Source organism: Vibrio inusitatus (assembly GCA_024346935.1).
GTDB lineage: Bacteria > Pseudomonadota > Gammaproteobacteria > Enterobacterales > Vibrionaceae > Vibrio > Vibrio inusitatus.
Genome location: AP024878.1, coordinates 2,594,898 through 2,649,301, shown reverse-complemented (window position 1 = coordinate 2,649,301; position 54,404 = coordinate 2,594,898). Strand labels below are relative to the sequence as shown.

The following is a 54,404-nucleotide window of genomic DNA, read 5'->3' as shown; positions in this document are numbered from 1 at the left end:
CCTTCATGAAATCGACCCATGCTGGTTGAGCTGTTCGCGCGCCGGCTTCACCACCAGATATCTGGCTTTTGCCTAGGTTAGAGTTTTTCTCGGTGCGGCCAAGGTTACGGTCATGACTATCGAAACCAACCCAAGTTACAGCAACTACATTTGGACCATAGCCGCTATACCAAGCATCTTTCGAAGAGTTGGTGGTACCTGTTTTACCACCAATATCTCGGCGTTTTAGTGCTTGAGCGCGAAAACCTGTACCGTTCCAGCCAGTACCTTTAGACCAATTACCACCACCCCAGACATTGCTGTACATCATTTCACGAACGAGAAATGCCGTTTGTGATGTGATAACTCGAGGTGCATAGCGAGGAGTGTCGTCTACCGATTCTACCTTTTCGCCTTCCTCATTGGTTAGCTCGGTCAGTTCTATATCTTTGTTCTCAGCATACTCTGAAACATCAGTTACTAGCTCGTTATTACAGTTCTTTTTACAGATAACCGTTGGGTTTGCTTCGAAGCGTACCTCACCATATGGATTCTCAACACGCTCAATGTAGAAAGGTTCTACATAGTAGCCACCATTGGCAAATACTGAATAACCTTGCGCCATCTGCACCGGCGTTAAGCTACCTGCACCTAAGGCGATGGTTTCTGAGCGAGGAGTATTCTTTTTAGCAAAACCAAATCGAGTTAAGTAATCACGAGTATCATCAAGACCAACAGAACGCAGCACACGAACAGCCATTACGTTCTTAGATTGAGCTAAACCAATGCGAAGACGTGTTGGACCAAGGTAGGTTGGGGGCGAGTTCTTAGGTCGCCACGCCGTTCCCGCACTTTCATCCCACTGATTAATAGGCGCATCATTGATTAAGGTAGCTAAAGTCATGCCGTCATCAATTGCAGCAGAATAGATGAATGGTTTGATGCTAGAGCCTACCTGGCGTAGTGATTGAGTGGCGCGGTTAAATTTATTGTGCACAAAGTTAAAGCCACCCACCAGAGAAGTAACACGACCTGAGGTAGGTTCAATAGAAACCATTGCCGTATTCGCATTCGGGATCTGGCTCAGACGCCACACGATAGGTTGTTGCTCTTCTACCGCTTCTTCCTCGGCCTCAGTCGTAGGGGCAGGGGTTAAAGTACGAGCAATATCAGTTGGGCGAACCCAAATTTGTTGACCCACTTCGATAATGTCAGAAGTTCTCTTTGGTGCAGGACCTTGTCGTTCATCAGTTTTGAAGCGACGAGCCCAACTCATGCCATCCCATTCTATGGTTTGGTACCCATAACTTTTAACATATACCTGAGCGGTTTTGCCTTCTACTTTGGTCACAACTGCAGGACGCATAGCTCCGTAGCTAGGTTGAGAGCGAAGGTACTTTTGAAGTTCATCCTGATCCATTGCTGTCGCAGAGGGTTCCCAGACAACTTTTTCTTCACCGCGATAACCGTGACGCTCATCGTAGCTGATTAGGTTGTTGACCGCGGCGATATTAGCGGCGTTTTGCAGTTTAGAATCGACAGTTGTGTAGATACGCATCCCAGAGGTATAAGCCTCTTCTTCACCAAATTTCTTCACCATCCATGCGCGAGCAATCTCAGCAACATAAGGAGCTCGTACTTGAATCTCTGCACCATGCGCTTCGCCAGTGAGATCTTCTGCTCGAGCTTCATCAAATTCTACCTGAGTGATTTTTTTCTCAGTTAGCATACGACCCAAAACTACGTTTCGACGCGTGGTAGCGCGATCGATTGAGTAGATTGGATTCATGGTTGATGGTGCTTTAGGGAGACCCGCAATTACGGCAAGCTCACCTAGACTCAAGTCTTTCAGCTCTTTGCCGAAATAAACCTGCGCAGCAGCGCCGACACCATAAGAGCGATGACCGAGGTAAATCTTGTTCAGGTAAAGCTCAAGGATTTCTTGTTTAGTCAGTAGTTGTTCAATATGAACTGCGATAAATATCTCTTTGATCTTTCGCATTATTTTCTTCTCGTTGGACAAGAAGAAGTTTCTGGCTAACTGCTGGGTGATGGTACTTGCACCTTGGCTGGCAGAACCTGTTGAAATAACAGCTACCGCGGCGCGAGTAATACCAATTGGATCAAAGCCAAAGTGCTCATAGAAACGGCTGTCCTCAGTGGCAATGACCGCATCTATCAACTCTTGTGGCATCTCGTCCAGCTTGAGAGGAATACGGCGTTTTTCACCAAACTGAGCAAGCAGCTTTCCATCGTGTGTATACACCTGCATCGGTGTCTGTAGTTCAACATTTTTCAACGTTGCCACGTCTGGCAATTGTGGTTTTAGATAGTAATAAAAACCAAAAATTGTACCTAGCCCAAGAACGATGCAAGCCAGTGCAAGGACCAATGTAATCTTTATGAACTTCACCCAAGTTTCCTTGTTTTTGGAAGATTGAAATTTGCTCAGTTTTATAACGAGCGTAAACAATAACTTAGTGTAACCCCTTTTTTAACCTGCTACCTATATTTTTGATCTTTATCGCATTTAATAAGGATTTGTATGCTTTATTCCACATATTCGGGCATTTCGATGCGTCAACATAATCTGGATTGTGTCGTGATTCGCCGCCGCAAAGAGGGTTGGAAAATAGACGCATCGTTCACTTTTGTTGTGAAAGATAAACAAGACTGGAAAAGCGCATGGTCAACGTTAAAAAAGCGGTTACCTAGATGGCGAAATTGTGTGTCAATGAGCTTAAGTTTTGAAGAGGTGTTAAGTAAAAGTTCTGTAATAAATGCATCGTTGTCTGAAGAAGAGATCGTAAATTACGTTCATGAACAGTTATCGAATGCCATCCTTACCGAGGAATTGGCTCACGATTACAGAGTGCGCAAATTACTTAATGATGAGCAAAAGTTCGATCTTTACATCTGTAAAAAAGAAACACTCACACACCATTTGAAACAATGTGAATTATCGCTAGATGTCGTGGGTTGGGTATTGAGCGATTTACGAGCGTTGAGCAGAGAGATTGAATCAGCCTATGGAAATAGGGGGGATGGCTTTATTGAAATAACCGAAGACGGAATCATAGCAGCATCACTCAATGAGCCAAGCCAACCTATGATTTTTGATATTGCAGGACAGAGCTTAGCCGTCTTTTCTGAGAGCTTAACTCACAACTTCCTTAACTTATTCGCTGATAGAGATAAGAAAAGCATCACTTTGTTGGTATATGGGGGCACGGATAGGGTTACTGAGCTAAGCAATTTGCTCATACATAGGCCAGAGTTCAAGTTAATCGATGTATCACATACTAATATGGGCCAAAGCTTGACCTCGTTTATGACCGGTTACCCTGCATTAGCGTGCGCATTAGGTGCTTATCATTGGTCTAAGGCTTACTTGTGATTAACTTACTGCCTTGGCGAGAACAACAAGCCCGTATGCAAAGATGGCGGTTCTTCACTCGAGCTAGCGTACCCAGTTTTCTAGTCATACTAGGGTTTATTGCCATTTATTTTCTAGAACTGCAGTATCAAGATGATCGGGAATTAGAGTTGAGCATTCTTCAATCAGAAGTGATGAAGATAAAGCAAATTTATGCAGAAGAAACCAACGAGATAAAAGAGCAAGCATTGTGGAAAAAGAGGCTTGAACGATTGCACAATCAACAGCGTCTTAGACAGTTGCCTTTACCTATAGATGTGTTGCCTGATAAATCTTCGGTGGAGGGGATTGGTTTGCTAGTGCTTCATTGTCAGTTGCAGGAATGTGTCATAGAGGGAAGTGTCGAAGCTCTTTATCAATTAAGGCCATTTATTGATGGCGTAGCTAGTGAACCTCAGGTGAGTAGTCTGCAAATTGAGCAGTTGATGCCAGTAACTACGATAAAAGGCGAAGGTTTAAATCAGTTTAAAATTTCATTTCAGTTAGGTAGTGAAGCATTTTGAGCTGGCTGTTGTTTTATGACTGGCATCGCTTATTTCAACTTCCTGCAAAGTGGGTGAGTACCTTCGGCGTTACTGTAGCTTTGATTATGGCAGGAATTTTTTGGAGTGTTTGGGGGCAACATAATAAGAGTATTCGGGTACAACTACTCGATGAGCTTGCTTTACAACAACAGAGCCACCTTTTGTATCTACGAAAGCTGAAGCAACTGGATGAACAAACAATGGACTATCGAAATCAGTATTTGAAGCGAGCAAATTTCGCATCTAACGAAGTATCAAAAACAGTGGTGTTTAACTATCTATCTTTAGGTTTGGAAAATTCATCAGTGAATGTGATTTTATGGCAATGGGAACAAGGACTGTACAGCCGGCATTTAGTGTTAGAACTCAAAGGAACTTATTCAGACATAGCGCAGTTTTTACGTAAAAGTGTTCGACTTTCAGAAGTCATCACTGTCAAGGAATTGCTCCTGTCTAGACAATCTATTGATAAGACACAGATTAATGCGCGGATAGTACTGGCTTTTTTTTCAGCTGAAAGCGCAGAGTCACATTAATATGCGCGCGTTTCAATTGTTCTTAATTACTTTCCTTTATTGGCCAGACTCTAGGGCAGATGAGCCTCAGTGGTTTTCTTCAGTTAATGATGAAGTAGAGTTACGAACTGAGATTAGTGAGGTGTCAGTGCCGTTCAAACCTGTTGAACTGGACCTATCAACACCGCCCATTAAACTCGAATCTCAATTGTTTGCCATTAAATACGCTAAGGCATCGGATATCGCCTCCATCCTCGATCACCACCGCAACATTGGAACGGTTTCTGAGTTGGGGTCGATAGCGGTAGATGAAAGAACGAATGCCCTTTTAATCTACGATCATCCTGACAATCTGCAACGAATCACTGAGATTATCGACTCACTCGATATTCCGGTTAAACAGGTGCAAATAGAGGCAAGGATAGTGACAATTAATGAGGGAGAGTTGGATGAGGTAGGAGTACGTTGGGGCTTTACAAATATTAACGTCGACTCAAAGATCACGCCGAGTATAGAAGCCTCTAGGGGCAGTGTAGTTCTTGAGGACCACCTAAATGTGAATCTAGGTTTGGCTAACCCCAATGCGTCAACCTTAGCTTTTCAGTTAGCAAAGCTAGGGTCTGATACCTTATTGGATTTGGAGTTATCTGCCCTTCAAGCCGAGTCTCGAGCGGAGATTATTTCTAGCCCTAGACTCATCACCACAAATAAGCAACCTGCCTATATTGAACAAGGCTCTGAGATCCCATACTTAGAGGCTGCTTCAAGTGGTGCAACATCAATATCTTTTAGAAAAGCTGTCCTTAGTTTAAAGGTGGTGCCGCAAATTACACCAGACAATAAGTTGGTTTTGGATCTGCATGTCACCCAAGACAGACCGGGCCAAGTGGTTAAAACAGGGATAGGGGAATCGGTCGCTATTGATACTCAGCGTATTAAAACCCAAGTTTTGGTGAATAATGGAGAGACTATCGTGCTAGGCGGTATCTATCAGAAAACAATCATACACAATGTAGAGAAAGTTCCCTATCTATCTGATATTCCTTGGTTTGGCAGTTTCTTTAAGCGCACTTCGGACAAGTTTGGGCGTAGTGAATTGCTGATATTTGTCACGCCTTCCATTCTGTTTCCAAAAAAAGATAAAATATAATTTGCATTGTTGATGGCAAATCCAGATAATTTCGGGTCTTATCACGATTCATCTGTGAGGAACTTGGCGCCACTCATTAACACTGACTTTTATAGTAGTGATAGAGATGGCGATGTAATTTGACTTTAACGTTGTAAAATACTGCTGAACATGGCTGAGAAACGTAATATTTTCCTTGTTGGCCCGATGGGCGCCGGCAAAAGCACAATAGGTAGACACCTAGCACAACAACTTCACATGGAGTTTGTTGATTCTGATACGGTAATCGAAGAGCGCACTGGCGCTGATATCGCTTGGGTATTCGATGTGGAAGGCGAAGAAGGCTTCCGCAAGCGTGAAGAGGGTGTTATTAACGACCTTACCCAAGAACAGGGTATCGTTCTTGCGACTGGTGGCGGCTCAGTAATGAGTAAAGAAAACCGCAACCGTCTATCTGCACGTGGTGTAGTAGTGTATCTAGAAACTACTATCGAAAAACAACTTGCTCGTACGAACCGCGATAAAAAGCGTCCGCTTCTGCAAACTGATGAGCCTCGTGAGGTTCTTGAAGCTTTGGCTGCAAATCGTAACCCACAGTATGAAGAAGTTGCTGACTACACAGTTAAAACTGATGATCAGAGCGCAAAAGTAGTTGCAAATCAGATCGTTAAAATGTTGGAAGAGCGTTAATCTTCCAACGTTAATCTTACTGAGGAGTGCATCCCATGGAACGGATCACGGTAAGTTTAGGGGAGCGAAGCTACCCGATTTCAATTGGCGCTGGGTTATTGGGTGACCCAGCCCTCTTTTCAAATCTTTTCCCATCATCTAAAGACCTGTCACAACAACAAGTTGTCATTATCACTAATACAACTGTAGGTCCTTTGTACGCTGAAAAAGTTAAGCATCAATTTGTTGAGCTAGGGTGTAAAACTCGAGTGCTTGAACTTCCTGATGGTGAACAGTTCAAATCGTTGGATACATTCAATGACGTGATGAGCTTTTTACTAGAGGAAAATTACAGCCGTGATGTGCTTTTGGTGGCACTGGGCGGCGGCGTTATTGGTGACTTAGTTGGTTTTGTAGCTGCATGTTATCAGCGAGGTGTTGATTTCGTTCAGATCCCAACCACTCTATTGTCTCAGGTGGATTCTTCCGTTGGTGGTAAAACGGCAGTCAATCATCCTCTAGGCAAAAATATGATTGGTGCTTTCTATCAACCAAAGTCAGTGATCATTGATATCGATACTTTAGCAACCCTTCCTGACAGAGAGTTTGCCGCTGGCATGGCAGAGGTCGTTAAGTACGGCATTATTATTGATAAGCCTTTCTTTGAGTGGATTGAACAGCATATTCAGTCTTTAACGGCATTGGAAAACTCATCAATCATCAAAGCCATAGCGAACTGCTGTCAAATTAAAGCTGATGTAGTTGCTCAAGACGAAAAAGAGTCTGGTGTTCGAGCATTATTGAATCTGGGTCATACTTTTGGTCATGCTATTGAAGCTGAATTGGGCTATGGTAAATGGCTACACGGTGAGGCTGTGTCTTCCGGCACGGTGATGGCCGCAAGGGCGGCAACTCACGCGGGTATGCTTGGTTCTATTGATGTAGATAGAATCAAATCATTGCTGGAAGCTTGTCATTTACCTGTTCACACTCCTGAGAGTATGTCAGGTGAAGACTTTATGAAGCATATGATGCGAGACAAAAAAGTTTTATCAGGTCGTCTACGCTTAGTTTTACCAGATGCAATTGGTAGTTCTAAGGTTGTAAGCGATATTGACCTAGACCATGTCTACCAAGCAATTGAGGACGGGCGAGAGTAAAGTAACGCATAGGGATAGTTGATGAGCAAGGCTCAGACAAGAACATTAGAATTACAGTCTCAGTCGCAACTACTAGATAAGTTGCGCCTTATGACTCGATTTGGTTCAAATCTCGTTACTTTTACTGGCGCAAGGGGAGCTGGAAAATCTTGGCTCCTCAACCGTTATTTCTCACACTTCGTTTCTACTCGTTATAAAGCGCTGCTGTTAGGTGATGCTTCTTGGTCTGAACAGGACATCAAGCAAGCAATATTCCAGCAACTTATCCCTAATAGCACAATCGATGCCAATCTCAGTCTTTTTGATAATCTAGATAATGAACTAGGATTGCAGACCACTGAGTTTGTTATCTTAGTTGACGACGCCAGCTTATTATCAGAAGAAAATCTACTTCTACTTTGGAGCTTGGTCGAACGCATACAAGCTCATCCCACTTGGACATTGAGTTTGATTTTGGCGTGTGGCCCTGACTTGTTAAGTAAGAAAGTGTTGCCACTAAGTCGACAATTTAATGTGCAGCCAGCAGAGCTTAAAATCGAACCGCTTCGCCAGAGTGAGGCAGAGTTCTTTTTAGAGTTGATGGTGCTTCGAAAATTCGAAAGCCTCAATAAACGAGATAAGATCCGCAAAAAAGCGCAACGGTGTGCTCGATACCCAGGCGAACTTATTGCACTAGGAAATAAAGTGAAATCAACTAAACCAGTCTTGCCTTCGCACAATGGTTCTGCCAAATCTGGTGTTATTATTACCTTGCTAGTGATCTTATTAGGTCTCATCGCTTGGTGGTTACTCTCTGGTTCAGGTAAGCCTTCAGGCAGTGATCCCGTTTCAATAACGTCGTCTGAAAGTGCAGAAAGTCAAAAGGATACATCACTATCTGGTGAGAGCAGCGAAGTTGTGGATTTTTCGGTTAGGGAACGAGAGACGCTTACTGATGATACCAAGGAACTGCCTCCTCCTGTGACTGATCAAACGGTGACCTTGGCGGATAATAGCAATGGCAGGCACCGAGTGGTTGTTCCTGATGAAGTTGTTGATTCATTAATTGAAACAGAATCTCAAGTTGTGAAGCCGCCTTCGAATCAAATTGAATCTGTAACAAAAAGTGAAGACAAACCGACAAGCAACGCAATTAACTTCTCATTTGCTAGAGAGGAGTTAATGGAAATAAGTGCGAAGCGCTACACGATCCAACTTGGTGCTTTGAGAACCATGCGAGAGGTCCAATCCTTCCTTGATACCCACCAAATGCAAGATGACGCTCGAATCTATCCTACACTTCGTTCAGGTAAGAAATGGTACATCATTACCTACGGCGACTATCGATATGTGAAGCTCGCTAGTCAAGGTATTGCCGATCTGCCACAAGCGGTTCAAGAGATAGGACCTTGGGTTAAGTCGATGACACAAGTACATAAAGAGATTGAAGCAGGAAAATAACACTGAGATGAGTTTCGTTTTATGTTACATTCCGCGTCGTATAAATTATGGGTAGTGAAGACCAGCAATGAAAAAACAACGTGCCTTTTTAAAGTGGGCAGGTGGTAAATATGGACTCGTTGAAGATATTCAGCGTCATCTGCCACAAGCAAAAAAGCTGGTTGAACCTTTTGTTGGTGCAGGCTCGGTTTTCTTAAATACTGACTACGAGCAGTACTTGCTAGCAGACATTAACCCAGATCTTATTAATCTTTATAACCGATTAAAGAATGATCCGCAGCCTTATATCAATGAGGCTAGGAGAATGTTTACGCCTGAATACAACCAAAAAGAGGTGTATTTGGAAGTTCGTAGACAGTTCAATGCTACTGATGACATTCTTTTCCGCTCTGTCGCTTTTCTGTATATGAACCGATTTGGTTTTAATGGCCTGTGTCGATACAACAAGAAGGGTGGATTCAATGTTCCTTTTGGTTCTTATAAAAAACCTTATTTCCCGGAACAAGAGCTAGAATTCTTTGCCGAGAAAGCGAAGAAGGCAACATTTGTCTGTGAGGGTTATTTAGAAACCTTTAAGCGTGCTCGTAAGGGGAGTGTAGTTTACTGCGATCCTCCATATGCTCCTTTATCGACGACAGCAAACTTCACTACCTATTCGGGTAATGGTTTCTCTTTGGATGATCAAGCGGCTTTGGCTGATGTTGCAGAGCGTACGGCAACCAAGCGTGGCATACCTGTACTGATCTCCAATCACGATACCATGCTAACTCGTCGTTTATATCACGGCGCTGAGCTGAATGTGGTTAAGGTTAAGCGTACTATCAGCCGCAATGGCGCAGGACGAAATAAGGTGGATGAATTGCTGGCTTTGTTTAATCGCACAGGCTAATTTTTCTTCTATTGTCGCAACAATCATAATCATTTCAAATTTGTCCTTTTAGTTTATCGTTTGCTTTTGTAGAATTGCGCGCAAATTGAACGCCTTATACAGGGGACAGGTATGACCGATTTTCTAATTGCTCCATCTATTTTATCCGCAGATTTTGCTCGTTTAGGTGAAGATGTTGAGCGTGTGCTCGCAGCCGGCGCCGATGTAGTGCATTTTGATGTGATGGACAACCACTACGTTCCAAACCTGACCTTTGGTGCCCCGATTTGTAAGGCACTGCGAGACTATGGAATTACGGCACCTATCGACGTTCACCTAATGGTTAAGCCGGTTGATGCTATCGTTCCTGAATTTGCAAAAGCTGGCGCAAGCATGATTACCTTCCACGTTGAAGCTTCCGAGCACGTTGACCGTACTTTGCAACTCATCAAAGAGCATGGCTGTAAGGCGGGCGTGGTATTAAATCCTGCGACACCACTTTCTCACTTGGACTACATCATGGATAAGGTTGATATGATCTTGCTAATGTCAGTAAACCCTGGCTTTGGTGGGCAGTCTTTTATTCCGAATACTCTGGATAAACTGCGAGCTGTGCGTGAGCGTATTGACGCGAGCGGTCGCGATATTCGCTTAGAGATTGATGGTGGAGTAAAGGTAGACAATATTCGTGAGATTGCTGAAGCGGGTGCAGATATGTTTGTTGCAGGCTCGGCTATCTTCAATCAGCCAGATTACAAAGAAGTCATTGATGAAATGCGCGCTGAACTGGCTAAGGTGAAATAACTTGTCGTCAAATAATATTAAGCTTCTTGCATTTGATCTTGATGGAACGCTACTTGATAGTGTTCCAGATTTGGCTGCTGCTTTAGACCTTGCTATGAAAGCAATGGAACGTCCAGGCGTATCAGAAGCTCAAGTGAGAGAGTGGGTGGGTAACGGCGCTGATATCCTTTCTGCACGTGCATTGAGTCAAAGCATTGAAATTGATACGAGCTTGACGGAAGAAAGCAAACGCGAAGCGAGAGTACATTTTGACCGCTTTTATGCTGAGTGTGGTCATTCGAAAAGTACCTTGTACCCCAAAGTGAAAGAGTCGTTAATTGCGTTGCAGCAGGCAGGCTATCAATTAGCCATCATCACCAATAAGCCGTACCAATTTGTGCCAGAAATTCTTGAACAGCACGGTATTGCTCATTTGTTTGTTGATGTATTAGGAGGCGATAGTTTGGTTAAGAAAAAACCAGACCCTATGCCACTGACACACCTAATGAGTACACAACAGGTTTCTCATTCAGAGATGATCATGATCGGCGATTCCAAAAATGATATCTTGGCAGCTAAGAACGCTGGAGTGATGTCTGTTGCTTTGCCTTATGGCTATAATCACGGCGAGCCTATTGAGTTAGCTAACCCAGATCATTTGATTCAAGATCTCTCCCAATTGCCTGAGTTACTTACTCACTATTAAGATGTAGTAATGAGCTGAATACCAATCGTACTAAGCAATTGGTTATTCTAGCTGGCTAAAACACTCGATAACGGCGTTAGAATTTTTGATTGTAGAATAATACTTATCGAAAAATTCAGCCTTGTTCTCGAGTGTTTTTCTCGTAGCATTTCTGAATACTCACTAATGTGATTGGTATCAAATCTCAACTTAGGTTCATTTTCCTATTTTTTCCTTCCAATATACTCATCGATGAGTACACTGCTTTATCGTATAAAATTTTTATTCTAGAAGTATTGAGGAAGTAATTATCATGACCACTAAACCAATAGTGTTGAGCGGTGTTCAGCCGTCTGGTGAATTAAGCATTGGCAACTATCTTGGTGCTTTGCGTCAGTGGCATCAGATGCAAGATGATTACGACTGCCAGTACTGTGTTGTTGACCTTCATGCTATTACCGTTCGCCAAGACGCAAAGGCTTTGCACGAAGCAACGCTAGACGCACTTGCCATTTGTCTTGCTGTAGGCGTAACACCAGAGAAAAGCACGCTGTTTGTTCAGTCTCATGTACCTGAGCATGCTCAGTTGGGCTGGATTCTGAATTGCTACACCCAAATGGGTGAGCTAAACCGCATGACACAATTCAAAGACAAATCTCAGCGCTACGCTAATGATGTTAATGTGGGGCTGTATGATTACCCTGTATTAATGGCAGCAGATATTTTGTTATACGGTGCGCATCAAGTTCCAGTGGGTAACGATCAGAAGCAACACCTCGAGTTAGCTCGTGATATCGCAAACCGCTTCAATAACATCTACAGCACACCGGACGCGCCAATTTTCCAAGTTCCTGAACCGTACATTCCAACGGTGAATGCTCGTGTAATGAGCCTTCAAGATGCGACTAAGAAAATGTCTAAATCTGATGACAACCGCAAGAACGTTATCACCCTTCTTGAAGAGCCTAAATCTATTCTTAAGAAGATTAACAAAGCGCAAACGGATCCAGATAACCCACCTCGTATTCTTCATGATATCGAGAACAAGGCAGGCATTGCGAATCTAATGGGACTGTACTCTGCAGCGACAGGTAAAACCTTTGCTGAGATCGAAGCGCAATACCAAGGCGTTGAAATGTACGGTCCTTTTAAGAAAGATGTAGGTGAAGCTGTTGTCGCTATGCTTGAACCAATCCAGTCTGAGTACCAGCGTATTCGTCAAGACATGCCGTACTTAAACGAAGTAATGAAAGCAGGTGCAGAGAAAGCATCAGCGAAGGCTGCAGTGACTTTGGATAAGGTTTTTGATGCGGTTGGCTTCGTAAAGCGTCCGTTTTAACCCGCTAGAGTGAACAGTTATTTAGTACGATTGGTATAAGAGCCCTTTGGTCAAATAAGTTGTGATAGAATGCCATCGCCGTCAAGGTGGTGGCATTTTTAGTTTGGATTCTGGCATGCTGTTGATCATTGATAATTATGACTCCTTTACTTACAACCTATATCAGTACTTTTGTGAACTAGGGTGTGAAACCAAAGTCGTTCGTAACGATGCAATCACCATTGCCGACATCCATGCTCTTCAACCCCAAGCTATTGTTATCTCTCCGGGCCCCTGTACCCCTAATGAAGCGGGTATTTCTCTTCAAGTGATTCAAGAGTTTATGGGGAAGCTACCTTTACTGGGTGTCTGCCTTGGTCATCAAGCTATTGCTCAAGCACTTGGTGGAAAGGTGATTCGCGCTGATAAAGTCATGCATGGTAAAACCTCCCCAATACAACATACCAATACGGGTGTATTTTCTGGTCTTAATAATCCGTTAACGGTGACGCGTTATCACTCTTTGATTGTAGAGAAAGAATCCCTTCCTGAATGTCTTGAAGTAACCGCTTGGACTCTCGATGATCTCGGGCAACAAAAAGAGATTATGGGTTACAGTCATAAGACCCTGCCAGTTGAGGCGGTGCAGTTTCATCCAGAATCAATAAAAACAGAACAGGGTCATGAAATCCTGGCTAACTTCCTTGCTCGTATCCCTCAAACATAAAGCATATCTATTGAAATTCCTTGCATAACATTGTTGTTACCTATTTGAGTTAAAAACTAGATTTGTTATGCAATATGATCACTTTTTCTATTTGTTGCTCGAATAGCGTCACACTGCTCACATTTCGCACGGCAAATTAGCCTATTTAAGCGTATTTTTCTCTTGAAATGGTTAATAAATTGTAAATACAATGCCTGTACAGAGGAAATGTCTCCAGCAATGCATAAATAGCGAATTTTTTAATTGCGAGGGGAATGCATAAAAGGAGTGCAGAAATGACAGATGTAACGCGTAAAGACTTCGATGAAGTTATGGTCCCTTGTTATAACCCGATGGCGATAATTCCAGTTCGAGGTGAAGGGGCGCGAATCTGGGATCAGCAAGATAAAGAATACGTTGATTTTGCTGGTGGTATTGCAGTGAGTTGTTTAGGACATTGTCACCCAGTGATGGTAGAGGCACTTACGAAGCAAGCAAATCAATTATGGCACCTCAGTAATGTAATGACCAATGAGCCCGCTTTGCGTTTGGCTAAGAAGTTGGTCGAGCTGAGCTTTGCAGACAAGGTCTTTTTTGCTAACTCCGGCGCAGAAGCCAATGAGGCTGCACTTAAACTGGCTCGTCGTTATGCAGTGGATGAGTTTGGTGAGCAAAAATCTAAGATCATTGCCTTTAATCAAGGATTCCACGGGCGTACCTTCTTCACGGTAACCGTAGGAGGCCAATCTGCCTATTCAGATGGCTTTGGTCCTAAGCCTGGTGATATCGATCATATCCCATACAACGACATTAAAGCCTTCGAAGCTGCTATTTCAGATGAAACTTGTGCCGTAATGATGGAGCCTCTACAAGGTGAAGGCGGCATCATTGCCCCAACTTCAGAGTTTGTACAAACTGTCCGCGAGCTGTGTGACAAGCACAATGCACTATTGATTTTCGATGAAGTACAAACGGGCAATGGTCGCACCGGTGACTTTTATGCGTACCAAGGTTTGGGAGTAACACCAGATATCTTGAGCACCGCTAAGTCTCTTGGCGGTGGTTTTCCTGTTGGGGCTATGCTAACTACAGAAAAACTGGCTAAGCACCTTAAAATTGGTACTCACGGCTCGACCTACGGCGGTAACCCATTAGCCTGTGCTGTTGCTGAAGCTGTTGTTAGTCATGTTTCTCAGCCTGATGTACTTCAAGGTGTAAAAGAGCGTGAAGGACTATTCCGTGCGGAGTTAGAGCGTATTAACGCTAAGTACCCAATCTTTGCTGAAATTAGAGGCAAGGGCTTGTTGCTTGGCGCTGAACTGAACGATGAATGGAAAGGTCGTTCTCGTGATGTCTTAGTCGCTGCAGGCGAAGAAGGCCTAATGGTGCTTATTGCTGGAGCTAGTGTGGTTCGTTTCACTCCTTCGTTAGTGATTACACCAGAGGAAATCAAGCAAGGATTTGCAAGATTTGAGGCGGCTATCGCTAAGTTATACAACGCGTAATTTTCTATCAGGAGGATAGTGGGATGTTAGTAGTACGCCCAATTTTAAAGGATGATTACGATGCTTTGCACTTGTGCGCAGAAGAGTCTGGTCACGGATTTACCTCTTTGCCAGTCAATGAAGAATTGCTAACGAATAGAATTAACCACTCGGTGAGTAGTTTTCAAAAACCAGAGGTGACTGGACCTGGCGATGAAGGCTATCTTATGGTCGGTGCTGACTGTGATACTGGTGAAGTGGCAGGTACTACGGGTATTGAAGCTTCGATAGGCTGGGATGTCCCGTTCTATTCTTATCATATCAGCAAGGTGGTACATTCGTCGCCAAAACTGGGCGTAAATAATGTCGTGAAGCTACTGACTTTTGGCAACAATTATACTGGGTGCAGTGAAATCTGCACTTTGTTCTTACGCCCTAAATTTCGTGGTGGATTGAATGGTCGATTGATGTCTAAGTGTCGCTTCTTGATGCTAGCGGAGCATCCTCATCGTTTCTCAAAGACCATTTTTGCAGAGATGAGAGGAGTCTCTGATGAAAAAGGCAACTCTCCTTTCTGGGAGTGGTTACAAGAACACTTCTTCTCTATCGATTTCACAATGGCCGATTACCTCACTGGTATCGGCAAAAAAGGCTTTATTGCTGACCTGATGCCTAAGCTGCCTATCTACATTAATCTGTTGAGTAAAGAAGCGCAGGCGGTCATTGGTGAGGTACATGATAATACCCGCCCAGCATTGAAATTACTTGAGAACGAGGGGTTCACCTGCAGAGACTATGTCGATATTTTTGATGCAGGCCCAACGGTGGAATGTGACCTACGCAATATTGATACTGTACGTCATTCCTTTAGGGCTCAAGTGTCGATTGCAGAGCACGGTAGTTCTACCAACTATCTCATTAGTAATACATCGTTTGAGAATTTCAGAGCAGTCGCTCAACAAGCAGCATTTGATGCTGAAACTCAAAGTGTCATTATCAGCCCTAAAGTCGCAAGCGCCCTTCAAGTTGAGAATGGTGATTGGGTTCGGATGGCGGCCGTATAAACAGAACAACAAGGACGAATTAGATGGAAACGCATTTTATCGCGGGTGAGTGGATCTCAGGGCAAGGCCATGATGTACACTCCTTATCTCCTTACAATAATGAAGTCATTTGGCAGGGTCACTCTGCTAGCAAAGGACAGGTAGAACTGGCCGTTTCAAGTGCGCGACATGCGTTTTTGAGCTGGAAAAAATGTTCTTTTGAACAGCGTGAGAAAATCGTACAGCGCTTTGCCGAGCTAGTTAAAGAAAATGCAGAGCTGATTGCTGAGACGGTAGCGAAAGAAACGGGAAAGCCATTGTGGGAGACCCGTACCGAAGCCGCAGCGATGGCAGGCAAGATAGCGCTATCGATTAAATCCTACCATGAGAGAACCGGTACAAAACACAAGCAGGTTGCTGGTAACGATGTCACCTTACAGCATAGGCCTTTGGGTGTACTGGCGGTGTTTGGTCCTTATAATTTCCCTATGCACCTTCCTAACGGGCATATCGTGCCTGCGTTATTGGCTGGAAATACAGTCGTCTTTAAACCTTCAGATCTAACCCCTCTGTGTGGCGAGCTAGCAGTGAAACTTTGGCATGAGGCGGGCTTACCTAATGGGATCATTAATCTAGTTCAGGGCGGTAAAGATACTGGTATTGCGCTGGCTGATTCTGCAAATATTGATGGGCTTTTATTTACCGGTAGTGCGAATACAGGTCATATCCTCCACCGCCAGTTTGCTGGGCAACCTGAAAAAATGCTGGCACTGGAAATGGGCGGGAATAATCCGTTGATTGTTGGTGAAGATTTCGGTGAGTTGGATGCTGCGGTTCACACTATAGTACAGTCCGCGTTTATTAGTGCGGGGCAAAGATGTACCTGTGCTAGGCGTTTGTATGTCGCAAAAGGTGATGCGGGTGATGAGTTAATAGCTCGACTAGTGAAAGTGACCGCTCAGTTAAAGATGGACCAGCCATTTTCTGAGCAGCAGCCCTTTATGGGCACACTTATCTCACGCACAGCCGCAGAGCAGATTATGGAAGCGAAACAGTCGCTGATAGATCTTGGTGGCAAGCCTTTGTTGGATGGTAACCTGTTGGATAATGCCTTTGTCGAACCGAGTATCTTAGATGTTACTGACATAGCGCTCCTGCCTGATGAAGAGTATTTTGGACCCTTGCTACAGGTCGTCCGCTATAACGACTTTGCTGAGGCTATTACACTTGCAAATAACACTAAATATGGTCTTTCGGCCGGTCTGATTTCTGTTGACGATACGCAGTGGGAACTTTTCTCAGATGAAATACGTGCAGGTATAGTCAATCGTAATCGTCCTATTACAGGCGCGAGCGGTGATGCGCCATTTGGTGGCCCTGGAGCGTCAGGTAATCTTCGTCCAAGTGCATTCTATGCAGCTGATTACTGTGCATATCCGATGGCTTCGATAGCAGGAGATGCACCAATAATGCCAGAGACACTGTCTCCAGGTATTCAATTCGACTAATTCAATCAAGGAAGGGTTATGGGTGTCCAAAAGCTATTTGACCAGCTGTGGAGTGATTTTAATGGCAGACTTTGTCCGTCGTCGCACATCATTCACGAGCTATTGAAGCAAGATAAGGCGTTGATCAATGATCACATTGCGCTACGTACTTTCAATTGTTCATCCATAGCTCTTGAGGTATTGGCAAAGCCATTTATCGAACTGGGTTATCAAGAAGGTGGTGATTATGTCTTTAAAGCGAAAAAGTTAGTTGCTAAGCACTATCAGCACCCAGACCCTACTATGCCTAAGGTATTCATTAGCCAGTTGCAGCTTGAGCAATGTTCAAGTGAGTTGCAATCGATAGTAAAAAAACTCACAGATCAGATTGAACCAAGTAAATTACAAGATTCAGCATTTTTGCATGGTGGTCGATTGTGGGATGTGAATTTTGATGATTACCAGCGTCTAGCTAAAGAGAGTGAATATGCTTCTTGGGTAGCCGCCCATGGTTTTGGCGCGAATCATTTTACAGTGAGCGTCAATCAATTGGCTCAGTTTGAAGACGTCTCTGAGGTTAACGCTTTTTTGAAGGATAATCACTTTGCTATTAATGCATCTGGCGGAGAGGTGAAAGGTTGTCCTGAGGTATTGCTAGAGCAATCGTCGACAATGGCAGATAAAGTGGAAGTTGTTTTTTCTGATGGTGTCCAACTTATTTCTGGCGGTTTCTATGAGTTTGCCAAACGTTATGAGATGTCTGCAGGAAACCTATATCAAGGCTTTGTTGAAGCGTCAGCAGACAAGATCTTTGAGAGCACAAATAATTAGGTAACTAGCTCTCAGCTCGAAGCTATAAAAAACGCCGTCATATGACAGCGTTTTTTTATATCTGGCTACTTTAGTGTGGATTAGCGAGTGCCGTAAACCACAATAGTTTTACCGTGTGCAGAGATTAGATTCTGCTCTTCAAGCATCTTTAAGATACGGCCTACTGTCTCACGAGAACAACCGACAATCTGACCAATCTCTTGACGAGTGATCTTGATTTGCATGCCGTCTGGGTGAGTCATTGCATCAGGTTGCTTCGCTAGGTTAAGTAGAGTTTGCGCGATACGACCAGTAACGTCTAGGAACGCAAGATCACCTACTTTCTGGCTAGTTACTTGCAGACGATTAGCCATTTGCGAAGAAAGACGCATTAGGATGTCTGGGTTAACCTGAATAAGCTGACGGAATTTTTTAAATGAGATTTCAGCAACCTCACAAGGAGATTTCGCACGTACCCAAGCAGTACGCTCTTGATCATCTTCAAAAAGGCCTAACTCACCGATGAAATCACCTTGGTTTAGGTAAGAAAGAATCATTTCTTTCCCTTCTTCATCTTTGATCAGTACGGCTACAGAACCTTTAACGATGTAGTAAAGAGTTTCTGCTTTTTCACCAGCATGGATCAGTGTGCTTTTTGAAGGGTATTTGTGGATGTGGCAATGTGACAAAAACCATTCTAACGTTGGATCTGTTTGAGGTTTACCTAAAACCATATTCTTATCTTCCTCTCTCAGCGAGTATAATTATGTTCCCTGACCTCACCTTATAAAGGGAGCGGGGTGTAGTTGCTGCTACTACTTCAAATTTTTTCAGTACGAATAGTATCTTTTTTTTAAGTACATTTCTTGATTTTGATCGGCTTGAGTTGTCGATTTTACAAGCAAAACCGTGTCCTCAATCACACTCTGAGACAAGAGTGCGACTCAGGTTCAAATTTAACCGATCTTCCCCGTCTCTAGCAGTTGTTGCAGGATGGGGCGAATAATCAATTCCATAGCAAAACTCATTTTTCCTCCTGGAACAACCAAAGTATTGTGACGAGACATAAATGAGCCATCGATCATTGCCAATAGATAAGGGAAGTCAACATTCTTAAAACCACGCATACGAATGACCACAAAGCTTTCATCTAAACTAGGAATTCCTTTGGCGTTCAGTGGATTTGAGGTATCGACAGTTGGTACTCTCTGGAAGTTAATATGTGTGCGAGAAAACTGTGGAGTAATGAAATTTAGATAGTCGTCCATTGAGCGCACTATCGAATCCATGACCGCTTCTCGAGAGTGCCCTCTATCGCGAGTATCGCGAACAAACTTTTGAATCCATTCAAGGTTAACGATAGGCACCATGCCAATCAGTAGATCTACATGCTTAGCAACATTACAAGTGCTGTCTACGACCCCACCATGCAAGCCCTCATAAAAGAGTACATCGCTTTCTTGTGGCAGTTCTTGCCATGGAGTGAAGGTGCCCGGCATTTGATTGTATGGTACGGCTTCATCGAATGTATGCAGATAGCGACGCACCTTTCCTTCACCTTTTTCTCCGAAGTCCTTGAAGAAATTTTCTAATGCAGGGAAGTCATTGGCTTCTGGACCAAAGTAACTAATATGTCGACCTTGTTCTTTCGCTTTTCGAATAGCCACGTCCATCTCTGGACGAGTAAAACGATGGAAGCTGTCGCCTTCAACCCAGGCGGCCTTTGCATTCATCATGTTGAACATTTTGCGAAAGGCTTCTGATGTAGTGGTGGTTCCTGCTCCTGAAGAGCCTGTTACCGCTATGATGGGGTGCTTGGCTGACATGACTTTCCTTGTCTTGTGAATGTATTGAGGTAAATTGTATACAAATCGAATTTAATGGTTGAGTGCTTATAAGAGTTTTGCGTCGTGGCTCACTTTTATATCGATGCTCTCATGCAACTCGGAATAAACGATAACAGCGGTACCTTGTTGCAATTGCCATTTGATCTGGTCAATCTTATTTTGCAGCGAGATCTCTACGTCTCCGTAGTCTGTCCCTTCTCTTAAAACAAACTCTCTTATCAGGCTATCTAGTGTTTCAGGAGCGATTTCTTTCCAAGGTACGATCATGGTTAATGCTTATTAGATTAATATGTCTGGGAGGTGAATTTATCATAAAAGCTTGGCACAGCCACCTCCAACCAAAAATAGGGGTTCTTAAATGTGCCACCAATAAAGCCAACATGTCCCCCGTTTGGAACCAAGTGATAGTCGATATTATTATTCAGTTTGAATTTAGGGACGACTTCATCGGTCATAAATGGGTCATCTTTGGCATGAATGACGTTAATGGGAATAGTTACGCTATTTAGCTTTGGAAGCCCGGAGCAACGAGTATAGTAGTCGCTGGCATTGGCGTAGCCATGCAGTGGAGCCGTTATGGTGTTGTCAAACTGATGTAAGAATCGCATGTTCTTTACGGTATCTACATCGATCTCCAATGCCTCTTCCAATAAGTGAATCTTTTGCAAAGCCGTCTGCTTCAAAGAATCTAGCAGATAGTGATGATAGACCCTTGAGAGTCCTTGCTCGATACGTCGAGAGCAGGCCGCGAGATCGAGAGGGGCGCATATGATGGTTGCTTCATCTATAAGCGGTTGATCAACATAGCGAGCCAAGTAATTAACTAGCATGTTTCCACCCAAAGAGATCCCAACAGCCACCTTAGGGTTATTCGGAAATCGACGATTAAGGTGCTCGAGAAAAAACCTAGCGTCCTCAGTCTCACCAGAGTGATAAGCACGAGCTTGTTTATTCGGTTTACCACTACAGCCTCGAAAATGCATCATTACCGACAGCCATCCTTTCTCAGCGAAAGAATGCATCAAGCCGTGTGCGTAAGGGCTATTGAAGCTTCCTTCTAGACCATGAAATAGGATGAAAATCGGTTTATTGGTGACTAAATCACACTGCCAATCGTGACTCCAGGCTAGGTCAATAAAGTCATTGTCTGGTGTGATTAAGGTTTCCCATATAGGTGTGAATAGCGGCTGTTTGCGAATAAACCGTGGCATGACAGTCTGAAGGTGAGGATTCGTCATTGCCCAAGAGGGAGAGAAGGTTTTCATCATAGTCTTTGCTTATTGAAGATAACAGCTAAATGCTCAGCTCCTAGTTGATGACAATAGTCGTCTACGAGGTGCGGCGCTTCCACCTTGCTGAGTTCAATTCGATGAATAATGTCTATGATGTCAGCTTGTTGCTGGCGCTCTAGTTGCAACTCGAATTGCAGTGAGTCTCTATATAGTGATTCAGGTAGGTGTTGCTTACTTTTACGTCTTAGTTCACGAAAATGAAGCAACAAGGCTTCAGTGCGCCCCAAGCTTTGTATTACTTGAGGCCATTGAGAGGACGGGAAAGTCAGCCTGTGCTCATCAAGCCACTTTAATGCCAGTAGTAAGTTTACGTTACCATGGAAGTGATTTTGCAGGTTGAGACACGCCTCTTTTATCTCCCGCATCGAGTAGTACTGCAAACTGAATTGCCATAAGCTCTCAATGGTTAGGTTATTATTCGGCGTGTTGTTGTTCATTCTGCGTCGAGATTAGCCTGCATTTCTTCAAGGGATTCTTGCTCGGTCATCCATTCCATCTCCACATCCTCAAGCTCTGACTTAGTGCTAGCCTGTTGGCTAAGCACTTGGGTAAGTTTAGACTTATTTTCTGCTTGATACAGTTCGGTATCACCCAGTTGCTCTTCGCATTGTTCTAACACACTGTTGAGCTTATCCATTTTCTTTTCTAAAGCTGTGATATTTTTGCGAATCGGTGCGGTGAGTTTACGAAACTCCGCTTCTTTTCTTTTCTGGTCTTTCTTGGCTGATGCGGAATTAACGCTCGATTTAACCACTTCCTTTGATTGCGCTTTTTTGATTTCTTTTTGCTGTTCTGTTAGCCACTTATAGTAGTCACTCAGGTCACCATCAAAGGGTTCTACCTGTTTGTCATGCACAAGGTAAAGATCATCAGTGGTTGCGCGTAGCAAGTATCTATCGTGGCTTACAATCACCATTGCACCCTCAAAGGTTTGCAGAGCTAGGGTGAGAGCTTGGCGCATATCAAGATCAAGGTGGTTGGTAGGCTCATCGAGAAGCAGTAAGTTAGGCTTTTGCCAAACTAGCAATGCCAATACTAAGCGGGCCTTTTCGCCTCCAGAGAATGGCGCTACTTTATCGAGTGCTTTTTCTCCCTGAAAGCCGAAGCTACCTAAGAAATCACGAAGCTGTTGCTCTGTATGGTTAGGGGCAATTTGCATCAGGTGTTGCAAAGGCGTTTCTTCAGGATGAAGAGTTTCTAACTGGTGCTGAGCAAAGTAGCCTATTTTCACGCCTTGGGAATAGGTAAGTTCACCGCTTTTTGATGCTAACTCACCTGACAGCAATTTTATCAAGGTGGATTTACCAGCACCGTTGCGCCCTAATAAACCAATGCGACTACCAGGAACTAGATTCAAGCGGATTTTATCGAGGATCAAAGTATCATCGTAACCTGCTGATACTTGGTCCATCATCACGATAGGGTTGGGTAGAGCGGTTGGCTCGCGAAACTCAAAACTAAATGGATTATCAAATTGAGCGGGTAAAACCTGCTCCATCTTTTCAAGTGCCTTGATTCGACTTTGTGCCTGGCGTGCTTTAGAGGCTTTATAGCGGAAGCGGTCGATATAGCTCTGCATATGTGTCATCTGCTTTTGTTGCTTCTGATACATAGCTTGCTGCAGTACTAGCTTTTGCGCGCGCTGAGTTTCAAACGATGAGTAGTTACCCGTATATTCGTTTAGATCCTGATTTTCGACATGGATAATACGACCAACGATAGGGTCCAAAAAATCCCGGTCATGGGAAATCAGTACCAAGGTACCTCTATAGTTTTGCAGCCAGCGCTCCAGCCACATTACCGCATCTAAGTCTAAGTGGTTGGTGGGTTCATCAAGAAGCAGCAAGTCTGAACGACAAAGCAGTGCTTGTGCTAGGTTTAAGCGCATACGCCAACCACCAGAAAATTGAGTTAGATTCCACTCCATTTGTGCTTGAGAAAAACCTAAACCATCGAGCAGTTCAGCCGCTCGAGCACGGATAGAATAGCCACCTATGGTTTCTATTTTACCGTGCAGGTCGGCAACTTTAGTGCCGTTGTCGTCACTTTCTGCTTGAACTAAGTCAGCTTCTAGTTGGCGATATTCTCTGTCACCATCGATTACATATTCAATTGCTGTGCGTTCAAGAGCGGGTGTTTCCTGTGCAACCCAGGCTAACTCCCAATGCTTTGGCTGCTTGAAATCACCCGCATCAATGCTGAGCTCATCCTTCATCAAAGCAAATAGGGTCGATTTTCCGCACCCATTTTTTCCAACAAGGCCGACTTTGTCGCCGGGATGAATTGTGGCAGAAGCGTCTTGCAGCAGGGCTTTGCCTCCGCGCAATAATTGAATGTCTGAAATCGTAATCATGAGAATGCTGAGCGTTAATCAAATATGTTGGCTCGCATATTAGGTGGAATAGGGGTAAAAGTCGATCTCTTGGCGTGATAGGATAAACGTAATGTAACAGTTAAGGAATGTGTCAAGGAATGACAAAGCTGTCTGCTTACCCGTCTAATATCCCAAGAGTACTCGTTATTTACGCTCATCCCGAACCAGACAGTTCGGTTGCTAATCAGTGCATGATCGAAAAAATAAAAGATCTCCCAAATGTCACTGTGCATGACCTTTATGCTGAATATCCTGATTTCTTTATTGATATCGCCCTTGAGCATCAACGCTTACTCGAGCATGACTTGATTGTGTTTCAGCACCCTATGTTTCTTTATTCTTGCCCATCTCTGCTTAAAGAATGGATGGATCGAGTATTAGATAAAGGATTTGCTTTTGGCTCTCAATGCGCCTTGAAAGATAAGCATTGGCGTAGTGTGATTACTACAGGTGGACAGAAGTCGGCGTTTTCTCCAGGAGGGTACAATAAATATCCTCTAGAACAGATCCTCCAACCCTTTGAGTTGACTGCGGCGCTTTGCCAGATGAACTGGATTGAGCCATTAGTTTTATATTGGTCGAGAACGGTATCAGATATCACTCGTGAAGAACATGCTCTTCAATATAGGCATTGGCTATCTGATCCTTTTGCTACGGGTCCTACTTTGGAGGAGTACACCGATGGCCATGAATAACGAGCTTATTGAAAGTGGAGTGCTGTTTCTTGGTGCAGCAGTCGTTGCCGTCCCATTGGCACAACGCCTTGGTTTGGGCAGTGTCTTAGGCTATTTACTGGCGGGTGTGGTCATTGGTCCTTGGGGGTTCTCCCTGATTAGTGATGTCGATGCAATACTGCACTTCTCTGAACTAGGGGTAGTGTTGCTGCTGTTTTTGATTGGCTTGGAACTTAACCCGAAAAAACTATGGGCCATGCGGATGCCCATATTGGGCTTAGGTGGCGCTCAAGTCATAGTGACAACCTTATTTTTGTCTATGGTGGCTTACCTACTTGGGCAGTCATGGATGAGTAGTCTTGCTATTGGTATGGGGTTGGCATTGTCCTCTACCGCCATTGCTCTGCGCGTTATAGATGAACAAGGGTTAGCTGGCACCGAAACGGGTCAGTCAGGCTTTGCCGTATTGCTGTTCCAAGATATTGCTGTCATTCCTATGCTGGCATTATTGCCATTGCTTGCGGGCGAGGTGGCAGGTAATTGGGTTGATGTGGGCCTAAAGCTATCTGCGGTGGTTGCTTTGTTGGTAGCGGGGCACTTTTTGCTAAGACCTTTGTTTAGGTTTGTACTTTCTACTGGCACCCGTGAGCTGTTTACTGCTGCAGCGCTGCTTGTAGTGTTTGGTATTGCTGTGTTTATGCAGCACCTTGGTTTATCTATGGCTCTGGGAACATTCTTAGCCGGAGTGCTTTTGGCTGAGAGTGAATACAGGCACGAACTAGAGATCACGATTGAGCCATTCAAAGGGTTACTACTGGGCCTGTTTTTCATCTCTGTAGGCATGTCCGTTAATTTGGGTTTGTTAATAGAGAATCCATTATTGATATTGGCGACTGTTGCCGGATTAGTCACGGCAAAAGGGCTGATCTTATATGTGTTGGCGAGACTATTTGGTACAAAATCCAAATCTCGAAGTCGAATGGCGGCGATTCTTAGTCAAGGGGGAGAGTTTGCCTTCGTCATATTTACCGCAGCGTTGGGCTTCGGATTGCTTTCGTTGCCTGTGGTTAGTTTCTTGCTAGTGGTAGTGAGCCTATCTATGGTGACTACGCCTTTGATTCTTAAAGTGCAGACTTGGGTGTATTCACGCAGCATTAACACACTAGAAGACACCGAGTCTCATGAACAGATTCAGGACCGTAGACCGAGAGTCATAGTGGCTGGGTTTGGTCGATTTGGTCAGGTGATCGGGCGATTGATGTATGCCAACAAGGTGAAGATCACTATTTTAGAAAGTGATGCCAGCCAGATAAAGCTATTGCGCAAGTTTGGGTACAAGGTGTATTACGGAGAGGCCACTAATATTGATTTGTTGAGGGCCGCAGGGGCACATAACGCAGAGGCGATAGTGCTGTGTACCGATGATCCGGATGAGATTATCCAAACGGTGGAACTGTGTCAGCAACACTTCCCACACCTCAAGATACTAGCCCGTGCTCGAAGTCGCGTTGAGGCTTATCAACTGCTGAATCATGGTGTTACCAGCTACTCCCGAGAAACTTTCCTAGGTGCTCTCGATCTAGGACGGCAACTGCTAGTTGCTCTTGGCATGCATCCCCACCAAGCCTCTCGGGCAGAAAAGCACTTCAACAAATTGGATAACACTATGTTGAAAGAGTTGCTCCCTCAACATAGCGATGAGAGTAATTTAGCCCTGCGAGCCAAAGAAGCACGTAAAGAGCTAGAAGAGATATTTGACCGGGAAATAGAGAATGAGCGTCAATCGAGCAATTACTGGAATAAAAAAGATGAAGATTAAGAAGCGATTTATTGCAGGTGCAGCTTGCCCAGAGTGCAGTGATACCGATAGCCTGCGCTGGTGGGAAGAGAATAATGTTGAATGGGTAGAGTGTGTTAGCTGCGATTTCAAAGAGCAGCGTCTTCCAGCCGATCAGCAAGAGAAAGTGGGTGAGCAAGACCTAATAGGGATCTTTAAACCTGAATAGCATTAAGCGCTAGCCATAACAGAGGTTAGTCTGTATTATTGCGCCTCTTTTTTGAACAGTTGAATGACCAACTTTTTGGAGTGACTATGAAAATCGACAATAACTCAGTAGTAAGCCTAGCGTATCAAGTAAAACTTGAAGAAGGCGTAGTTGTTGATCAAGCGGGTGTTGATGCACCATTGGATTATCTGCACGGACACAACAACCTAGTAGTTGGTTTAGAAAAAGCACTTGCTGGCCGTGTTACTGGTGACAAGTTCAGTGTAACGGTAACTCCAGAAGAAGCGTACGGTGAGCATAGCGATGCTATGGTTCAACGTGTTCCTGCTGATGTTTTCCAAGGCGTTGATCAAATCGAAGTTGGCATGCGTTTCTTAGCTGATACTGACCAAGGTCCAATCCCTGTAGAAATCACTGAAGTAGATGGTGATGAAGTAGTCGTTGACGGTAACCACATGCTAGCTGGCCAAACTCTTACTTTTGATGTTGAAGTGGTAGCTATCCGCGAAGCAACTGAGTCTGAGATCGAACATGGTCACATTCACAAAGAAGGCGGTTGCGGCCACGATCATGACCACGGTGATGATCATGAATGTTGTGGTGGCAAAGGCGATTGCGGCAAAGGCGACGACTGCTGCTCTAACCAATAATCGGTTTTTACAACCTTAATGTGCGATAAGCGCATTTTAAAATTGTTTCGCTATAATGAGCCTCCCACCTAGTGGGGGGCTTTTTTGGTTTTAAGACGAAGGAAATGTTATGCAACCACCAATCAGTATTGCCATCCATGGCGGAGCAGGCACCATATTACGCAGTAAAATGAGCGAACAACTTAAACAAGAGATGCTTGCTGTATTAGAGGCTTCCGTTCGTGCAGGGTATGAGATTTTACAGTCTAATGGCGATGCTGCAGATGCGACAATAGCAGCGGTCAAAGTGATGGAAAACTCTCCTCATTTTAATGCAGGTAAAGGCTCTGTCTTAACGCATGAGGAATCAATAGAAATGGATGCTTCAATTATGCACGGAAAAGCCCTCAATGCAGGTGCTGTTGCTGGAATTAAAGGCATAAAAAACCCCATAGAGCTTGCCAATGCTGTGATGCTTAACAGCGATCATGTCTTCTTGATCGCGGACGGTGCTCACCGATTTGCGGACTCTCAAGGCTTTGAATTTCTAGATGAAGAGTACTTTGTCACAGAGCGCAGACGCCAACAGCTACAAAGCATGAAAGAAAAGGGCATATTCGCTTTATCTGAGAGTAAGTATCCTGACGATAAGAAATTTGGCACTGTAGGTGCGGTTGCGTTAGATTGCTTTGGTAACCTTGCAGCGGCAACAAGTACCGGCGGTGTCACCAACAAAAAATTTGGTCGGGTAGGTGATAGTCCAATAATTGGTGCGGGTACCTTCGCTGAAAATGGCAATGTAGCGGTATCGACGACAGGTGTAGGTGAGTACTTTATCCGTAAAACGGTAGCATCAGATCTTGCCGCGCGAATGCGTTATCTTAAAGAAGATGTACACGTTGCTAGTGAGCAGGTCATTCATGGTGAGCTAGAAGCAATGGGTGGAGAAGGTGGATTGATTGCCTTGGACTCTAAGGGCGATATTCATTTTGCAATGAACAGTTCAGGGATGTATCGCGCCAGCATTGATGCTCAAGGCGCTATTACCGTGAAAATCTATGCTGACGAATAAATAGTGGCTCAATGTTTCTATTTGCCTCTTTAGTAATGAGGAGGCGGCGTTTCTTCTGTTGGATCCGCTAGATTAGAGCCGTCAATATTCTTAACCTTACCGACAACATACTTCATCTGGTGTTGCATCTTCGAGATAAGAATTTGTTGCTGACTAAGGGCATCATTGAGCTCTTCGATAGTTTGTTCTTGGAATGCAGCTTTGCACTCAAGGTCATCAATCTTTTGATTGAGTTGCTGAATTAAAGTAGAAATTTCAGTCGTGTCGGACATCAAAGCGAGCCTATAAAGTCGATAATGGCTCGCAGTTTACCCCAGATCAGCATTCCCTTCATCTTTTAGGGAACTATTATAAATAACTGTGTCTAAAAGCCCATCGCTCGCAATTTTACTTAGAAATGACAATTAATAGTTGTCTAGACGCAATTATAATTCGTACACTGATCTGTAATTTGTTAATTTTAATAAGATTAACGATAAATAATCTGCACTAAAAAGTGCTCGTAGCAAATGGCGAAGCCATGATTTGGAGAACTCAATGAAACCAATGCTAAAACTTTCTCTGCTTGCAGCAACTGTTGCTCTAGCAGTAGGTTGTCAAAAAGAAGAAGCACCAAAGACAGAAACTGCAGCAGCTCCAACAGAAGCAGCTGCAATGCAATTTAACTCTGACGATGATAAAGCGGCATACGCAATCGGTGTTTCGTTCGCTACTTACTTAAAAGCAAGTGTAGAGAAACCTCAAGAAATAGGCATTGAACTGAGCGATGAGATGGTACTTAAAGGTATTACTGATGCGTTTGGTGGTAATGCAGGTCTTAACGAAGATGAGATCCGTCAAGCGCTTGAAACTCTTGATGCTCGTGTCAGTGAGCAAATGGCAGCTCAAGCAGCAGAGAAATCAGCAGCTGCAATCAAAGCAGGTGAAGATTTCCGTACAGAATTTGCTAAACAAGATGGCGTAATGCAAACAGAGTCGGGTATTCTTTACCAAGTAGAGAAGCAAGGCGATGGCGCAACTCCTAAAGAGACCGATGTTGTTAAAGTCCACTATGTAGGCACACTAACAGACGGTACTCAATTCGACAGCTCAATTGAGCGCGGCGAACCTGCTACATTCCCTCTTAACCGAGTGATTCCTGGTTGGACTGAAGGCGTTCAGCTGATGCAAGTGGGCTCTAAATACAAGTTCGTGATTCCACCAGAGCTTGCATACGGTGACCAAGAGTCTCCGGCTATCCCTGCGAACTCAACACTAGTGTTTGAAGTTGAGCTATTGGATATCGAAGCTCCAGCGGCTCAGTAACAATTAAAAAACACTTATGAAACCGAGGCTTGCCTCGGTTTTTTTGTATTTTATTTATGACTCAGATCAGAATATTGTGGTGTTGATTCAGCCAGCACTCTCTTTTCTCAAATATTCTGATAAACTTTGACTTAATATTTGAATTTTAAACATGGATAAGCGCGTGAATACAGAAACTCTTGATACTGAATCGCTTTTAGAGTTGGAATCCGTTGATGTGAAGCCATTCACGGAACATGACAAGATCATTCTGCGTTCTTATGAAGCTGTGGTTGATGGCATAGCGAGTTTAATTGGACAATTCTGTGAGATCGTTCTGCACTCTCTAGAGGATCTCAATACCTCTGCAATTCGCATTGCTAATGGTGAAAATACTGGTCGTCAAGTCGGTTCGCCTATTACCGACTTAGCATTGAAAATGCTAAAAGACATTGAAGGTTCTGAGCGTAATTTTTCTCGTTCTTACTTTACTCGCGCTAAAGGTGGAGTGTTGATGAAGTCCATTACGGTAGCTATTCGTAATGGTGATAATCGAGTCATTGGTCTTTTGTGTATTAACGTCAACCTAGACGCCCCCTTCTCTCAAGTATTGCACTCGTTCATGCCAACAGAAGAAGCAGAGGCTGCTGCATCATCAGTAAACTTTGCTAGTGATGTAGAAGAGCTGGTGGACCAAACAGTAGAACGAACTATCGATGAAGTGAATGCGGACAAGATGGTATCTAACAATACCAAGAATCGTCAGATCGTTATGGAACTGTATGATAAAGGAATCTTTGATATTAAAGATGCCATTAACCGTGTGGCGGATCGCTTAAATATATCTAAGCATACCGTTTACCTCTATATTCGTCAGCGTAAGACTGAGGAAGAGTAGTTTGAGCCTATCGTACACCTTAGTGGTTAGTGGTGAGGTTTATGGTGAGCAATCTAGTTTAAATGCTTACCAGTTTGCTGAAGCACTGATAAAGAAAGGACATCGCTTAGTGAGTGTGTTCTTTTATCAACAAGGCGTAACAAACGGCAATGGTCTTACTGTTCCTGCGAATGATGAGTTCGATTTAGTGTCTGCTTGGCAGCAACTAGCTGCTGAGCATGGCGTGTTGCTGCAAACCTGTGTTGCTGCAGCATTGCGAAGAGGTATTGTCGGCAAAGATGAATCTGAGCAGCACCAGCTTGCTCAATCAAATCTTGCTGATGGCTTTGAGCAATCCGGCCTAGGGAGTTTAGCGGAAGCGTTATTGACTCAAGATAGGGTAGTGCAGTTTTGAAGAAGATTACCTTTGTATTCTCTAGTACCCCACACAGTACAGCGCAAGGTCGAGAAGGCTTAGATGCTATTCTCGCGACTTCTGCCTACAGTGAGAGCTTACAATTGGTTTTTGTTGGGGATGGAGTGAGTCAGCTATTAAAACAGCAGCAACCACAATCTATCCTAAGTCGGGATTATATCTCTGCATTTCGTTTGTTAGATCTCTACGAAGTCGAAGAGATTTATGTGTGCCGCGAGAGCTTGAATGAATTAGGCTTTACGGAGCAACAACTGTTCTTGGACGCAGAAGTTCTGGATAGTGAAGAAATCGCGCATAAGCTTGCAACTTCAGATGTCATACTAAGGTTTTAGTCATGCTTCATATTGTATCTCGTTTACACAGTCTAGAAATCCTATCTCGTTATGTATCATCAAAAGACACTTTGCTATTGGTTGAAGAAGCGGTGTATGCGACGAATCCTAAACACAGAAAGCATGTAATTTTACCTTCGATTAAAATTAAAGCGCTTGAACCTGACATTACAGCTCGAGGTTTGTCGAGTGTTTGTGCTTCTCATATCGAAGCGGTCGACTTTGCTGGATTTGTGGATCTCACTGCTGAGCACAGCAAATCCATTACTTGGTAAGATTGTTTCTACATGTTTATGCCCGATCTAGGCACGATCTGATAAGGATCTGCTCACTGGTTAAAAAAGATCTGTATATTTCTTGACACCCCCCCCATCCCCGAATAGAATTTCGCGTCCCTAATTGCACTAGTGTGATAGGGCTTAGATTTTTCACAAAGCTTACTTTAAGTAAATCAGGAGCTAGTTAATGGCAACTATTAACCAGTTGGTACGTAAGCCTCGTGCAAAGCAAGTTGTTAAAAGCAACGTGCCTGCACTAGAAGCGTGCCCACAAAAACGTGGTGTATGTACTCGTGTTTACACTACTACACCTAAAAAACCTAACTCAGCACTTCGTAAGGTTTGCCGTGTTCGTCTAACGAACGGCTTTGAAGTGACTTCGTACATCGGCGGTGAAGGTCACAACCTTCAAGAGCACAGTGTTGTTCTTATCCGTGGCGGTCGTGTTAAAGACCTTCCTGGTGTACGTTACCACACTGTTCGTGGTGCACTTGACTGTGCAGGCGTTAACGACCGTAAACAAGGTCGTTCTAAGTACGGTGTGAAGCGTCCTAAGTCTTAATGCTTACTTTCTTTTAAAGAAAGGCGTTAAGTAAGGCCAAACACTCAATTTCATATTTTTATTTTGAAGAAACTGAATAAGTTTTGGATAACCTGAAGAAGACAACGGAGAATTCCTATGCCACGTCGTCGCGTTATTGGTCAGCGTAAGATCCTTCCAGATCCTAAGTTCAAATCTGAACTGCTGGCAAAATTCGTTAACATCCTTATGGTTGACGGAAAAAAATCTACTGCAGAGAAAATTGTTTACACTGCACTAGAAACTATGGCTGAGAAGTCTGGTAAAGACCACTTATCTGTATTTGAAGAAGCTCTTGAAAATGTTCGCCCAGCGGTAGAAGTTAAATCTCGCCGTGTAGGTGGTTCAACTTACCAAGTACCTGTAGAAGTTCGTCCGGTTCGCCGTAACGCACTTGCTATGCGTTGGTTGGTTGAAGCTGCGCGTAAGCGTGGTGAAAAATCTATGGCTCAACGCCTAGCTGCTGAAATGCTAGACGCGTCTGAGAACAAAGGTACTGCGGTTAAGAAACGTGAAGACGTTCACCGCATGGCTGACGCTAACAAAGCGTTCGCACACTACCGCTGGTAATCCCTCGGTAATACCTTTAGTGCAGCGAGCTTGGCTCGCTGCATTTCTCTATTTTTCAGAAAGGAAAAATAGGGTCTATTCATATTTTTAAAGCTCTTTTTAAAATATCAATAGTCCCTAATAAGAGGATACAATCGTGGCTCGTAAAACTCCTATTGAGCACTACCGTAATATCGGTATCGTGGCTCACGTAGATGCAGGTAAAACAACCACAAGTGAGCGTATTCTATTCTATACCGGTCTCTCCCATAAAATTGGTGAGGTTCATGATGGCGCAGCAATCATGGACTGGATGGAGCAAGAGCAAGAGCGTGGTATTACTATCACATCTGCGGCTACCACCACCTTTTGGCGCGGTATGGAAGCTCAATTCTCAGATCATCGCATCAACATCATTGATACCCCAGGACACGTTGACTTCACTATCGAAGTAGAGCGCTCATTGCGCGTACTTGATGGTGCAGTAGTGGTATTCTGTGGCGCGTCTGGTGTTGAGCCTCAATCTGAAACCGTTTGGCGTCAAGCTGATAAATACGGTGTTCCTCGTTTAGTGTTCGTTAATAAAATGGACCGTACGGGTGCAGACTTTTTACGTGTTGTCGATCAAATTGAAGAGCGTCTTGGCGCAACTCCAATTCCTATCCAGCTAAATGTAGGTGCGGAAGATGAGTTTGCTGGCGTTGTTGACCTTATCAAGATGAAGCGCATCAGCTGGAACGAAGCTGATCAAGGTATGTCTTTCTCTTATGAAGATATTCCAGCTGACATGCTTGAAAGTGCTGAAGAATGGCGTATCAACTTGGTTGAAGCGGCGGCTGAAGCCAATGAAGAGTTGATGGACAAATATCTTGAAGAGGGTGAGCTAAGCGAAGCGGAGATTAAGCAAGGTCTGCGTATTCGTACTCTTAACAATGAAATTGTATTGGCAACTTGTGGAAGTGCTTTCAAAAACAAAGGTGTTCAAGCTGTACTTGATGCTGTTGTTGACTTCCTTCCATCGCCAGTTGACGTTCCAGCGATTCAAGGTGTAGACGAGAACGAAAAAGAAGTTGAGCGTCATGCCGACGACAAAGAACCGTTCGCTGCACTAGCGTTTAAGATTGCGACAGACCCATTCGTGGGTACGTTGAGCTTTATGCGTGTTTATTCTGGTGTTGTCAAAACTGCAGATACGGTCTACAACTCAGTTAAACAGAAAAAAGAACGTCTTGGTCGTATTGTGCAAATGCACTCGAACAAACGTGAAGAAGTGAAAGAAGTACGTGCAGGTGATATTGCAGCCGTAATCGGTCTTAAAGACGTAACGACAGGTGATACCTTGTGCGATCAGAACCACAAAGTGATTCTAGAGCGCATGGAGTTTCCTGATCCCGTTATTCAGATTGTGGTTGAGCCAAGGTCTCAAGCAGACCAAGATAAAATGGCCATTGCTTTAGACAAGCTTGCTGCGGAAGATCCTTCTTTCCACGTGGAGATGGACGAAGAAACAGGTCAGACACTGATCTCTGGTATGGGTGAGCTTCACCTTGATATCATCGTCGACCGTATGAAACGTGAATTCAATGTTGGTTGTAATGTAGGTAACCCTCAAGTGGCTTACCGAGAAGCGATTCGCGGTACAACTGAAATTGAAGGTAAATTTATTCGCCAAGGTGAACGTAACCAATATGGTCACGTATGGCTTAAACTTGAGCCATCAGAGCCGGGCGAAGGTTTTGTTTTTGAGAACGATATTGTGGATGGTGTGGTTCCTAGTGAATACATCAATTCGGTATCGAAAGGTATCGAAGAGCAAATGATCAATGGTGTGCTTGCTGGCTATCCTATGCAGGATGTCAAAGCGACTTTGTTCGATGGTTCTTACCACGATGTTGACTCAAGTGAGATAGCGTTTAGAATCGCTGCCTCAATGGCGTTTAGGGATGGTGCTCTTAAGGCACAACCAGTTCTCCTTGAACCAATGATGAAAGTTGAAATAACCACGCCAGAAGACTGGATGGGTAGTGTCGTAGGTGACCTAAATCGTCGCCGTGGCATTATTGAAGGCATGGAAGACGGTACTGCAGGACTAAAAGTTGTCCGTGCGCAGGTTCCGCTGTCTGTCATGTTTGGCTATTCAACTGACTTGCGTTCGGCGACACAAGGCCGTGCTTCTTACTCTATGGAGTTTAGTGAGTACGCTGAAGTGCCGAAGAATGTGGCTGATGCTATTATTGCCGAGCGTGGTTAATAATTGGGCGTAACAATTGAGCTGATGAAATTATCAGATCAGTGCGCCTAAATATTGCGCTAAAGGCGTTTGATGCTTAAAATAGCAAATTCTGACGCGCCCCGACTATTTTCGGTCGCGGCGAATCATAACTAGGAAGGAACACGATCGTGTCTAAAGAAAAATTTGAACGTACGAAACCGCACGTAAACGTTGGTACTATCGGCCACGTTGACCACGGTAAAACAACTCTAACTGCTGCTATCTGTACTACTTTATCAAAAGTATACGGTGGTGAAGCTAAAGACTTCGCATCTATCGATAACGCTCCTGAAGAGCGTGAGCGCGGTATCACAATCGCTACTTCTCACGTAGAGTACGATACTCCTGAACGTCACTACGCACACGTAGACTGTCCTGGACACGCCGATTATGTTAAAAACATGATCACTGGTGCTGCTCAAATGGACGGCGGTATCCTAGTTGTTGCTGCTACAGATGGCCCTATGCCACAAACTCGTGAGCACATCCTACTTGGTCGTCAGGTTGGTATCCCTTACATCATCGTATTCATGAACAAATGTGACATGGTTGATGACGAAGAGCTACTTGAGCTAGTAGAAATGGAAGTTCGTGAACTTCTTTCTGAGTACGAATACCCAGGAGATGATCTTCCTGTAATTCAAGGTTCTGCACTTGGCGCTCTAAACGGCGAAAAAGAGTGGGAAGACAAGATTGTTGAGCTTGCAGAAGCACTAGATTCTTACATTCCACTTCCAGAGCGTGCTGTTGATCTACCGTTCCTACTTCCTATTGAAGATGTATTCTCAATCCAGGGTCGTGGTACAGTAGTTACTGGTCGTATCGAGCGCGGTATCCTACGCGTTGGTGACGAAGTAGAAATCGTTGGTATTAAAGAAACTACTCTTACTACTTGTACTGGTGTTGAAATGTTCCGTAAGCTGCTTGACGAAGGTCGTGCAGGTGAGAACGTTGGTGCACTTCTACGTGGTACTAAGCGTGATGACGTTGAACGTGGTCAAGTACTTTCAGCTAAAGGTTCTATCAACCCACACACTAAGTTTGAGTCTGAAGTATACGTACTTTCTAAAGACGAAGGCGGCCGTCACACTCCTTTCTTCAAGGGTTACCGTCCACAGTTCTACTTCCGTACAACTGACGTAACAGGCGACATCACTCTACCTGAAGGCGTAGAGATGGTAATGCCAGGTGACAACGTTCAAATGACTGTTGAGCTAATCGCTCCAATCGCAATGGACGAAGGTCTACGTTTCGCAATCCGCGAAGGTGGCCGTACTGTAGGTGCTGGTGTTGTTGCTAAGATCTTTGACTAATATTTAGTTAAAATCTTGCGATATTCTTCTTCGGAAGAAGCCGCATCTGAAAAGGGGAGCTTCGGCTTCCCTTTTTGTATTTAATAGCCGATAGTTTTTAGCTACCAGCTACCAGATTGATATTTCCCCCTCTAAAGGTTTGAAGCTTCCAGCTTGTAGCTGTTCCTCCGATTATTTTTCACACACCCCTTGCATACCATTCTGTGATCTGTATAATGCCTCCCACTGACTTAAGTCGGTTGTGAACCAATGAGCACTGAGGAGCTAGGTTTTTCCTAGGTAACGTATACTCAGCTTATGTTCGCGGTTAATACAATTAATAAAATAGCTTTAAGCTACAAGTTAATCGAAAATTAGCTGACAATGCTTCCTGATTTTGGAGGCTACGGTTTCACATAAATCAATCGGCATTCCCTTATCTTTTTAAGTGTGAGTGGCGATATTGTTTGTGTATTTAATTATTAATTGGAGCTCTGTCTCATGCAGAACCAACGTATTCGTATCCGCCTTAAAGCTTTCGATTATAAACTAATCGATGCTTCAACTGCGGAAATCGTTGAAACAGCAAAACGTACTGGCGCACAGGTTCGTGGTCCTATTCCACTACCTACTCGTAAAGAGCGTTTCACTGTTCTAACTTCCCCACACGTTAACAAAGACGCGCGTGACCAGTATGAAATTCGTACACACAAGCGTTTGATCGACATCGTAGAACCAACTGACAAGACTGTAGATGCTCTTATGCGTCTAGACCTTGCAGCTGGTGTTGATGTTCAAATCAGCCTAGGTTAAGGGAGATTAGAATAATGATTGGTCTAGTCGGACGTAAAGTGGGTATGACCCGCGTATTTACCGAAGAAGGCGTTTCTATCCCAGTAACTGTAGTGGAAGTAGAAAATAACCGTGTATCACAAGTTCGTACTCTTGATACTGATGGTTACTCTGCAATCCAGATTACAGCTGGTGCTAAGAAAGCTAGCCGCGTTAATAAAGCCGAAGCTGGTCACTTTGCGAAAGCAGGTGTTGAAGCAGGTCGCGGTCTTTGGGAATTCCGTTTAGAAAACGGCGAAGAGTTTGAAGTTGGCGCTGAGCTAAACGTAGAACTTTTCAACGAAGTTAAAAAAGTAGACGTTACTGGTACATCTAAAGGTAAAGGCTTCCAAGGCGCTATCAAGCGTTGGAACTTCTCTACTCAAGATATGACTCACGGTAACTCCTTGTCTCACCGCGCACCGGGTTCAATTGGCCAATGTCAAACTCCAGGTCGCGTATTTAAAGGCAAGAAAATGGCTGGTCATATGGGTGCTGAGCGTGTAACGACTCAAAACCTAGAGATCGTACGTGTTGACGCTGAGCGCAATCTGCTTCTTATTAAAGGTGCAGTACCAGGCTCTATCGGCGGCAACGTTATCGTAAAACCAGCTGTTAAAGCATAACGTCTAGGAGTAAGTAATGGAATTGATGGTTAAAGGTGCTGATGCACTAACTGTTTCCGAGACTACTTTCGGACGTGACTTCAACGAAGCTCTTGTACACCAAGTAGTTGTTGCTTTTGCAGCAGGTGCTCGTCAAGGTACTCGTGCTCAAAAGACTCGTTCTGAAGTATCTGGCGGTGGCGCTAAGCCATGGCGTCAGAAAGGTACTGGCCGTGCACGTGCTGGTACTATTCGTAGCCCAATCTGGCGTTCAGGTGGTGTTACTTTTGCTGCGAAACCACAGGATCACAGCCAAAAAGTAAACAAGAAAATGTACCGCGGCGCTATGAAAAGCATTCTTTCTGAGCTAGTTCGTCAAGAACGTCTAGTTGTTGTAGATAACTTCTCAGTAGAAGCACCAAAAACTAAAGAGCTAATAGCTAAGCTGAAAGATCTTGAGCTTAACGATGTTCTGATCGTGACTAGTGAAGTAGATGAAAATCTATTCTTAGCTGCTCGTAACCTTTATAAAGTTGACGCTCGTGACGTTGCTGCGATTGATCCAGTAAGTCTTATTGCGTTCGACAAGGTTCTAATTACTGCTGATGCAGTGAAGCAAGTTGAGGAGATGCTGGCATGATCACTGAAGAGCGTCTACTAAAAGTTCTACGTGCTCCACATATCTCTGAAAAAGCAACTATGGCTGCAGAGAAAGCGAACACTATCGTTTTCAAAGTAGCAAAAGATGCAACTAAGAAAGAGATCAAAGCAGCTGTAGAAAAGCTATTTGAAGTTGAAGTTAAGTCTGTAAATACTCTTGTTCTTAAGGGTAAGACCAAACGTCAAGGTATGCGTGAAGGCCGTCGTTCAGACGTGAAAAAAGCTTACGTTACTTTGAAAGAAGGTCAAGATCTTGACTTCGTTGGCGGTGCGGAATAACAGGAGTAGTTAAGAATGGCTATTGTTAAATGTAAGCCGACTTCCCCTGGTCGTCGTCACGTAGTTAAAGTTGTTAACGCTGACCTACACAAGGGTAAGCCATACGCTCCACTTCTAGAGAAAAACTCTAAGAACGGTGGTCGTAACAACAACGGTCGTATCACAGTACGTCACATCGGTGGTGGTCATAAACACCATTACCGTCTAATTGACTTTAAACGTACTAAAGATGGCATTCCAGCGAAAGTTGAGCGTCTAGAATACGATCCAAACCGTAGCGCAAACATTGCTCTAGTTCTGTACGCAGACGGTGAGCGTAGCTACATCATCGCACCTAAAGGCATTTCAGCTGGTGATACAGTCCAGTCTGGTGTTGATGCGCCAATCAAAGCAGGTAACACTCTGCCGATGCGCAACATCCCAGTTGGTTCAACTGTACACTGTGTTGAGCTTAAGCCTGGTAAAGGTGCACAAATTGCTCGTTCTGCAGGTGCATACGCACAAATCATCGCTCGCGATGGTGCATATGTAACTGTACGCCTACGTTCTGGCGAGATGCGCAAAGTTCTTTCTGAAGGTCGTGCAACGATCGGTGAAGTTGGTAACTCTGAGCACATGCTACGTGAACTAGGTAAAGCTGGTGCTTCACGCTGGCGCGGCGTACGTCCAACCGTACGTGGTGTAGTAATGAACCCGGTAGATCACCCACACGGTGGTGGTGAAGGTCGTACATCTGGTGGCCGTCATCCAGTATCACCTTGGGGTCAGCCTACTAAAGGCTTTAAGACTCGTAAGAACAAGCGCACTGACAAGTACATCGTACGTCGTCGTAACAAGTAATCTATAAAGAGGAATCGCCATGCCACGTTCTCTCAAGAAAGGTCCTTTTATTGACCTACACTTGCTGAAGAAGGTAGAGAAAGCGGTGGAAAGCGGAGACAAAAAGCCTATTAAGACTTGGTCCCGTCGTTCAATGATCATCCCAACAATGATTGGTTTGACCATCGCTGTCCATAATGGTCGTCAGCACGTACCAGTATTCGTAACCGAAGAAATGATCGGTCACAAACTGGGCGAATTCGCACCAACTCGTACTTATCGCGGCCACGCTGCAGATAAGAAAGCTAAGAAGAAATAAGGAGTAGATGATGGAAGCTTTAGCTAAACATAACTTTGCTCGTATTTCTCCACAGAAAGCGCGCCTTGTAGCGGATCAAATCCGTGGCAAGAACGTTGATCAAGCACTTGAACTACTAACTTTCAGCAACAAAAAAGCTGCTGTACTAGTTAAGAAAGTTCTTGAATCAGCAATCGCAAACGCTGAGCATAACGAAGGTGCAGATATCGACGATCTAAACGTCGCTAAAATCTTCGTAGATGAAGGTCCTATCATGAAGCGTATTATGCCTCGTGCTAAAGGCCGTGCCGACCGTATCTTGAAGCGTTCTTGCCACATCACAATTGTTGTTGCAGACGCTTAAGACTAGGAGATAAGCAATGGGTCAGAAAGTACATCCTAATGGTATTCGTCTTGGCATCGTCAAGCCTTGGAATGCTACATGGTTTGCTAATACCAAAGATTTCGCTGACAACCTAGACGGCGACTTCAAGGTACGTCAGTTCCTTACTAAGGAACTTTCAAAAGCGTCTCTTTCACGTATCGTTATCGAACGTCCAGCTAAGAGCATTCGTGTGACTATTCACACTGCTCGTCCTGGCGTTGTTATCGGTAAGAAAGGCGAAGACGTTGAGAAGCTACGCGCAGGTGTAGCTAAAATCGCAGGTGTTCCAGCACAAATTAACATCGCTGAGGTTCGTAAACCTGAGCTTGATGGCAAATTAGTAGCTGACAGCATCGCGTCTCAGCTAGAGCGTCGCGTTATGTTCCGTCGTGCTATGAAGCGCGCAGTTCAGAATGCAATGCGTCTTGGCGCTAAAGGTATCAAAGTAGAAGTAAGCGGCCGTCTTGGCGGTGCTGAAATCGCGCGTACTGAATGGTACCGTGAAGGCCGTGTGCCACTACATACTCTTCGTGCTGACATCGATTACGCAACTTCTTCGGCTCACACCCAATACGGTGTGATCGGCATTAAAGTTTGGATCTTCAAAGGAGAAATCCTTGGTGGAATGCCAGCAGCTAATGCAGTAGAGCCTAAGGCTGACAAGCCTAAGAAGCAGCGCAAAAGCCGTAAGTAAGGAGACGACTGATGCTACAACCTAAACGTACTAAGTTCCGTAAGGTTCAGACTGGTCGTAACCGTGGCCTAGCTAAAGGTACTGAAGTAAGCTTCGGCGAATTCGGTCTTAAAGCTGTTGGTCGTGGACGTATTACTGCTCGTCAAATCGAAGCGGCACGTCGTGCAATGACACGTCATGTTAAACGTCAAGGTCAAATCTGGATTCGTATCTTCCCAGACAAACCGATTACTGAAAAACCTCTTGAAGTTCGTCAAGGTAAAGGTAAAGGTAATGTTGAGTACTGGGTTGCTCAAATCCAACCTGGCAAGGTTATGTACGAAATGAATGGCGTACCTGAAGAGTTGGCACGTGAAGCGTTCCGCCTAGCGGCACGTAAACTGCCTATCAAAACAACATTTGTAACTAAGCAGGTGATGTAATGAAAGCACAAGAGCTACGTGAAAAAAGCGTTGAAGAGCTTAACGCTGAGCTATTAAATTTGCTACGTGAACAGTTCAACTTGCGCATGCAAGCTGCAACTGGTCAACTACAGCAAACACATACTCTTAAAGCTGTACGTCGTGATATCGCACGTGTTAAAACCGTATTGACTGAGAAGGCAGACGCATAATGAGCGACAAAATCCGTACTTCACTTGGTCGAGTTGTTAGTGACAAAGGCGATAAGTCTATTACTGTTGCTATCGAGCGCATGGTTAAACACCCAATTTACGGCAAGTTCGTAAAGCGCACGACTAAGATTCACGCACATGATGAAAACAACGAGTGTGGCCTAGGCGATACTGTTGAAGTTCAAGAATGTCGTCCACTGTCTAAGACTAAGTCTTGGACTTTGGTGAAAGTTGTAGAAAAAGCGAAAATCTAATTTTCGTTAATTTTTAACAACTTAAAGCGGCTTCCAGGTTTTTTTGGAAGCCGCTTATTTTTTGTCTACCCAATTGCGAAAAAGGGTGGTACAATTCGCGTCCCTTTAAAGAGGCAGCCCGACCCGAGAGGGTCTAGTTTTTAATATTTAGCGGAGCACTAACAATGATCCAAATGCAAAGTACACTTGACGCTGCAGATAACTCTGGCGCGCGCAAGGTAATGTGTATTAAGGTTCTGGGTGGCTCACACCGTCGTTATGCACATATCGGTGACATCATCAAAGTTACTGTGAAGGAAGCAATTCCTCGCGGTAAAGTAAAAAAAGGTGATGTACTGAAGGCGGTTGTTGTGCGCACTCGTAAAGGCGTACGTCGTCCAGACGGTTCTGTCATTCGCTTCGACCGTAATGCTTGTGTATTGTTGAATGACACTACTGAGCAACCAGTCGGCACTCGTATCTTTGGCCCAGTGACTCGTGAACTTCGTAATGCGAAATTCATGAAGATTGTATCACTGGCTCCAGAAGTACTTTAAGGAGCACAGAAATGGCAGCTAAAATCCGTCGTAATGACGAAGTAATCGTTCTTGCTGGTAAAGATAAAGGCAAGAAAGGTAAAGTAACTAAGGTCCTAACAACTGGTAAAGTTATCGTTGAAGGTATCAACCTTGTTAAGAAACATCAGAAGCCTGTACCGGCGATGGGTGTTCAAGGTGGTATCGTAGAGCAAGAAGCAGCAATTGATGCTTCAAACATTGCAATCTACAACGCAGCTACTGGTAAAGCAGACCGTATCGGTTTCCGTTTTGAAGATGGCAAGAAAGTTCGTTTCTTCAAGTCTAATAACGAAATCGTTTCTAACTAAGAATAGAGTAATTTGGAGTGAACTATGGCGAAACTGCATGATTACTACAAGTCGTCTGTAGTCGCTGAACTGACCAAAGAGTTCAGCTACACAAGCGTCATGCAAGTCCCTAGAATCGAAAAGATCACCCTTAACATGGGTGTGGGTGAAGCAATTAACGATAAGAAGCTTCTAGAAAACGCAGCATCTGATATGGCAACGATCTCTGGTCAAAAGCCACTTATCACTAAAGCGCGTAAATCTGTTGCAGGCTTTAAAATCCGTGAAGGCTACCCAATCGGTTGTAAAGTAACCTTGCGTGGCGAACGTATGTGGGATTTCCTTGAGCGTTTGATTAACATCGCTCTACCACGTGTACGTGACTTCCGTGGTGTTAGCGCTAAGTCTTTTGACGGACGCGGTAACTACAGCATGGGCGTTCGCGAGCAAATCATCTTCCCGGAAATCGACTTTGATAAAGTTGATCGCGTTCGTGGTCTTGATATTACTATCACGACTTCTTCGAACACCGATGAGGAAGGCCGAGCTCTGCTGGCTGCCTTTAACTTCCCATTCCGTAAGTAAGGTGAAGGGTTACTGTTATGGCTAAACAATCTATGAAGGCACGTGAAACAAAACGTGCAAAGCTAGTAGCAAAATTCGCTGAAAAGCGTCGTGCGCTAAAAATCACTATTAGTGATGTTAACGCATCTGAAGAAGAGCGTTGGGACGCAGTTCTTAAACTGCAATCTCTTCCACGTGATTCAAGTGCATCTCGTCAGCGTAACCGTTGCAACCAAACTGGTCGTCCACACGGTTACCTACGTAAGTTCGGTCTTAGCCGTATTAAGGTTCGTGAAGCTTGCATGAAAGGCGAGATTCCGGGTCTTCGTAAGGCTAGCTGGTAATTGCCACTTAATCATTTGGAGTATAACGTATGAGCATGCAAGATCCGATCTCGGATATGCTGACCCGCATTCGTAACGGTCAGGCAGCAAACAAAGTTGCTGTAAAAATGCCTTCTTCAAAGCTTAAAGTTGCAATTGCTACTTTGCTGAAAAACGAAGGTTACATCACAGACTTCGCTGTAGAAAGCGGAGCAAAACCAGAGCTAGAAGTTACTCTTAAGTACTTCCAAGCAAAACCAGTAATCGAGCAAATCCAACGTGTTTCTCGTCCAGGTCTGCGCGTCTATAAGAATAAAGACAGCCTTCCTTCAGTGATGGGTGGTTTGGGTATTGCTGTAGTGTCCACTTCCAAAGGTCTTATGTCTGACCGCGCCGCTCGCAAAGCGGGTCTTGGTGGTGAGATCATCTGCTACGTAGCTTAAGGAGTAGAATATGTCTCGTGTTGCTAAAGCACCTGTCGCTATTCCAGCTGGAGTAGAGGTGAAGATTAATGGTCAAGAAGTTACTGTGAAAGGCCCTAAGGGTGATCTTTCTCGCGTTTTCAACAACGCAGTAGTAGTTTCTCAGGAAGATAACAACCTAACTTTCGGTCCACGTGAAGGTGTAGCTGGTGCTTGGGCACAAGCTGGTACTGCTCGTGCACTTGTAAACAACATGGTTGTTGGTGTTACTGAAGGCTTTACTAAGAAACTGGTTCTTAAGGGTGTTGGTTACCGTGCTGCTATTAAAGGCAACGCTGTAAACCTAACTCTAGGTTTCTCTCACCCAGTTGAGCACGCTGTGCCAGCGGGTATTAAAGCTGAATGTCCTAGCCAAACTGAAATTGTTCTAACTGGTGCTGATAAGCAACTAGTTGGTCAAGTTGCGGCTGACATTCGTTCTTACCGTGAGCCTGAACCTTATAAAGGTAAAGGTGTTCGTTACGCAGATGAATATGTGCGTACCAAAGAAGCTAAGAAGAAGTAAGGTAACACTATGGATAAGAAAGCATCTCGCATCCGTCGTGCTACACGTGCACGTCGTAAGATTGCTGAACTTCGTGTAAACCGTCTAGTAGTACACCGTACTCCTCGTCATGTGTATGCACAGGTTATTGCACCAAACGGCTCTGAGGTTATCGCAGCTGCTTCTACTGTAGAAAAAGCGATCCGTGAGCAAGTTAAGAACACTGGTAACGTTGACGCTGCTAAAGCTGTAGGTAAAGCTATTGCTGAGCGCGCTATCGAAAAAGGCATTTCAAATGTTGCTTTCGATCGTTCTGGTTTTCAATACCACGGTCGAGTAGCGGCGCTAGCAGATTCTGCTCGCGAAGCTGGTCTGAAATTCTAAGGTAGGGTTGATCGATGGCTAAAGAACAACAACAAGCTTCAGATTTGGCAGAAAAACTAATCGCCGTTAACCGCGTTGCTAAGACGGTTAAAGGTGGTCGAATCTTTAGTTTCACTGCACTAACAGTAGTTGGTGACGGTAACGGTCGCGTAGGTTTCGGTTACGGCAAAGCTCGTGAAGTACCTGCAGCGATTCAAAAAGCAATGGAAAAAGCACGTCGTAACATGGTTACTATCGCGCTTAATGAGGGTACTCTTCACCACGCGGTGAAAGGTCGTCACACTGGCTCTAAAGTTTACATGCAGCCAGCTGCGGAAGGTACAGGTATCATCGCCGGCGGTGCGATGCGTGCAGTACTTGAAGTTGTAGGTGTTCATAACGTATTAGCGAAAGCGTACGGTTCAACGAACCCTATCAACGTAGTTCGCGCGACTATTGATGGTTTGAGCGGCATGAAATCTCCAGAGATGATAGCTGCTAAACGTGGTCTAACTGTTGAAAATATTTCGGAGTAAGCACCATGGCAACTATTAAAGTAACTCAAACTAAAAGCTCAATCGGTCGTCTACCTAAGCACAAACTGTGCTTACGTGGTCTTGGCCTTCGTCGCATCAACCACACAGTAGAACTTGAAGACACGCCTGCAGTACGCGGCATGATCAACAAGGTTTACTACATGGTTAAAGTTGAGGAGTAATCAGAAATGCGTTTGAATACTCTATCACCGGCTGCGGGTTCTAAGCCTTCTAAGAAGCGCGTAGGTCGTGGTATCGGTTCTGGCCTTGGTAAAACAGGTGGCCGTGGCCATAAAGGTCAAAAGTCTCGCTCTGGCGGCAGTGTTCGTCCAGGTTTTGAAGGCGGTCAAATGCCTTTGAAACAGCGTCTACCTAAGTTCGGTTTCACTTCTCGTAAGAGTCTAGTGTCTGCTGAAGTTCGTCTAGCTGAGCTAGCGAAAGTAACTGGTGACGTTGTAGATCTAAACAGTCTTAAAGCTGCTAACGTAATCACTAAGAACATCGAATTTGTAAAAGTTGTTCTTTCTGGTGAAATTAACAAAGCTGTGACTGTTAAAGGTCTTCGCGTAACTAAAGGCGCTAAAGCTGCTATTGAAGCTGCCGGCGGTAAAATCGAAGAATAATCTTCGAGGGAAAGGTACAGATGGCTAAAAAACCAGGACAAGATTTTAGTAGTGCAAAAAGTGGCGTAGCGGAACTGAAAACACGCCTATTATTCGTATTAGGCGCGTTATTAGTGTTTCGTGCGGGCTCTTTTGTGCCGATCCCTGGTATTGACGCGGCTGTACTTGCCCAACTGTTAGAACAGCAGCAGGGCACCATCGTTGAAATGTTTAACATGTTCTCCGGTGGTGCACTTGAGCGTGCATCTATCTTGGCCCTTGGTATCATGCCGTATATTTCGGCATCGATTGTGGTCCAATTGCTAACTGTGGTTCACCCCGCTCTAGCCGAGCTTAAAAAAGAGGGTGAAGCTGGCCGTCGTAAGATTAGTCAGTACACACGTTATGGCACGCTTGTACTTGCAACATTCCAAGCTATCGGTATAGCAACAGGCTTACCGAACATGGTCGACAATCTGGTTGTTATCAACCAAACCATGTTCACCCTGATTGCAACCGTGAGTTTAGTAACCGGTACCATGTTTTTGATGTGGTTAGGTGAACAAATTACAGAGCGCGGAATTGGTAACGGTATATCGTTAATCATCTTTGCAGGTATTGTTGCAGGATTGCCTTCGGCAATTGGTTCGACAATTGAGCAGGCGCGTCAAGGTGAATTGCACGTACTTCTTCTATTGTTGATTGCAGTTTTAGCATTTGCTGTTATCTACTTTGTTGTATTCATGGAACGTGGTCAGCGTCGTATCGTCGTTAACTACGCCAAGCGTCAACAAGGTCGTAAGGTATTTGCAGCGCAGAGTTCTCACTTGCCATTGAAAATAAACATGGCTGGCGTTATCCCTGCGATATTTGCATCAAGTATTATTTTGTTCCCAGGAACATTAGCACAGTGGTTCGGTCAGAACGGTGAGAGTGCAACATTTGGTTGGTTAACCGATGTTTCACTTGCATTAAGCCCGGGTCAACCTCTGTACGTAATGCTTTATGCATCAGCAATCATCTTTTTCTGCTTCTTTTACACGGCGTTGGTTTTCAACCCGCGTGAAACAGCAGATAATTTGAAGAAGTCTGGTGCTTTCGTACCCGGCATCCGCCCAGGAGAGCAGACAGCTAGATACATTGATAAAGTTATGACTAGACTAACCCTTGCAGGTGCTCTATATATTACCTTTATCTGTCTGATTCCCGAGTTCATGATGGTCATGTGGAACGTACGTTTCTACTTTGGCGGCACATCGCTACTAATCGTAGTTGTTGTAATCATGGATTTCATGGCACAGGTACAGACTCATCTGATGTCACAACAGTATGATTCTGTGTTGAAGAAAGCAAATCTGAAGGGCTACGGCCGTTAATTCGGTCATAGTTCCAGATTTCATTTACGGAGTTTAGCAATGAAAGTTCGTGCTTCCGTTAAAAAAATCTGCCGTAACTGTAAGGTTATCAAGCGCAACGGTGTTGTGCGCGTAATCTGCAGTGAGCCAAAGCATAAACAGCGCCAAGGCTAATTAGCAGAAATTTTTACTTGAAAAACAGGGTAGGTTCGAGTATATTCCTCGGCCTACCTTTTGCGTGCAAAAGAAGTAGTATGCCGCAGCGTATCCTCGACGGGCTTTGCTGCGGATAATTCTTTACATAAGTACTAGGAGTGAATAGTGGCCCGTATAGCAGGCATTAACATTCCTGATCATAAGCATTCTGTAATTGCACTTACTGCAATTTACGGTATTGGTAAAACTCGTTCTCAAGCTATTCTAGCTGAAGTGGGTATTGCTGAAAATGCTAAGATCAGTGAACTAACTGAAGAGCAGATCGATCAACTGCGTGATGGTGTAGCTAAATACACTGTAGAAGGTGATCTACGTCGTGAAGTATCGATGAACATCAAGCGTCTTATGGACCTTGGCTGTTACCGCGGTCTTCGTCATCGTCGCAGTCTACCACTACGTGGACAGCGTACTAAAACCAACGCTCGCACCCGTAAGGGTCCGCGCAAGCCGATCAAAAAATAATCGGATAAGGTAGAGAGTACAATGGCAAAACAACCAACTCGCGCACGTAAACGCGTTCGCAAGCAAGTAGCTGATGGCGTAGCGCACATTCATGCTTCTTTCAACAACACAATCGTAACCATCACTGACCGTCAAGGTAACGCACTAGCTTGGGCTACTGCAGGTGGTTCAGGTTTCCGTGGTTCTCGCAAGTCAACTCCGTTCGCAGCTCAGGTTGCAGCAGAGCGCGCTGGCGAAATGGCTAAAGAATATGGCCTAAAGAACTTGGAAGTTATGGTTAAGGGCCCTGGTCCTGGTCGTGAGTCAACTATCCGTGCACTAAACGCTGCTGGATACCGCATCACTAACATCGTTGATGCAACTCCGATCCCTCATAACGGTTGTCGTCCACCTAAGAAACGTCGCGTTTAAGTTTCGTTTCTAGGAATATTGGAGAAAGAACATGGCTAGATATTTGGGTCCTAAGCTGAAGCTTAGCCGTCGCGAAGGTACTGACTTATTCCTTAAGTCTGGTGTCCGTGCGATCGATACCAAGTGTAAAATTGATAACGCACCAGGTGTACACGGCGCTCGTCGCGGTCGTCTATCTGAATATGGCGTTCAGCTTCGTGAGAAGCAAAAAGTTCGTCGTACATACGGCGTTCTAGAAAAACAATTCCGTAACTACTACAAAGAAGCTGCACGCCTTAAAGGCAACACAGGTGAAAACCTGCTTCAGCTTCTTGAAGGTCGTCTTGATAACGTAGTTTACCGCATGGGCTTTGGCGCAACTCGCGCAGAAGCACGTCAACTATGTAGCCATAAAGCTATCCTAGTTAACGGTAAAGTTGTAAACGTTCCTTCATTCAAAGTAGCGGCAAATGACGTTGTTTCTATCCGTGAGAAAGCTAAACAGCAATCTCGCATTAAAGCAGCTCTAGAAGTTGCAGAACAACGCGAAAAGCCAACTTGGATTGAAGTAGATGGCAGCAAAATGGAAGGCACATTCAAGCGTTTACCAGAACGTTCTGATCTGTCTGCTGACATCAACGAACACCTGATCGTCGAACTTTACTCTAAGTAAGGTTTAAACTAAAGAGAGGACACAATGCAGGGTTCTGTAACAGAATTTCTTAAGCCACGTCTTGTTGATATCGAACAGATCAATACGACACACGCAAAAGTAACTCTTGAGCCATTAGAGCGTGGTTTCGGCCATACTCTTGGTAATGCACTTCGCCGTATACTTCTATCTTCTATGCCGGGTTGTGCCGTAACAGAAGTAGAGATTGAAGGTGTACTACACGAATACAGCACTAAAGAAGGTGTTCAAGAAGACATTCTTGAGATCCTACTAAACCTTAAAGGTTTGGCTGTACGCGTAGCGGAAGGCAAAGATGAAGTGTTTATTACACTGAACAAATCAGGCTCAGGCCCTGTGGTTGCAGGTGACATCACCCATGATGGTGATGTAGAGATCGCTAACCCTGAGCACGTTATTTGTCATCTAACTGATGGCAACGCTGATATCGCTATGCGTATCAAAGTTGAACGTGGTCGTGGTTATGTTCCAGCTTCAGCTCGCATCCATACTGAAGAAGATGAGCGCCCAATCGGTCGCCTACTTGTTGATGCTACTTACAGCCCAGTAGACAAAATTGCCTACTCTGTAGAAGCAGCACGTGTAGAGCAACGTACTGACTTGGACAAGCTTGTTATCGATATGGAAACGAATGGTACTCTTGAGCCAGAAGAAGCTATCCGTCGTGCAGCAACAATTCTTGCTGAACAATTGGATGCTTTCGTAGATCTTCGTGATGTACGTGTTCAAGAACCTATCGAAGAGAAGCCGGAGTTCGATCCTATCCTACTTCGTCCTGTAGACGATCTTGAGCTAACAGTTCGCTCTGCAAACTGTCTAAAAGCAGAAGCGATTCACTACATTGGTGATCTTGTTCAGCGTACTGAAGTGGAGCTTCTTAAAACCCCTAACCTTGGTAAGAAATCACTTACTGAGATTAAGGATGTGCTTGCTTCTCGCGGCTTGTCTCTAGGTATGCGCCTAGAAAACTGGCCACCAGCGTCAATCGCTGAAGATTAATCAATAATAGTTAGAAGGATTAGGTCATGCGCCATCGTAAGAGTGGTCGTCAACTCAACCGCAACAGCTCACATCGCAAAGCGATGTTCAGCAATATGGCTAGCTCTCTTGTACGTCATGAAGTTATCAAGACTACATTGCCAAAAGCAAAAGAGCTACGTCGCGTAGTTGAGCCTTTGATTACATTAGCTAAGACTGACAGTGTTGCTAACCGTCGTCTGGCATTTGCTCGCACTCGTGATAACGAAGTTGTGGCAAAACTATTTAACGAACTAGGTCCACGTTTCGCTGCTCGTCAGGGCGGTTACACACGTATCCTAAAAGCTGGCTTCCGTGCTGGTGATAAAGCTCCAATGGCTTACATTGAGCTTGTAGATCGCCCAGCTGCTGAAGAAGCTGCTGAGTAATAGTTCAGTTAGAACTGAAAAGCCGGGCTTATGCCCGGCTTTTTTGTATCTGAAATTTGCGTAATAGAGAAACCAAGTCAAGCGTGACTCTGACGAATATCAGGATCTAAGCTCTTCTATGATTGAGGCCGAATCATCCCCATAAGCTGGTTAGAGAACCTAACAATCCACTACTTGCCCCTTCTGAAGTCAAATATTGCAATATTACCGGCGCAAATTGAGATACCAGTGCAGGGTCGATACCTAGACCTTCGAAGGTACTTTTCACAGAGTCCATGTTTGTGATCATTGATGTTAGGCCTGTCGATCCAGTAAAGCTGTCTAAGCCAGGGATAAGCGAGCTTAACTCACTAGAGTTCTCATCTGATAATTGTGTTTGAGCCAATGATAGTAGTGCTCCTGCACCACCGGCAGCTTGGGTTGGTGTGACGTTTAATTCACTGGTGAGTAAATCTGTCAAAGGTGTGCTTTGTGCAGTATTAAGCTGTTGATTTACTTGTTCAGTCAAAGCTGACATATCTGCTTTTTTTTCATCATCATCTGAACCAAACAAACCAAATAATGCGTAACTTGGCGTGCTAAGTACTAATGCACCAATTAAGGTAGATACAGCTAGTCCCTTCATTCCGTATTCCTCTTTATTTTAGGTTTATTAAGTCTAGGAAAAGAATGACCGCTTTGCCCAATTTGCATGGATGAATTGGCAATAATACTAATCCTGGCAAAGAGTTGATCAGCCTAGCCTGCTATCAAGTGCTTTTCCTCTGCTATTTCAGGCCATTGACTTACCGCAATAGGTATAAAAAAAACGGCGTTGAGTACGCCGTTTATCTCGTCTGTGAATCTAAAGGAAATTACTGGTTTAATGCTTGCTCTAGGTCAGCGAGAATATCGTCAATATGCTCGATTCCAACAGATAAGCGAATCATCTCTGGGCTTACACCTGCATTTTTTTGTTCAAGCTCTGTAAGCTGACGGTGTGTTGTAGAGGCAGGGTGACAAGCAAGGGACTTTGCATCGCCAATGTTGACTAAGCGTTTGAAGATCTGCAGGGCGTCATAGAATTTAACACCTGCGTCGTAACCCTCTTTTAAGCCAAATGAAAGGATACTTGATGGCTTACCTTGCATGTACTTTAACGATAGCTCGTGAAACTCTGAATCAGCAAGACCGGCATAGCTCACCCAACTCACCTTAGGATGTTGCTGTAGGAAGTTCGCTACCTTAACAGCATTCTCGCAATGACGTTCCATACGTAGAGAAAGAGTCTCTAGGCCCTGCATTAACATGAAGGCATTCATAGGAGATAACGCTGAACCTGTATTTCTCAATGGCACTGTGCGGGCGCGACCAATGAATGCTGCTTCACCAAAGGCTTCTGCATAAACCACACCATGATAAGAAGGTTCTGGTTGGTTGAATACTGGGAATCGGCTTTTATGTTGCGCCCAAGGGAATTTTCCTGAGTCGATGATCATGCCGCCCAAAGTCGTCCCGTGCCCACCAACATATTTAGTCAATGAGTGAACCACGATATCAGCACCATGTTCGATAGGTTTACATATAGCCGGAGTAGCGACAGTATTATCTACAATAACGGGAACACCTTTTTGGTGTGCCAATGTTGAAATTCCTTCAAGATCAGCGATATTACCCGCGGGATTACCAATAGATTCACAGTAAACAGCCTTGGTTTTTTCATCTATCAATGCTGCTAGGGTTTCTGGTTTATCATCTGCTGCAAATTTCACCTCGATACCCAAACTTGGAAACATGTGAGCAAATAGAGTATAGGTACCACCGTACAGTTGCGGGGTAGACACTATGTTATCGCCTGCTTGCGCTAAAGTAAGTACAGCGTAGTGTATTGCTGAGCTTCCCGCACTAACGGCTAGACCTGCAATACCGCCTTCTAAGGCTGCCATGCGTTTTTCTAATACATCATTGGTTGGGTTCATTATTCGGGTGTAAATATTACCCGGAACCGCGAGATCGAATAGGTCAGCACCATGCTGAGCATCATCAAATTCGTAGGCTACAGTTTGATAAATTGGGGTAGCACAAGACTTTGTGGTTGGGTCGGTTTCGTATCCATGATGGATAGCTAGAGTTTCGTCTTTCATCTGCATCTTCCTGTCCTTGTGGAAGAAATAAGATGCCATGGTTTGATGGGGTTCGACAAGAGGGGCGGTGTCGCGTTTTTGAATATAGAGTTTGCATAAAAAAAGGCTTCTCCCTAAAGAAAAGCCTTTTTAAACAAAGTGTTTGCAATAATTACAGTATAGCCAGTAGTTCTACTTCAAATACTAGTGCAGCAAACGGAGGGATTGCAGCGCCTGCGCCACGCTCACCGTATGCTAGATCTTGAGGAATGTATAGCTTCCACTTAGAACCAACAGGCATTAGTTGAAGTGCTTCAACCCAGCCTTTGATCACGCCAGTTACTGGGAATTCAGCAGGTTGACCGCGAGATACAGAACTATCGAATACAGTACCGTCAGTTAGCTCACCGTGGTAATGAACACGTACTTGCACGTCAGAAGTTGGAACTTCGCCAGTACCTTCAGTCAGTACTTCGTATTGAAGGCCAGACTCAAGAACCGTTACTTCAGAGCGAAGAGCATTGTCTTTAAGGAACGCTTCACCGTCAGCTGCAGCTACTTTAGCTTGCTCTGCGCGTGCAGATTCAACACGAGTGTGAAGCTCTTGAAGAGCGTTGTTGATCTCGTCAACTTCGATTGCTGGCATGCCGCCAGTCAAAGCTGTTGCGATACCTGCAGAGATAGCGTCAACATTAAGGCCTTCAAGACCGCTGCCAGCTAGTTGCTGACCCATTTGTAGACCGATACCGTAGCTTGCTTTTTGCTCTACAGTTTCGAATTGAACTTCAGACATAATTGTCACTCTCAGTTTTTTGATATAAAGGCGCAAGCATACCAGTTCTGGCTAGCGTTGAAAATTGCTCCTATTAATGCGGGTCAAATTTTACATAAAAAATCTAGGTATGAATGCTCAGTTCGCGGTCAAGTTTGTAAAATTCTAGTGAGCTAACACTCGAGTAGCTCTCAATTTGAGTTAAATTTCGTTCAATTCTGTTTCATAGAGAGTGTGAGGTGTGTTCATCGAACGGTTTTTTTTATATCCTGATAGAAATGGATAAGTCGGAGTGATATGGGATGAATCGACGTACCCGCTCTAAGAGACACACAGAAGTATTATTAGAAACGTGGAACCAAATAGAGTGGAAAGCACTGCCTTCAAAGATCAAAGGGGGAGTGACTTCATTACCGAAATTACATCGCAGGGCGTTAATGGTCTTAGTGCCTATTACCTTGATCCTTGTTTTTATGCCAACGCCGAAGATCAGTTCGGGTATTGAAGCGGGTACTCCGATTAACGAAAGAGTATCAGTGCCAATTAATACGCGTGGTTTGAGTGAGCAATCAGTGACGACCACTACGACGTCAAGCGCAGTGGTGTCAGGTAATGAGCCTGCTAAAGAGCAATGGATTGAGTATGAGGTGAAAGCTGGCGACACTTTGGCAAATGTGTTCCGAAAAAATAGCCTTGCTATGACGGATTTGAATGCGTTAGCAAAAATTGAAGGAATAGATAAGCCCCTTAGTCAAATTAAGCAGGGACAACTTGTTCGATTTAAGCGAGATGCAGAAGGTCGTTTAGACATTCTTCAATTAGAGCGCTCTGGTGATTCAGTGATGTTTTTCAGATTGTCTGATGGTGGATTTGGCCGTAGTAAGTAACTACTTACTACGCTTTCCTCATATCTATATGCGGAATACCATCCTCAAGATAAGGCGCTGAAAAAGCCTCGAAACCATGTCTTTTATAAAACTGCTCTAAATGAGCTTGAGCGCCAATTTCAATCGCCTGATTGGGCCACAGATGTTGGCACTCTGCTACAGCTTTTTCCATCAACCTATGCCCTAATTTTAGTTCTCTCACTGATGGGCATACTACCACTCTACCTATGCTTGACGCTGGATAAGATAGCCCAGCAGGAATAAGGCGAGCTCCAGCAACCACTCGGTCGTCAATGAGGCCGATGAGATGCCGAACTCCATCAAACAAGTCTTTGTCATCCAGTTCTGGATAAGCACACTCTTGCTCGACAACAAATACATCAACACGAAGCTTTAATACTTGATAGAGAAGCCGGTTGTCTATCTCGTTAAACGAAAGTAGTTTCCATTCGATCATGTCAGTCCCTATTTATGACTAAGAGTGTCCAGATTCCCAATAGGTTATCACAACTCATCAATGAATAGAGATAGGGTCTATATGTCTATTTTTAAGTCAATTAAGTAATAACAGATAAAAATATAGAATTTCCAGTTATAAATTGAACACGGCATAATCGACCGTAACTTCATTGACAGGACGTTAATATGCTCGACACA

At 44.3% G+C, this 54,404-nt stretch carries 71 protein-coding genes and 1 pseudogene (2 of these 72 cut by a window edge); 60 read left to right on the top strand and 12 right to left on the bottom strand.

The features are described from left to right. Nucleotides 1–2,392, bottom strand: partial view of a penicillin-binding protein 1A gene (locus tag OCU48_RS12230; RefSeq protein ID WP_141345659.1) — the 5' portion only. 251 nt of this gene lie to the left of the window's left edge; the window shows 2,392 of its 2,643 coding nt (coding positions 1–2,392); its start codon is at nt 2,390–2,392; its stop codon lies beyond the left edge, outside the window. 162 nt (nt 2,393–2,554) lie between these two features. Here OCU48_RS12230 and OCU48_RS12225 point away from each other — a divergent pair, with 162 nt between their 5' ends. The 16 genes and pseudogenes from OCU48_RS12225 to OCU48_RS12150 all read left to right on the top strand — a co-directional run bounded on the left by OCU48_RS12225 (nt 2,555) and on the right by OCU48_RS12150 (nt 18,057). Next, on the top strand, nt 2,555–3,376 hold the full coding sequence (locus OCU48_RS12225) for a hypothetical protein (protein ID WP_244312304.1): 822 nt from the start codon (nt 2,555–2,557) through the stop codon (nt 3,374–3,376). Next, the gene (locus OCU48_RS12220; RefSeq protein ID WP_141345661.1) at nt 3,373–3,918 is read left to right on the top strand and encodes a PilN domain-containing protein; all 546 of its coding nucleotides are present in this window, start codon (nt 3,373–3,375) and stop codon (nt 3,916–3,918) included. Before OCU48_RS12225 ends, OCU48_RS12220 begins: the two co-directional genes overlap by 4 nt. After that, complete coding sequence (locus tag OCU48_RS12215) at nt 3,915–4,475, top strand: hypothetical protein (RefSeq protein ID WP_141345662.1); 561 nt, start codon at nt 3,915–3,917, stop codon at nt 4,473–4,475. Before OCU48_RS12220 ends, OCU48_RS12215 begins: the two co-directional genes overlap by 4 nt. 46 nt (nt 4,476–4,521) lie before the next feature. Beyond that, nucleotides 4,522–5,604 (top strand): annotated as a pseudogene (locus OCU48_RS12210) (type IV pilus secretin PilQ); the annotation flags it as partial. Between the two features lie 150 nt (nt 5,605–5,754). Beyond that, the gene (gene aroK, locus OCU48_RS12205) at nt 5,755–6,273 is read left to right on the top strand and encodes a shikimate kinase AroK (RefSeq protein ID WP_141345664.1); all 519 of its coding nucleotides are present in this window, start codon (nt 5,755–5,757) and stop codon (nt 6,271–6,273) included. 35 nt (nt 6,274–6,308) lie between these two features. After that, a complete protein-coding gene (aroB, locus tag OCU48_RS12200) occupies nt 6,309–7,412 on the top strand; it encodes a 3-dehydroquinate synthase (RefSeq protein ID WP_141345665.1) in 1,104 nt (367 codons plus the stop codon). A 21-nt stretch (nt 7,413–7,433) separates the two neighbouring features. Beyond that, a complete protein-coding gene (locus OCU48_RS12195) occupies nt 7,434–8,852 on the top strand; it encodes an SPOR domain-containing protein (RefSeq protein WP_141345666.1) in 1,419 nt (472 codons plus the stop codon). 67 nt (nt 8,853–8,919) lie between these two features. Further along, nucleotides 8,920–9,741 carry a Dam family site-specific DNA-(adenine-N6)-methyltransferase gene (locus tag OCU48_RS12190; RefSeq protein WP_141345667.1) on the top strand — a complete coding sequence of 274 codons (822 nt, stop codon included), beginning with the start codon at nt 8,920–8,922 and terminating at the stop codon, nt 9,739–9,741. A 111-nt stretch (nt 9,742–9,852) separates the two neighbouring features. After that, a complete protein-coding gene (rpe, locus tag OCU48_RS12185; protein ID WP_141345668.1) occupies nt 9,853–10,524 on the top strand; it encodes a ribulose-phosphate 3-epimerase in 672 nt (223 codons plus the stop codon). Between the two features lies 1 nt (nt 10,525). After that, a complete protein-coding gene (locus OCU48_RS12180) occupies nt 10,526–11,209 on the top strand; it encodes a phosphoglycolate phosphatase (RefSeq protein WP_141345669.1) in 684 nt (227 codons plus the stop codon). Nucleotides 11,210–11,501: 292 nt separating this feature from the next. Further along, complete coding sequence (gene trpS, locus OCU48_RS12175; RefSeq protein ID WP_141345670.1) at nt 11,502–12,527, top strand: tryptophan--tRNA ligase; 1,026 nt, start codon at nt 11,502–11,504, stop codon at nt 12,525–12,527. A 115-nt stretch (nt 12,528–12,642) separates the two neighbouring features. Then, a complete protein-coding gene (locus tag OCU48_RS12170; protein ID WP_141345696.1) occupies nt 12,643–13,233 on the top strand; it encodes an aminodeoxychorismate/anthranilate synthase component II in 591 nt (196 codons plus the stop codon). Between the two features lie 275 nt (nt 13,234–13,508). Beyond that, on the top strand, nt 13,509–14,717 hold the full coding sequence (locus OCU48_RS12165) for an aspartate aminotransferase family protein (RefSeq protein WP_141345671.1): 1,209 nt from the start codon (nt 13,509–13,511) through the stop codon (nt 14,715–14,717). A gap of 23 nt (nt 14,718–14,740) precedes the next feature. After that, nucleotides 14,741–15,760: an arginine N-succinyltransferase gene (gene astA / locus OCU48_RS12160; protein ID WP_141345672.1), complete on the top strand. Its 1,020-nt coding sequence runs from the start codon at nt 14,741–14,743 to the stop codon at nt 15,758–15,760. A 23-nt stretch (nt 15,761–15,783) separates the two neighbouring features. Then, nucleotides 15,784–17,247: a succinylglutamate-semialdehyde dehydrogenase gene (gene astD, locus OCU48_RS12155; protein WP_141345673.1), complete on the top strand. Its 1,464-nt coding sequence runs from the start codon at nt 15,784–15,786 to the stop codon at nt 17,245–17,247. 18 nt (nt 17,248–17,265) lie between these two features. After that, a complete protein-coding gene (locus OCU48_RS12150) occupies nt 17,266–18,057 on the top strand; it encodes a DUF1338 domain-containing protein (RefSeq protein ID WP_141345674.1) in 792 nt (263 codons plus the stop codon). A gap of 80 nt (nt 18,058–18,137) precedes the next feature. On the opposite strand, the gene crp is transcribed toward OCU48_RS12150, so the two are convergent. From crp to OCU48_RS12120, 6 genes are all read right to left on the bottom strand, one after another. Then, nucleotides 18,138–18,770 carry a cAMP-activated global transcriptional regulator CRP gene (gene crp, locus OCU48_RS12145; protein ID WP_017029447.1) on the bottom strand — a complete coding sequence of 211 codons (633 nt, stop codon included), beginning with the start codon at nt 18,768–18,770 and terminating at the stop codon, nt 18,138–18,140. A 222-nt stretch (nt 18,771–18,992) separates the two neighbouring features. Beyond that, on the bottom strand, nt 18,993–19,862 hold the full coding sequence (locus OCU48_RS12140; protein ID WP_017029448.1) for a phosphoribulokinase: 870 nt from the start codon (nt 19,860–19,862) through the stop codon (nt 18,993–18,995). Between the two features lie 66 nt (nt 19,863–19,928). Further along, nucleotides 19,929–20,150, bottom strand: a complete 222-nt coding sequence (locus OCU48_RS12135) for a YheU family protein (protein ID WP_141345675.1) — start codon at nt 20,148–20,150, stop codon at nt 19,929–19,931. A 17-nt stretch (nt 20,151–20,167) separates the two neighbouring features. Continuing rightward, nucleotides 20,168–21,148 carry a hydrolase gene (locus OCU48_RS12130; RefSeq protein WP_208727150.1) on the bottom strand — a complete coding sequence of 327 codons (981 nt, stop codon included), beginning with the start codon at nt 21,146–21,148 and terminating at the stop codon, nt 20,168–20,170. After that, the gene (locus OCU48_RS12125; RefSeq protein WP_141345677.1) at nt 21,148–21,612 is read right to left on the bottom strand and encodes a TIGR02444 family protein; all 465 of its coding nucleotides are present in this window, start codon (nt 21,610–21,612) and stop codon (nt 21,148–21,150) included. The genes OCU48_RS12130 and OCU48_RS12125 overlap by 1 nt, the downstream gene beginning before the upstream one ends. Continuing rightward, nucleotides 21,609–23,528: an ABC transporter ATP-binding protein gene (locus OCU48_RS12120; RefSeq protein ID WP_141345678.1), complete on the bottom strand. Its 1,920-nt coding sequence runs from the start codon at nt 23,526–23,528 to the stop codon at nt 21,609–21,611. The genes OCU48_RS12125 and OCU48_RS12120 overlap by 4 nt, the downstream gene beginning before the upstream one ends. 119 nt (nt 23,529–23,647) lie before the next feature. On the opposite strand from OCU48_RS12120, the gene kefG reads away from it, so the two are divergent. The 5 genes from kefG (at nt 23,648) to OCU48_RS12095 (ending at nt 27,930) form a co-directional block, all read left to right on the top strand. After that, entirely contained in the window at nt 23,648–24,244 is a 597-nt protein-coding gene (kefG, locus tag OCU48_RS12115; RefSeq protein WP_141345679.1) for a glutathione-regulated potassium-efflux system ancillary protein KefG, read from the top strand. Further along, nucleotides 24,231–26,042: a glutathione-regulated potassium-efflux system protein KefB gene (gene kefB / locus OCU48_RS12110; protein ID WP_141345680.1), complete on the top strand. Its 1,812-nt coding sequence runs from the start codon at nt 24,231–24,233 to the stop codon at nt 26,040–26,042. The genes kefG and kefB overlap by 14 nt, the downstream gene beginning before the upstream one ends. Beyond that, nucleotides 26,032–26,229, top strand: coding sequence for a YheV family putative zinc ribbon protein (locus tag OCU48_RS12105; protein WP_141345681.1), 198 nt, complete (start codon nt 26,032–26,034; stop codon nt 26,227–26,229). The genes kefB and OCU48_RS12105 overlap by 11 nt, the downstream gene beginning before the upstream one ends. A gap of 86 nt (nt 26,230–26,315) precedes the next feature. Further along, nucleotides 26,316–26,879, top strand: coding sequence for a peptidylprolyl isomerase (slyD, locus tag OCU48_RS12100; protein ID WP_141345682.1), 564 nt, complete (start codon nt 26,316–26,318; stop codon nt 26,877–26,879). 109 nt (nt 26,880–26,988) lie between these two features. Continuing rightward, nucleotides 26,989–27,930, top strand: a complete 942-nt coding sequence (locus OCU48_RS12095) for an isoaspartyl peptidase/L-asparaginase family protein (RefSeq protein WP_141345683.1) — start codon at nt 26,989–26,991, stop codon at nt 27,928–27,930. Between the two features lie 29 nt (nt 27,931–27,959). Here OCU48_RS12095 and OCU48_RS12090 read toward each other — a convergent pair whose 3' ends face one another. Next, on the bottom strand, nt 27,960–28,202 hold the full coding sequence (locus tag OCU48_RS12090; protein ID WP_208727148.1) for a SlyX family protein: 243 nt from the start codon (nt 28,200–28,202) through the stop codon (nt 27,960–27,962). Between the two features lie 265 nt (nt 28,203–28,467). Between OCU48_RS12090 and fkpA the strand changes: the two genes are divergently transcribed. From fkpA to rplQ, 37 genes are all read left to right on the top strand, one after another. Next, nucleotides 28,468–29,235 (top strand): FKBP-type peptidyl-prolyl cis-trans isomerase, encoded by a 768-nt coding sequence (gene fkpA, locus OCU48_RS12085; protein ID WP_141345684.1) that lies wholly within the window; start codon nt 28,468–28,470, stop codon nt 29,233–29,235. 151 nt (nt 29,236–29,386) lie between these two features. Continuing rightward, a complete protein-coding gene (locus OCU48_RS12080; RefSeq protein ID WP_141345685.1) occupies nt 29,387–30,112 on the top strand; it encodes a helix-turn-helix transcriptional regulator in 726 nt (241 codons plus the stop codon). 1 nt (nt 30,113) lies between these two features. Continuing rightward, complete coding sequence (gene tusD / locus OCU48_RS12075) at nt 30,114–30,506, top strand: sulfurtransferase complex subunit TusD (protein ID WP_141345686.1); 393 nt, start codon at nt 30,114–30,116, stop codon at nt 30,504–30,506. Beyond that, nucleotides 30,503–30,859 carry a sulfurtransferase complex subunit TusC gene (tusC, locus tag OCU48_RS12070; RefSeq protein ID WP_141345687.1) on the top strand — a complete coding sequence of 119 codons (357 nt, stop codon included), beginning with the start codon at nt 30,503–30,505 and terminating at the stop codon, nt 30,857–30,859. Before tusD ends, tusC begins: the two co-directional genes overlap by 4 nt. A gap of 2 nt (nt 30,860–30,861) precedes the next feature. Beyond that, nucleotides 30,862–31,134, top strand: a complete 273-nt coding sequence (tusB, locus tag OCU48_RS12065) for a sulfurtransferase complex subunit TusB (RefSeq protein WP_141345688.1) — start codon at nt 30,862–30,864, stop codon at nt 31,132–31,134. A gap of 190 nt (nt 31,135–31,324) precedes the next feature. Continuing rightward, entirely contained in the window at nt 31,325–31,699 is a 375-nt protein-coding gene (gene rpsL / locus OCU48_RS12060) for a 30S ribosomal protein S12 (protein ID WP_004399892.1), read from the top strand. A gap of 117 nt (nt 31,700–31,816) precedes the next feature. Next, nucleotides 31,817–32,287, top strand: a complete 471-nt coding sequence (rpsG, locus tag OCU48_RS12055; RefSeq protein WP_141345689.1) for a 30S ribosomal protein S7 — start codon at nt 31,817–31,819, stop codon at nt 32,285–32,287. Between the two features lie 136 nt (nt 32,288–32,423). Continuing rightward, nucleotides 32,424–34,517 (top strand): elongation factor G, encoded by a 2,094-nt coding sequence (fusA, locus tag OCU48_RS12050; protein ID WP_141345690.1) that lies wholly within the window; start codon nt 32,424–32,426, stop codon nt 34,515–34,517. A 149-nt stretch (nt 34,518–34,666) separates the two neighbouring features. Then, a complete protein-coding gene (tuf, locus tag OCU48_RS12045) occupies nt 34,667–35,851 on the top strand; it encodes an elongation factor Tu (RefSeq protein ID WP_337983893.1) in 1,185 nt (394 codons plus the stop codon). A 480-nt stretch (nt 35,852–36,331) separates the two neighbouring features. After that, entirely contained in the window at nt 36,332–36,643 is a 312-nt protein-coding gene (rpsJ, locus tag OCU48_RS12040; protein ID WP_004736761.1) for a 30S ribosomal protein S10, read from the top strand. A 14-nt stretch (nt 36,644–36,657) separates the two neighbouring features. After that, on the top strand, nt 36,658–37,287 hold the full coding sequence (gene rplC / locus OCU48_RS12035) for a 50S ribosomal protein L3 (RefSeq protein WP_017029103.1): 630 nt from the start codon (nt 36,658–36,660) through the stop codon (nt 37,285–37,287). A gap of 16 nt (nt 37,288–37,303) precedes the next feature. Next, a complete protein-coding gene (gene rplD, locus OCU48_RS12030; protein ID WP_141344808.1) occupies nt 37,304–37,906 on the top strand; it encodes a 50S ribosomal protein L4 in 603 nt (200 codons plus the stop codon). Further along, nucleotides 37,903–38,205: a 50S ribosomal protein L23 gene (gene rplW / locus OCU48_RS12025; protein ID WP_017029101.1), complete on the top strand. Its 303-nt coding sequence runs from the start codon at nt 37,903–37,905 to the stop codon at nt 38,203–38,205. Before rplD ends, rplW begins: the two co-directional genes overlap by 4 nt. Before the next feature lie 15 nt (nt 38,206–38,220). Further along, entirely contained in the window at nt 38,221–39,045 is an 825-nt protein-coding gene (gene rplB, locus OCU48_RS12020; RefSeq protein WP_141344809.1) for a 50S ribosomal protein L2, read from the top strand. A 19-nt stretch (nt 39,046–39,064) separates the two neighbouring features. After that, complete coding sequence (gene rpsS / locus OCU48_RS12015) at nt 39,065–39,343, top strand: 30S ribosomal protein S19 (RefSeq protein WP_004736729.1); 279 nt, start codon at nt 39,065–39,067, stop codon at nt 39,341–39,343. Between the two features lie 10 nt (nt 39,344–39,353). Beyond that, nucleotides 39,354–39,686: a 50S ribosomal protein L22 gene (gene rplV, locus OCU48_RS12010; RefSeq protein WP_141344810.1), complete on the top strand. Its 333-nt coding sequence runs from the start codon at nt 39,354–39,356 to the stop codon at nt 39,684–39,686. Nucleotides 39,687–39,702: 16 nt separating this feature from the next. Continuing rightward, entirely contained in the window at nt 39,703–40,401 is a 699-nt protein-coding gene (gene rpsC / locus OCU48_RS12005; protein ID WP_141344811.1) for a 30S ribosomal protein S3, read from the top strand. Nucleotides 40,402–40,412: 11 nt separating this feature from the next. Further along, entirely contained in the window at nt 40,413–40,823 is a 411-nt protein-coding gene (gene rplP / locus OCU48_RS12000) for a 50S ribosomal protein L16 (RefSeq protein ID WP_017029096.1), read from the top strand. Beyond that, entirely contained in the window at nt 40,823–41,014 is a 192-nt protein-coding gene (gene rpmC / locus OCU48_RS11995; protein ID WP_017029095.1) for a 50S ribosomal protein L29, read from the top strand. The genes rplP and rpmC overlap by 1 nt, the downstream gene beginning before the upstream one ends. Further along, nucleotides 41,014–41,268, top strand: a complete 255-nt coding sequence (gene rpsQ / locus OCU48_RS11990; RefSeq protein WP_141344812.1) for a 30S ribosomal protein S17 — start codon at nt 41,014–41,016, stop codon at nt 41,266–41,268. Before rpmC ends, rpsQ begins: the two co-directional genes overlap by 1 nt. Before the next feature lie 164 nt (nt 41,269–41,432). After that, entirely contained in the window at nt 41,433–41,804 is a 372-nt protein-coding gene (gene rplN / locus OCU48_RS11985; protein WP_006075569.1) for a 50S ribosomal protein L14, read from the top strand. Nucleotides 41,805–41,815: 11 nt separating this feature from the next. After that, nucleotides 41,816–42,133 (top strand): 50S ribosomal protein L24, encoded by a 318-nt coding sequence (rplX, locus tag OCU48_RS11980; protein WP_141344813.1) that lies wholly within the window; start codon nt 41,816–41,818, stop codon nt 42,131–42,133. A 24-nt stretch (nt 42,134–42,157) separates the two neighbouring features. Further along, a complete protein-coding gene (gene rplE, locus OCU48_RS11975) occupies nt 42,158–42,697 on the top strand; it encodes a 50S ribosomal protein L5 (RefSeq protein WP_017029091.1) in 540 nt (179 codons plus the stop codon). A 17-nt stretch (nt 42,698–42,714) separates the two neighbouring features. Then, nucleotides 42,715–43,020 (top strand): 30S ribosomal protein S14, encoded by a 306-nt coding sequence (gene rpsN, locus OCU48_RS11970; protein WP_017029090.1) that lies wholly within the window; start codon nt 42,715–42,717, stop codon nt 43,018–43,020. A 29-nt stretch (nt 43,021–43,049) separates the two neighbouring features. Further along, a complete protein-coding gene (gene rpsH / locus OCU48_RS11965; protein WP_017029089.1) occupies nt 43,050–43,442 on the top strand; it encodes a 30S ribosomal protein S8 in 393 nt (130 codons plus the stop codon). 10 nt (nt 43,443–43,452) lie between these two features. Further along, nucleotides 43,453–43,986, top strand: a complete 534-nt coding sequence (gene rplF, locus OCU48_RS11960; RefSeq protein ID WP_141344814.1) for a 50S ribosomal protein L6 — start codon at nt 43,453–43,455, stop codon at nt 43,984–43,986. Nucleotides 43,987–43,995: 9 nt separating this feature from the next. After that, a complete protein-coding gene (gene rplR / locus OCU48_RS11955) occupies nt 43,996–44,349 on the top strand; it encodes a 50S ribosomal protein L18 (RefSeq protein ID WP_021712512.1) in 354 nt (117 codons plus the stop codon). Nucleotides 44,350–44,363: 14 nt separating this feature from the next. Then, nucleotides 44,364–44,864 (top strand): 30S ribosomal protein S5, encoded by a 501-nt coding sequence (gene rpsE, locus OCU48_RS11950; protein ID WP_017029086.1) that lies wholly within the window; start codon nt 44,364–44,366, stop codon nt 44,862–44,864. A 5-nt stretch (nt 44,865–44,869) separates the two neighbouring features. Next, the gene (gene rpmD / locus OCU48_RS11945; RefSeq protein ID WP_017029085.1) at nt 44,870–45,046 is read left to right on the top strand and encodes a 50S ribosomal protein L30; all 177 of its coding nucleotides are present in this window, start codon (nt 44,870–44,872) and stop codon (nt 45,044–45,046) included. 6 nt (nt 45,047–45,052) lie between these two features. Next, the gene (rplO, locus tag OCU48_RS11940; RefSeq protein WP_021712509.1) at nt 45,053–45,487 is read left to right on the top strand and encodes a 50S ribosomal protein L15; all 435 of its coding nucleotides are present in this window, start codon (nt 45,053–45,055) and stop codon (nt 45,485–45,487) included. A 20-nt stretch (nt 45,488–45,507) separates the two neighbouring features. Next, the gene (gene secY / locus OCU48_RS11935) at nt 45,508–46,842 is read left to right on the top strand and encodes a preprotein translocase subunit SecY (protein ID WP_017029082.1); all 1,335 of its coding nucleotides are present in this window, start codon (nt 45,508–45,510) and stop codon (nt 46,840–46,842) included. Between the two features lie 39 nt (nt 46,843–46,881). Next, entirely contained in the window at nt 46,882–46,995 is a 114-nt protein-coding gene (rpmJ, locus tag OCU48_RS11930) for a 50S ribosomal protein L36 (protein WP_000868186.1), read from the top strand. A 147-nt stretch (nt 46,996–47,142) separates the two neighbouring features. Then, nucleotides 47,143–47,499, top strand: coding sequence for a 30S ribosomal protein S13 (gene rpsM, locus OCU48_RS11925; protein WP_017029081.1), 357 nt, complete (start codon nt 47,143–47,145; stop codon nt 47,497–47,499). A gap of 21 nt (nt 47,500–47,520) precedes the next feature. Next, entirely contained in the window at nt 47,521–47,910 is a 390-nt protein-coding gene (gene rpsK, locus OCU48_RS11920; protein WP_004398450.1) for a 30S ribosomal protein S11, read from the top strand. Between the two features lie 31 nt (nt 47,911–47,941). Further along, nucleotides 47,942–48,562, top strand: a complete 621-nt coding sequence (rpsD, locus tag OCU48_RS11915; protein ID WP_141344815.1) for a 30S ribosomal protein S4 — start codon at nt 47,942–47,944, stop codon at nt 48,560–48,562. 24 nt (nt 48,563–48,586) lie between these two features. Continuing rightward, the gene (locus tag OCU48_RS11910; RefSeq protein WP_141344816.1) at nt 48,587–49,579 is read left to right on the top strand and encodes a DNA-directed RNA polymerase subunit alpha; all 993 of its coding nucleotides are present in this window, start codon (nt 48,587–48,589) and stop codon (nt 49,577–49,579) included. A gap of 26 nt (nt 49,580–49,605) precedes the next feature. After that, nucleotides 49,606–49,986, top strand: a complete 381-nt coding sequence (gene rplQ / locus OCU48_RS11905; RefSeq protein ID WP_005383141.1) for a 50S ribosomal protein L17 — start codon at nt 49,606–49,608, stop codon at nt 49,984–49,986. A 133-nt stretch (nt 49,987–50,119) separates the two neighbouring features. Here the strand turns inward: rplQ and OCU48_RS11900 are convergent, their stop codons facing one another. The 3 genes from OCU48_RS11900 to OCU48_RS11890 form a co-directional block, all read right to left on the bottom strand. After that, nucleotides 50,120–50,611, bottom strand: a complete 492-nt coding sequence (locus OCU48_RS11900) for a DUF2780 domain-containing protein (RefSeq protein ID WP_141344817.1) — start codon at nt 50,609–50,611, stop codon at nt 50,120–50,122. Between the two features lie 229 nt (nt 50,612–50,840). Then, a complete protein-coding gene (locus tag OCU48_RS11895) occupies nt 50,841–52,109 on the bottom strand; it encodes an O-acetylhomoserine aminocarboxypropyltransferase/cysteine synthase family protein (protein WP_141344818.1) in 1,269 nt (422 codons plus the stop codon). A 151-nt stretch (nt 52,110–52,260) separates the two neighbouring features. Further along, nucleotides 52,261–52,881, bottom strand: coding sequence for a BamJ family beta-barrel-assembly machinery protein (locus OCU48_RS11890; protein WP_141344819.1), 621 nt, complete (start codon nt 52,879–52,881; stop codon nt 52,261–52,263). 281 nt (nt 52,882–53,162) lie between these two features. Here OCU48_RS11890 and OCU48_RS11885 point away from each other — a divergent pair, with 281 nt between their 5' ends. Continuing rightward, the gene (locus tag OCU48_RS11885) at nt 53,163–53,747 is read left to right on the top strand and encodes a LysM-like peptidoglycan-binding domain-containing protein (RefSeq protein WP_141344820.1); all 585 of its coding nucleotides are present in this window, start codon (nt 53,163–53,165) and stop codon (nt 53,745–53,747) included. A gap of 7 nt (nt 53,748–53,754) precedes the next feature. Here OCU48_RS11885 and OCU48_RS11880 read toward each other — a convergent pair whose 3' ends face one another. Further along, the gene (locus tag OCU48_RS11880; RefSeq protein WP_141344821.1) at nt 53,755–54,204 is read right to left on the bottom strand and encodes a GNAT family N-acetyltransferase; all 450 of its coding nucleotides are present in this window, start codon (nt 54,202–54,204) and stop codon (nt 53,755–53,757) included. A gap of 188 nt (nt 54,205–54,392) precedes the next feature. Here OCU48_RS11880 and cobA point away from each other — a divergent pair, with 188 nt between their 5' ends. Beyond that, a protein-coding gene (cobA, locus tag OCU48_RS11875; RefSeq protein WP_141344822.1) for a uroporphyrinogen-III C-methyltransferase crosses the window boundary here: on the top strand, nt 54,393–54,404 show its beginning. 825 nt of this gene lie beyond the right edge of the window; 12 of the gene's 837 nt are visible here — the first part of the coding sequence; its start codon is at nt 54,393–54,395; its stop codon lies beyond the right edge, outside the window.

Bases quoted from the DNA above. Each gene is read 5' to 3' on its own strand.
- OCU48_RS12225 (WP_244312304.1), top strand. From the start codon at position 2,555: ATGCGTCAACATAATCTGGATTGTGTCGTGATTCGCCGCCGCAAAGAG.
- aroK (WP_141345664.1), top strand. From the start codon at position 5,755: ATGGCTGAGAAACGTAATATTTTCCTTGTTGGCCCGATGGGCGCCGGC.
- aroB (WP_141345665.1), top strand. From the start codon at position 6,309: ATGGAACGGATCACGGTAAGTTTAGGGGAGCGAAGCTACCCGATTTCA.
- OCU48_RS12195 (WP_141345666.1), top strand. From the start codon at position 7,434: ATGAGCAAGGCTCAGACAAGAACATTAGAATTACAGTCTCAGTCGCAA.
- OCU48_RS12190 (WP_141345667.1), top strand. From the start codon at position 8,920: ATGAAAAAACAACGTGCCTTTTTAAAGTGGGCAGGTGGTAAATATGGA.
- rpe (WP_141345668.1), top strand. From the start codon at position 9,853: ATGACCGATTTTCTAATTGCTCCATCTATTTTATCCGCAGATTTTGCT.
- trpS (WP_141345670.1), top strand. From the start codon at position 11,502: ATGACCACTAAACCAATAGTGTTGAGCGGTGTTCAGCCGTCTGGTGAA.
- OCU48_RS12170 (WP_141345696.1), top strand. From the start codon at position 12,643: ATGCTGTTGATCATTGATAATTATGACTCCTTTACTTACAACCTATAT.
- OCU48_RS12165 (WP_141345671.1), top strand. From the start codon at position 13,509: ATGACAGATGTAACGCGTAAAGACTTCGATGAAGTTATGGTCCCTTGT.
- astA (WP_141345672.1), top strand. From the start codon at position 14,741: ATGTTAGTAGTACGCCCAATTTTAAAGGATGATTACGATGCTTTGCAC.
- astD (WP_141345673.1), top strand. From the start codon at position 15,784: ATGGAAACGCATTTTATCGCGGGTGAGTGGATCTCAGGGCAAGGCCAT.
- OCU48_RS12150 (WP_141345674.1), top strand. From the start codon at position 17,266: ATGGGTGTCCAAAAGCTATTTGACCAGCTGTGGAGTGATTTTAATGGC.
- crp (WP_017029447.1), bottom strand. From the start codon at position 18,770: ATGGTTTTAGGTAAACCTCAAACAGATCCAACGTTAGAATGGTTTTTG.
- OCU48_RS12140 (WP_017029448.1), bottom strand. From the start codon at position 19,862: ATGTCAGCCAAGCACCCCATCATAGCGGTAACAGGCTCTTCAGGAGCA.
- OCU48_RS12135 (WP_141345675.1), bottom strand. From the start codon at position 20,150: ATGATCGTACCTTGGAAAGAAATCGCTCCTGAAACACTAGATAGCCTG.
- OCU48_RS12130 (WP_208727150.1), bottom strand. From the start codon at position 21,148: ATGAAAACCTTCTCTCCCTCTTGGGCAATGACGAATCCTCACCTTCAG.
- OCU48_RS12125 (WP_141345677.1), bottom strand. From the start codon at position 21,612: ATGAACAACAACACGCCGAATAATAACCTAACCATTGAGAGCTTATGG.
- OCU48_RS12120 (WP_141345678.1), bottom strand. From the start codon at position 23,528: ATGATTACGATTTCAGACATTCAATTATTGCGCGGAGGCAAAGCCCTG.
- kefG (WP_141345679.1), top strand. From the start codon at position 23,648: ATGACAAAGCTGTCTGCTTACCCGTCTAATATCCCAAGAGTACTCGTT.
- kefB (WP_141345680.1), top strand. From the start codon at position 24,231: ATGGCCATGAATAACGAGCTTATTGAAAGTGGAGTGCTGTTTCTTGGT.
- OCU48_RS12105 (WP_141345681.1), top strand. From the start codon at position 26,032: ATGAAGATTAAGAAGCGATTTATTGCAGGTGCAGCTTGCCCAGAGTGC.
- slyD (WP_141345682.1), top strand. From the start codon at position 26,316: ATGAAAATCGACAATAACTCAGTAGTAAGCCTAGCGTATCAAGTAAAA.
- OCU48_RS12095 (WP_141345683.1), top strand. From the start codon at position 26,989: ATGCAACCACCAATCAGTATTGCCATCCATGGCGGAGCAGGCACCATA.
- OCU48_RS12090 (WP_208727148.1), bottom strand. From the start codon at position 28,202: ATGTCCGACACGACTGAAATTTCTACTTTAATTCAGCAACTCAATCAA.
- fkpA (WP_141345684.1), top strand. From the start codon at position 28,468: ATGAAACCAATGCTAAAACTTTCTCTGCTTGCAGCAACTGTTGCTCTA.
- OCU48_RS12080 (WP_141345685.1), top strand. From the start codon at position 29,387: ATGGATAAGCGCGTGAATACAGAAACTCTTGATACTGAATCGCTTTTA.
- tusB (WP_141345688.1), top strand. From the start codon at position 30,862: ATGCTTCATATTGTATCTCGTTTACACAGTCTAGAAATCCTATCTCGT.
- rpsL (WP_004399892.1), top strand. From the start codon at position 31,325: ATGGCAACTATTAACCAGTTGGTACGTAAGCCTCGTGCAAAGCAAGTT.
- rpsG (WP_141345689.1), top strand. From the start codon at position 31,817: ATGCCACGTCGTCGCGTTATTGGTCAGCGTAAGATCCTTCCAGATCCT.
- rpsJ (WP_004736761.1), top strand. From the start codon at position 36,332: ATGCAGAACCAACGTATTCGTATCCGCCTTAAAGCTTTCGATTATAAA.
- rplC (WP_017029103.1), top strand. From the start codon at position 36,658: ATGATTGGTCTAGTCGGACGTAAAGTGGGTATGACCCGCGTATTTACC.
- rplD (WP_141344808.1), top strand. From the start codon at position 37,304: ATGGAATTGATGGTTAAAGGTGCTGATGCACTAACTGTTTCCGAGACT.
- rplW (WP_017029101.1), top strand. From the start codon at position 37,903: ATGATCACTGAAGAGCGTCTACTAAAAGTTCTACGTGCTCCACATATC.
- rplB (WP_141344809.1), top strand. From the start codon at position 38,221: ATGGCTATTGTTAAATGTAAGCCGACTTCCCCTGGTCGTCGTCACGTA.
- rpsS (WP_004736729.1), top strand. From the start codon at position 39,065: ATGCCACGTTCTCTCAAGAAAGGTCCTTTTATTGACCTACACTTGCTG.
- rplV (WP_141344810.1), top strand. From the start codon at position 39,354: ATGGAAGCTTTAGCTAAACATAACTTTGCTCGTATTTCTCCACAGAAA.
- rpsC (WP_141344811.1), top strand. From the start codon at position 39,703: ATGGGTCAGAAAGTACATCCTAATGGTATTCGTCTTGGCATCGTCAAG.
- rplP (WP_017029096.1), top strand. From the start codon at position 40,413: ATGCTACAACCTAAACGTACTAAGTTCCGTAAGGTTCAGACTGGTCGT.
- rpmC (WP_017029095.1), top strand. From the start codon at position 40,823: ATGAAAGCACAAGAGCTACGTGAAAAAAGCGTTGAAGAGCTTAACGCT.
- rpsQ (WP_141344812.1), top strand. From the start codon at position 41,014: ATGAGCGACAAAATCCGTACTTCACTTGGTCGAGTTGTTAGTGACAAA.
- rplN (WP_006075569.1), top strand. From the start codon at position 41,433: ATGATCCAAATGCAAAGTACACTTGACGCTGCAGATAACTCTGGCGCG.
- rplX (WP_141344813.1), top strand. From the start codon at position 41,816: ATGGCAGCTAAAATCCGTCGTAATGACGAAGTAATCGTTCTTGCTGGT.
- rplE (WP_017029091.1), top strand. From the start codon at position 42,158: ATGGCGAAACTGCATGATTACTACAAGTCGTCTGTAGTCGCTGAACTG.
- rpsN (WP_017029090.1), top strand. From the start codon at position 42,715: ATGGCTAAACAATCTATGAAGGCACGTGAAACAAAACGTGCAAAGCTA.
- rpsH (WP_017029089.1), top strand. From the start codon at position 43,050: ATGAGCATGCAAGATCCGATCTCGGATATGCTGACCCGCATTCGTAAC.
- rplF (WP_141344814.1), top strand. From the start codon at position 43,453: ATGTCTCGTGTTGCTAAAGCACCTGTCGCTATTCCAGCTGGAGTAGAG.
- rplR (WP_021712512.1), top strand. From the start codon at position 43,996: ATGGATAAGAAAGCATCTCGCATCCGTCGTGCTACACGTGCACGTCGT.
- rpsE (WP_017029086.1), top strand. From the start codon at position 44,364: ATGGCTAAAGAACAACAACAAGCTTCAGATTTGGCAGAAAAACTAATC.
- rpmD (WP_017029085.1), top strand. From the start codon at position 44,870: ATGGCAACTATTAAAGTAACTCAAACTAAAAGCTCAATCGGTCGTCTA.
- rplO (WP_021712509.1), top strand. From the start codon at position 45,053: ATGCGTTTGAATACTCTATCACCGGCTGCGGGTTCTAAGCCTTCTAAG.
- secY (WP_017029082.1), top strand. From the start codon at position 45,508: ATGGCTAAAAAACCAGGACAAGATTTTAGTAGTGCAAAAAGTGGCGTA.
- rpmJ (WP_000868186.1), top strand. From the start codon at position 46,882: ATGAAAGTTCGTGCTTCCGTTAAAAAAATCTGCCGTAACTGTAAGGTT.
- rpsK (WP_004398450.1), top strand. From the start codon at position 47,521: ATGGCAAAACAACCAACTCGCGCACGTAAACGCGTTCGCAAGCAAGTA.
- rpsD (WP_141344815.1), top strand. From the start codon at position 47,942: ATGGCTAGATATTTGGGTCCTAAGCTGAAGCTTAGCCGTCGCGAAGGT.
- OCU48_RS11910 (WP_141344816.1), top strand. From the start codon at position 48,587: ATGCAGGGTTCTGTAACAGAATTTCTTAAGCCACGTCTTGTTGATATC.
- rplQ (WP_005383141.1), top strand. From the start codon at position 49,606: ATGCGCCATCGTAAGAGTGGTCGTCAACTCAACCGCAACAGCTCACAT.
- OCU48_RS11900 (WP_141344817.1), bottom strand. From the start codon at position 50,611: ATGAAGGGACTAGCTGTATCTACCTTAATTGGTGCATTAGTACTTAGC.
- OCU48_RS11895 (WP_141344818.1), bottom strand. From the start codon at position 52,109: ATGAAAGACGAAACTCTAGCTATCCATCATGGATACGAAACCGACCCA.
- OCU48_RS11890 (WP_141344819.1), bottom strand. From the start codon at position 52,881: ATGTCTGAAGTTCAATTCGAAACTGTAGAGCAAAAAGCAAGCTACGGT.
- OCU48_RS11885 (WP_141344820.1), top strand. From the start codon at position 53,163: ATGAATCGACGTACCCGCTCTAAGAGACACACAGAAGTATTATTAGAA.
- OCU48_RS11880 (WP_141344821.1), bottom strand. From the start codon at position 54,204: ATGATCGAATGGAAACTACTTTCGTTTAACGAGATAGACAACCGGCTT.